The sequence below is a fragment of the Photobacterium sp. GB-72 genome, assembly GCF_003026095.1.
GTDB lineage: Bacteria > Pseudomonadota > Gammaproteobacteria > Enterobacterales > Vibrionaceae > Photobacterium.
On the sequence record NZ_PYNV01000022.1, the window covers coordinates 1 to 57,671 of the forward strand.

The 57,671-nt window shown below is 41.6% G+C and carries 54 protein-coding genes and 12 tRNA genes (1 of these 66 running past the window's edge); 41 read left to right on the plus strand and 25 right to left on the minus strand.

Annotated features, from left to right (window positions below):
* Window positions 1-113 precede the first annotated feature (113 nt).
* The 5 genes from C9J40_RS18990 to C9J40_RS19010 form a co-directional block, all read right to left on the minus strand.
* Window positions 114-190: transfer RNA gene (locus C9J40_RS18990), tRNA-Pro, on the minus strand.
* 41 nt (window positions 191-231) lie between these two features.
* Window positions 232-308, minus strand: a tRNA-Pro gene (locus C9J40_RS18995).
* A 320-nt stretch (window positions 309-628) separates the two neighbouring features.
* Window positions 629-705, minus strand: a tRNA-Pro gene (locus tag C9J40_RS19000).
* Between the two features lie 181 nt (window positions 706-886).
* A tRNA-Pro gene (locus tag C9J40_RS19005) sits at window positions 887-963 on the minus strand.
* Between the two features lie 182 nt (window positions 964-1,145).
* Window positions 1,146-1,222, minus strand: a tRNA-Pro gene (locus tag C9J40_RS19010).
* A gap of 422 nt (window positions 1,223-1,644) precedes the next feature.
* Here C9J40_RS19010 and smrA point away from each other — a divergent pair.
* A complete protein-coding gene (gene smrA, locus C9J40_RS19015) occupies window positions 1,645-2,229 on the plus strand; it encodes a DNA endonuclease SmrA (protein ID WP_105060798.1) in 585 nt (194 codons plus the stop codon).
* A gap of 52 nt (window positions 2,230-2,281) precedes the next feature.
* On the opposite strand, the gene C9J40_RS19020 is transcribed toward smrA, so the two are convergent.
* From C9J40_RS19020 to C9J40_RS19040, 5 genes are all read right to left on the minus strand, one after another.
* Entirely contained in the window at window positions 2,282-2,896 is a 615-nt protein-coding gene (locus tag C9J40_RS19020) for a LysE family translocator (RefSeq protein ID WP_107205393.1), read from the minus strand.
* 133 nt (window positions 2,897-3,029) lie between these two features.
* Window positions 3,030-3,947 (minus strand): LysR family transcriptional regulator, encoded by a 918-nt coding sequence (locus C9J40_RS19025; protein ID WP_107247680.1) that lies wholly within the window; start codon window positions 3,945-3,947, stop codon window positions 3,030-3,032.
* A gap of 24 nt (window positions 3,948-3,971) precedes the next feature.
* Window positions 3,972-4,451 carry a Cys-tRNA(Pro) deacylase gene (gene ybaK / locus C9J40_RS19030; protein ID WP_006646632.1) on the minus strand — a complete coding sequence of 160 codons (480 nt, stop codon included), beginning with the start codon at window positions 4,449-4,451 and terminating at the stop codon, window positions 3,972-3,974.
* Window positions 4,452-4,661: 210 nt separating this feature from the next.
* Window positions 4,662-6,335 carry a bifunctional UDP-sugar hydrolase/5'-nucleotidase UshA gene (gene ushA, locus C9J40_RS19035; protein ID WP_107247681.1) on the minus strand — a complete coding sequence of 558 codons (1,674 nt, stop codon included), beginning with the start codon at window positions 6,333-6,335 and terminating at the stop codon, window positions 4,662-4,664.
* Between the two features lie 309 nt (window positions 6,336-6,644).
* Window positions 6,645-8,003: a Na+/H+ antiporter NhaC family protein gene (locus tag C9J40_RS19040; RefSeq protein WP_107205390.1), complete on the minus strand. Its 1,359-nt coding sequence runs from the start codon at window positions 8,001-8,003 to the stop codon at window positions 6,645-6,647.
* Between the two features lie 300 nt (window positions 8,004-8,303).
* Between C9J40_RS19040 and C9J40_RS19045 the strand changes: the two genes are divergently transcribed.
* The gene (locus C9J40_RS19045; RefSeq protein WP_107205389.1) at window positions 8,304-10,187 is read left to right on the plus strand and encodes a methyl-accepting chemotaxis protein; all 1,884 of its coding nucleotides are present in this window, start codon (window positions 8,304-8,306) and stop codon (window positions 10,185-10,187) included.
* Window positions 10,188-10,277: 90 nt separating this feature from the next.
* Here the strand turns inward: C9J40_RS19045 and C9J40_RS19050 are convergent, their stop codons facing one another.
* From C9J40_RS19050 to hemA, 7 genes are all read right to left on the minus strand, one after another.
* Entirely contained in the window at window positions 10,278-11,537 is a 1,260-nt protein-coding gene (locus tag C9J40_RS19050) for an aromatic amino acid transport family protein (protein ID WP_199188130.1), read from the minus strand.
* A gap of 309 nt (window positions 11,538-11,846) precedes the next feature.
* On the minus strand, window positions 11,847-12,701 hold the full coding sequence (kdsA, locus tag C9J40_RS19055) for a 3-deoxy-8-phosphooctulonate synthase (protein WP_005369997.1): 855 nt from the start codon (window positions 12,699-12,701) through the stop codon (window positions 11,847-11,849).
* 15 nt (window positions 12,702-12,716) lie between these two features.
* Complete coding sequence (locus C9J40_RS19060; protein WP_039872581.1) at window positions 12,717-13,526, minus strand: SirB1 family protein; 810 nt, start codon at window positions 13,524-13,526, stop codon at window positions 12,717-12,719.
* Window positions 13,527-13,539: 13 nt separating this feature from the next.
* A complete protein-coding gene (locus C9J40_RS19065; protein ID WP_107205387.1) occupies window positions 13,540-13,920 on the minus strand; it encodes a SirB2 family protein in 381 nt (126 codons plus the stop codon).
* A 2-nt stretch (window positions 13,921-13,922) separates the two neighbouring features.
* The gene (gene prmC, locus C9J40_RS19070) at window positions 13,923-14,777 is read right to left on the minus strand and encodes a peptide chain release factor N(5)-glutamine methyltransferase (RefSeq protein ID WP_107205386.1); all 855 of its coding nucleotides are present in this window, start codon (window positions 14,775-14,777) and stop codon (window positions 13,923-13,925) included.
* On the minus strand, window positions 14,777-15,865 hold the full coding sequence (gene prfA, locus C9J40_RS19075) for a peptide chain release factor 1 (protein WP_107205385.1): 1,089 nt from the start codon (window positions 15,863-15,865) through the stop codon (window positions 14,777-14,779). Before prfA ends, prmC begins: the two co-directional genes overlap by 1 nt.
* A 43-nt stretch (window positions 15,866-15,908) precedes the next feature.
* The gene (gene hemA, locus C9J40_RS19080; protein WP_107205384.1) at window positions 15,909-17,171 is read right to left on the minus strand and encodes a glutamyl-tRNA reductase; all 1,263 of its coding nucleotides are present in this window, start codon (window positions 17,169-17,171) and stop codon (window positions 15,909-15,911) included.
* A 214-nt stretch (window positions 17,172-17,385) separates the two neighbouring features.
* On the opposite strand from hemA, the gene lolB reads away from it, so the two are divergent.
* The 12 genes from lolB to C9J40_RS19140 all read left to right on the plus strand — a co-directional run bounded on the left by lolB (window position 17,386) and on the right by C9J40_RS19140 (window position 23,053).
* Window positions 17,386-17,976 (plus strand): lipoprotein insertase outer membrane protein LolB, encoded by a 591-nt coding sequence (gene lolB, locus C9J40_RS19085; RefSeq protein ID WP_107205383.1) that lies wholly within the window; start codon window positions 17,386-17,388, stop codon window positions 17,974-17,976.
* A 42-nt stretch (window positions 17,977-18,018) separates the two neighbouring features.
* Window positions 18,019-18,897, plus strand: coding sequence for a 4-(cytidine 5'-diphospho)-2-C-methyl-D-erythritol kinase (gene ispE, locus C9J40_RS19090; protein ID WP_107205382.1), 879 nt, complete (start codon window positions 18,019-18,021; stop codon window positions 18,895-18,897).
* 32 nt (window positions 18,898-18,929) lie between these two features.
* Window positions 18,930-19,877, plus strand: coding sequence for a ribose-phosphate pyrophosphokinase (locus C9J40_RS19095; protein WP_005370023.1), 948 nt, complete (start codon window positions 18,930-18,932; stop codon window positions 19,875-19,877).
* Window positions 19,878-20,114: 237 nt separating this feature from the next.
* Complete coding sequence (pth, locus tag C9J40_RS19100) at window positions 20,115-20,705, plus strand: aminoacyl-tRNA hydrolase (RefSeq protein WP_045153818.1); 591 nt, start codon at window positions 20,115-20,117, stop codon at window positions 20,703-20,705.
* Between the two features lie 97 nt (window positions 20,706-20,802).
* Window positions 20,803-21,894, plus strand: a complete 1,092-nt coding sequence (ychF, locus tag C9J40_RS19105) for a redox-regulated ATPase YchF (protein ID WP_107247682.1) — start codon at window positions 20,803-20,805, stop codon at window positions 21,892-21,894.
* A 313-nt stretch (window positions 21,895-22,207) separates the two neighbouring features.
* Window positions 22,208-22,284, plus strand: a tRNA-Met gene (locus C9J40_RS19110).
* 49 nt (window positions 22,285-22,333) lie between these two features.
* Window positions 22,334-22,418: transfer RNA gene (locus C9J40_RS19115), tRNA-Leu, on the plus strand.
* 42 nt (window positions 22,419-22,460) lie between these two features.
* A tRNA-Gln gene (locus C9J40_RS19120) sits at window positions 22,461-22,535 on the plus strand.
* Between the two features lie 38 nt (window positions 22,536-22,573).
* A tRNA-Met gene (locus tag C9J40_RS19125) sits at window positions 22,574-22,650 on the plus strand.
* Between the two features lie 82 nt (window positions 22,651-22,732).
* A tRNA-Leu gene (locus C9J40_RS19130) sits at window positions 22,733-22,817 on the plus strand.
* A 42-nt stretch (window positions 22,818-22,859) separates the two neighbouring features.
* Window positions 22,860-22,934, plus strand: a tRNA-Gln gene (locus C9J40_RS19135).
* 34 nt (window positions 22,935-22,968) lie between these two features.
* Window positions 22,969-23,053 (plus strand) — tRNA-Leu (locus C9J40_RS19140).
* A gap of 128 nt (window positions 23,054-23,181) precedes the next feature.
* Here the strand turns inward: C9J40_RS19140 and C9J40_RS19145 are convergent.
* Window positions 23,182-24,342, minus strand: coding sequence for a 2-octaprenyl-3-methyl-6-methoxy-1,4-benzoquinol hydroxylase (locus C9J40_RS19145; protein ID WP_107205380.1), 1,161 nt, complete (start codon window positions 24,340-24,342; stop codon window positions 23,182-23,184).
* 162 nt (window positions 24,343-24,504) lie between these two features.
* Here C9J40_RS19145 and mtgA point away from each other — a divergent pair, with 162 nt between their 5' ends.
* The 7 genes from mtgA (at window position 24,505) to C9J40_RS19180 (ending at window position 31,882) form a co-directional block, all read left to right on the plus strand.
* On the plus strand, window positions 24,505-25,224 hold the full coding sequence (gene mtgA, locus C9J40_RS19150; protein ID WP_107205379.1) for a monofunctional biosynthetic peptidoglycan transglycosylase: 720 nt from the start codon (window positions 24,505-24,507) through the stop codon (window positions 25,222-25,224).
* A gap of 160 nt (window positions 25,225-25,384) precedes the next feature.
* Entirely contained in the window at window positions 25,385-26,812 is a 1,428-nt protein-coding gene (gene miaB, locus C9J40_RS19155) for a tRNA (N6-isopentenyl adenosine(37)-C2)-methylthiotransferase MiaB (protein WP_107247683.1), read from the plus strand.
* Between the two features lie 107 nt (window positions 26,813-26,919).
* The gene (locus tag C9J40_RS19160) at window positions 26,920-28,017 is read left to right on the plus strand and encodes a PhoH family protein (protein WP_107205377.1); all 1,098 of its coding nucleotides are present in this window, start codon (window positions 26,920-26,922) and stop codon (window positions 28,015-28,017) included.
* The gene (ybeY, locus tag C9J40_RS19165) at window positions 28,017-28,481 is read left to right on the plus strand and encodes an rRNA maturation RNase YbeY (protein WP_107205376.1); all 465 of its coding nucleotides are present in this window, start codon (window positions 28,017-28,019) and stop codon (window positions 28,479-28,481) included. The genes C9J40_RS19160 and ybeY overlap by 1 nt, the downstream gene beginning before the upstream one ends.
* 87 nt (window positions 28,482-28,568) lie before the next feature.
* A complete protein-coding gene (gene corC / locus C9J40_RS19170; protein WP_107205375.1) occupies window positions 28,569-29,441 on the plus strand; it encodes a CNNM family magnesium/cobalt transport protein CorC in 873 nt (290 codons plus the stop codon).
* Window positions 29,442-29,444: 3 nt separating this feature from the next.
* The gene (gene lnt, locus C9J40_RS19175) at window positions 29,445-30,998 is read left to right on the plus strand and encodes an apolipoprotein N-acyltransferase (protein ID WP_107205374.1); all 1,554 of its coding nucleotides are present in this window, start codon (window positions 29,445-29,447) and stop codon (window positions 30,996-30,998) included.
* 158 nt (window positions 30,999-31,156) lie between these two features.
* Window positions 31,157-31,882 carry a YSC84-related protein gene (locus tag C9J40_RS19180; protein ID WP_107205373.1) on the plus strand — a complete coding sequence of 242 codons (726 nt, stop codon included), beginning with the start codon at window positions 31,157-31,159 and terminating at the stop codon, window positions 31,880-31,882.
* 87 nt (window positions 31,883-31,969) lie between these two features.
* Here C9J40_RS19180 and C9J40_RS19185 read toward each other — a convergent pair whose 3' ends face one another.
* Entirely contained in the window at window positions 31,970-32,452 is a 483-nt protein-coding gene (locus C9J40_RS19185) for a zinc ribbon-containing protein (RefSeq protein ID WP_107205372.1), read from the minus strand.
* Window positions 32,453-32,623: 171 nt separating this feature from the next.
* Here C9J40_RS19185 and leuS point away from each other — a divergent pair, with 171 nt between their 5' ends.
* From leuS to lipA, 12 genes are all read left to right on the plus strand, one after another.
* A complete protein-coding gene (gene leuS, locus C9J40_RS19190; protein ID WP_107247684.1) occupies window positions 32,624-35,197 on the plus strand; it encodes a leucine--tRNA ligase in 2,574 nt (857 codons plus the stop codon).
* Window positions 35,198-35,335: 138 nt separating this feature from the next.
* A complete protein-coding gene (lptE, locus tag C9J40_RS19195; RefSeq protein WP_105060815.1) occupies window positions 35,336-36,007 on the plus strand; it encodes an LPS assembly lipoprotein LptE in 672 nt (223 codons plus the stop codon).
* Window positions 36,004-37,029, plus strand: a complete 1,026-nt coding sequence (gene holA, locus C9J40_RS19200) for a DNA polymerase III subunit delta (RefSeq protein WP_107247685.1) — start codon at window positions 36,004-36,006, stop codon at window positions 37,027-37,029. The genes lptE and holA overlap by 4 nt, the downstream gene beginning before the upstream one ends.
* Before the next feature lie 226 nt (window positions 37,030-37,255).
* On the plus strand, window positions 37,256-37,573 hold the full coding sequence (gene rsfS / locus C9J40_RS19205) for a ribosome silencing factor (protein WP_005363382.1): 318 nt from the start codon (window positions 37,256-37,258) through the stop codon (window positions 37,571-37,573).
* A gap of 7 nt (window positions 37,574-37,580) precedes the next feature.
* The gene (gene rlmH, locus C9J40_RS19210) at window positions 37,581-38,051 is read left to right on the plus strand and encodes a 23S rRNA (pseudouridine(1915)-N(3))-methyltransferase RlmH (protein WP_005363385.1); all 471 of its coding nucleotides are present in this window, start codon (window positions 37,581-37,583) and stop codon (window positions 38,049-38,051) included.
* Window positions 38,052-38,057: 6 nt separating this feature from the next.
* Complete coding sequence (gene mrdA / locus C9J40_RS19215; RefSeq protein WP_107205368.1) at window positions 38,058-40,019, plus strand: penicillin-binding protein 2; 1,962 nt, start codon at window positions 38,058-38,060, stop codon at window positions 40,017-40,019.
* A complete protein-coding gene (gene mrdB / locus C9J40_RS19220; protein WP_105060818.1) occupies window positions 40,019-41,140 on the plus strand; it encodes a peptidoglycan glycosyltransferase MrdB in 1,122 nt (373 codons plus the stop codon). The genes mrdA and mrdB overlap by 1 nt, the downstream gene beginning before the upstream one ends.
* A complete protein-coding gene (locus C9J40_RS19225; protein WP_107205367.1) occupies window positions 41,141-42,019 on the plus strand; it encodes a septal ring lytic transglycosylase RlpA family protein in 879 nt (292 codons plus the stop codon).
* 239 nt (window positions 42,020-42,258) lie between these two features.
* Entirely contained in the window at window positions 42,259-43,434 is a 1,176-nt protein-coding gene (locus C9J40_RS19230) for a serine hydrolase (RefSeq protein ID WP_107247686.1), read from the plus strand.
* A gap of 213 nt (window positions 43,435-43,647) precedes the next feature.
* Window positions 43,648-43,923 (plus strand): DUF493 family protein YbeD, encoded by a 276-nt coding sequence (ybeD, locus tag C9J40_RS19235; RefSeq protein ID WP_105060821.1) that lies wholly within the window; start codon window positions 43,648-43,650, stop codon window positions 43,921-43,923.
* Between the two features lie 185 nt (window positions 43,924-44,108).
* A complete protein-coding gene (gene lipB / locus C9J40_RS19240; protein WP_107205365.1) occupies window positions 44,109-44,759 on the plus strand; it encodes a lipoyl(octanoyl) transferase LipB in 651 nt (216 codons plus the stop codon).
* A complete protein-coding gene (lipA, locus tag C9J40_RS19245) occupies window positions 44,756-45,727 on the plus strand; it encodes a lipoyl synthase (protein WP_107205364.1) in 972 nt (323 codons plus the stop codon). Before lipB ends, lipA begins: the two co-directional genes overlap by 4 nt.
* 89 nt (window positions 45,728-45,816) lie before the next feature.
* Here lipA and bamC read toward each other — a convergent pair whose 3' ends face one another.
* Entirely contained in the window at window positions 45,817-46,827 is a 1,011-nt protein-coding gene (gene bamC, locus C9J40_RS19250; RefSeq protein WP_107205363.1) for an outer membrane protein assembly factor BamC, read from the minus strand.
* A gap of 31 nt (window positions 46,828-46,858) precedes the next feature.
* Entirely contained in the window at window positions 46,859-47,737 is an 879-nt protein-coding gene (gene dapA / locus C9J40_RS19255) for a 4-hydroxy-tetrahydrodipicolinate synthase (RefSeq protein ID WP_107205917.1), read from the minus strand.
* 349 nt (window positions 47,738-48,086) lie between these two features.
* On the opposite strand from dapA, the gene C9J40_RS19260 reads away from it, so the two are divergent.
* Together C9J40_RS19260 and bcp are read left to right on the plus strand one after the other, a co-directional pair.
* Window positions 48,087-48,626, plus strand: a complete 540-nt coding sequence (locus C9J40_RS19260) for a glycine cleavage system protein R (RefSeq protein ID WP_107205362.1) — start codon at window positions 48,087-48,089, stop codon at window positions 48,624-48,626.
* A 93-nt stretch (window positions 48,627-48,719) separates the two neighbouring features.
* Window positions 48,720-49,184: a thioredoxin-dependent thiol peroxidase gene (bcp, locus tag C9J40_RS19265; RefSeq protein WP_107247687.1), complete on the plus strand. Its 465-nt coding sequence runs from the start codon at window positions 48,720-48,722 to the stop codon at window positions 49,182-49,184.
* A 51-nt stretch (window positions 49,185-49,235) separates the two neighbouring features.
* Here bcp and C9J40_RS19270 read toward each other — a convergent pair whose 3' ends face one another.
* Complete coding sequence (locus tag C9J40_RS19270) at window positions 49,236-50,321, minus strand: AI-2E family transporter (protein WP_107247688.1); 1,086 nt, start codon at window positions 50,319-50,321, stop codon at window positions 49,236-49,238.
* Window positions 50,322-50,329: 8 nt separating this feature from the next.
* On the minus strand, window positions 50,330-50,554 hold the full coding sequence (locus C9J40_RS19275; protein ID WP_107247689.1) for a sulfurtransferase TusA family protein: 225 nt from the start codon (window positions 50,552-50,554) through the stop codon (window positions 50,330-50,332).
* 165 nt (window positions 50,555-50,719) lie between these two features.
* On the opposite strand from C9J40_RS19275, the gene C9J40_RS19280 reads away from it, so the two are divergent.
* The 4 genes from C9J40_RS19280 to C9J40_RS19295 all read left to right on the plus strand — a co-directional run bounded on the left by C9J40_RS19280 (window position 50,720) and on the right by C9J40_RS19295 (window position 53,648).
* Window positions 50,720-52,177 (plus strand): M48 family metalloprotease, encoded by a 1,458-nt coding sequence (locus C9J40_RS19280; protein WP_107205358.1) that lies wholly within the window; start codon window positions 50,720-50,722, stop codon window positions 52,175-52,177.
* A gap of 84 nt (window positions 52,178-52,261) precedes the next feature.
* Window positions 52,262-52,612 carry an arsenate reductase (glutaredoxin) gene (arsC, locus tag C9J40_RS19285; RefSeq protein ID WP_107247690.1) on the plus strand — a complete coding sequence of 117 codons (351 nt, stop codon included), beginning with the start codon at window positions 52,262-52,264 and terminating at the stop codon, window positions 52,610-52,612.
* On the plus strand, window positions 52,612-53,187 hold the full coding sequence (gene wrbA, locus C9J40_RS19290; protein ID WP_107205356.1) for an NAD(P)H:quinone oxidoreductase: 576 nt from the start codon (window positions 52,612-52,614) through the stop codon (window positions 53,185-53,187). Before arsC ends, wrbA begins: the two co-directional genes overlap by 1 nt.
* A gap of 29 nt (window positions 53,188-53,216) precedes the next feature.
* Window positions 53,217-53,648, plus strand: a complete 432-nt coding sequence (locus C9J40_RS19295) for a DUF2069 domain-containing protein (RefSeq protein WP_107247691.1) — start codon at window positions 53,217-53,219, stop codon at window positions 53,646-53,648.
* Between the two features lie 80 nt (window positions 53,649-53,728).
* Here the strand turns inward: C9J40_RS19295 and C9J40_RS19300 are convergent, their stop codons facing one another.
* Together C9J40_RS19300 and upp are read right to left on the minus strand one after the other, a co-directional pair.
* On the minus strand, window positions 53,729-54,883 hold the full coding sequence (locus tag C9J40_RS19300; protein ID WP_107247692.1) for a DUF2066 domain-containing protein: 1,155 nt from the start codon (window positions 54,881-54,883) through the stop codon (window positions 53,729-53,731).
* 610 nt (window positions 54,884-55,493) lie between these two features.
* Window positions 55,494-56,120 (minus strand): uracil phosphoribosyltransferase, encoded by a 627-nt coding sequence (gene upp, locus C9J40_RS19310; RefSeq protein ID WP_045129097.1) that lies wholly within the window; start codon window positions 56,118-56,120, stop codon window positions 55,494-55,496.
* 193 nt (window positions 56,121-56,313) lie between these two features.
* Here upp and purM point away from each other — a divergent pair, with 193 nt between their 5' ends.
* Both purM and purN read left to right on the plus strand, forming a co-directional pair.
* Entirely contained in the window at window positions 56,314-57,354 is a 1,041-nt protein-coding gene (gene purM, locus C9J40_RS19315; protein ID WP_107205353.1) for a phosphoribosylformylglycinamidine cyclo-ligase, read from the plus strand.
* Between the two features lie 100 nt (window positions 57,355-57,454).
* Window positions 57,455-57,671 carry the start of a phosphoribosylglycinamide formyltransferase gene (gene purN, locus C9J40_RS19320; RefSeq protein WP_107205352.1) on the plus strand. 428 nt of this gene lie beyond the right edge of the window, so only the first 217 of its 645 coding nucleotides appear in the window; it begins with the start codon at window positions 57,455-57,457; the stop codon falls past the right edge of the window.

Below are 57,671 nucleotides of genomic sequence, written 5' to 3' on the forward strand. Positions count from 1 at the left end.
TCTGGTCCGCCATTTACCTAGAGCTGTGATGCTCTACCAAACATGCTATTCAACAAAATATGAAAGACATCTGATGCAAAAAAGCCCCGTCTTTCGACGAGGCTTCTAATAAGTGGTCGGTGAAGAGGGATTCGAACCCCCGACCCTCTGGTCCCAAACCAGATGCGCTACCAAACTGCGCTATTCACCGACTGTAAATAATGGTTATATTAAACCACTATTTTTAAATAGTGGTCGGTGAAGAGGGATTCGAACCCCCGACCCTCTGGTCCCAAACCAGATGCGCTACCAAACTGCGCTATTCACCGACTGTAAATAATGGTTATATTAAACCACTACTTTTAAATTGTGGTCAGTGAAGAGTTGAGTCTATATAGAGAATAAATCTCCGACCCTCTGGTCCGCTATTTCCAAAAACAGGATGCTTACCAAGCTACGTCATTCACCGACTGTAAATAATGGTTTTATTAAACCACTACTTTTAAATTATGGTCAGTGAAGAGCTGAGTCTATATGGAGAAGGAATCTCCGACCCTCTGGTCCGCTATTTCCAAAAACAGGATGCTTACCGAGCTACGCTATTCACCGACTGTAAATAATGGTTAATTAAACCACTACCTTTTAATAGTGGTCGGTGAAGAGGGATTCGAACCCCCGACCCTCTGGTCCCAAACCAGATGCGCTACCAAACTGCGCTATTCACCGACTGTAAATAATGGTTTATTAAACCACTACTTTTAAATTGTGGTCAGTGAAGAGCTGAGTCTATATAGAGAAGGAATCTCCGACCCTCTGGTCCGCTATTTCCAAAAACAGGATGCTTACCAAGCTACGTCATTCACCGACTGTAAATAATGGTTTTATCGAAACCACTACCTTTTAATAGTGGTCGGTGAAGAGGGATTCGAACCCCCGACCCTCTGGTCCCAAACCAGATGCGCTACCAAACTGCGCTATTCACCGACTGTAAATAATAGTTTTATTAAAACTACTACTTTTAATTGTGGTCAGTGAAGAGCTGAGTCTATATAGAGAAGGAATCTCCGACCCTCTGGTCCGCTATTTCCAAAAACAGGATGCTTACCAAGCTACGTCATTCACCGACTGTAAATAATGGTTATATTAAACCACTACTTTTAAAATAGTGGTCGGTGAAGAGGGATTCGAACCCCCGACCCTCTGGTCCCAAACCAGATGCGCTACCAAACTGCGCTATTCACCGACAAATTCAACAACGCTCTGCGTCGTCGAGGTCGCTTATAATACTCGCCAAATTGATTTTAGCAACCCCTATACGGTATTTTTTTTTGTAACGAATTTTTTTGCTCATCAAGCAACCAAATTTGTGCATTCTCGGTAACTTAAGTGCTCTCAAACGCACAAATAACCACAACAATGAAACAGCCTTTTTACTCCTGTTCTAGATCATAACAACAGGCAATACACATGGCTTAAATAACCACCATCATATCTAAATGTTAGGGCTATAATATGGACATTTGATTAGAGCGTTTATTTGGAAATAGTATAGGACTTGCTTCTATACTTGTTATTTTTTCATTTTCTTACCTTTCACCATCAACTAGGCAAGATTTTATTACACTTGTATAATCAATAGCATCGGTTACTTAAAGTGAAAGTCCTATGCCAGATAATAATGAATTAGACCTTTTTAAAGAAATGATGGCCGATGTTGCGCCAATCAAACAAGATACTGTGACCATTTCACAAAAATATCAGGTATCAGAGTCTCAACTAGCTCGTCGAATTGCAGCTCAAAGTCTCGCTGAAAGTGATTCTGAATACTTATCATTAGATAATGCCAAAATGGTAAAACCTGATGATATGATTGAATTTAAACGAGATGGTGTACAAGAAGCTGTATTTAGAAAAATGCGTCAAGGTAAGTACGATATTCACGGCCGTTTAGATCTTCATAAAAAGTCATTACAACAAGCCCGTGATGAAATATTAGCATTTCTAAAGCAATCACAACGTTTAGATATTCGCACCGTTATGATAGTTCATGGCAAAGGTGAGCGTGCTAATCCACCAGCATTAATGAAAAGCTATGTCACAACATGGCTAGAGCAAATATCTGATGTGCTTTGCTTTCACTCGGCGCAACGGCAACATGGTGGCACTGGTGCGCTATATGTCATGCTAAAGAAAAGTCCTGAGAAAAAAGCTGAAACACGTGAACGACATCTAAATCGTCGCAGTGAATAATTCAAAGACCATAAAGAGCGGTTTTGCCGCTCTTTTCTTTTAGACTTTACAATCATACTAGCCAGAGTACACGACAAGCCAGTCCAATAAGCACTACACCAGATAGACGATCAATCAATACAGCGCGGGATCTTAACGTTTGTAATACTCGAGGGTATGACAAGACACAAGCAACTAAGGTGTACCATAATCCATCGACTAATAGTGGTGTCGCCACAATAACAATTTTACTTCCAGTTTCTGTACCCAACGCAACAAACTGACTAAATAGAGCCAAAAAATATAACGCTAATTTAGGGTTTAATAATGAGATCATTAAACCATCTCTTGCCGCATGAAGAAGGGAAGAAGGCTTTCCTGCTGCGAGTTTTTCTGCAACGCCGCCTTTAGAACGCAACGCATTAACGCCTAAATAGGCTAAGTAGCCAGCTCCTGCATAGCTAATCAGATTAAAGACTGTTGGTGATTGTTTTAAAACAACCGCAAGCCCTAATAATGTTAATAATGCGTATAAACCTACCCCACAAGCATGAGACCAAGCCGTTACTAAGCCATGTTTACGCCCACCGGTTAAGCTATGCTTAGCAACAACAGCAAGACTCGGTCCTGGTGACATCGCCCCTAAAATACAAATTAATAATAATGATAGCCAAATACTGATGGTCATGATGTTCTCCTTACATTGGTAGAAAAAATACCAAGTAAGCGTTATAAGAAGAAATCAAAAGAAATCATTACGGTCATGATAAAAAATCATTACCTTTCGGTGTCGTAAAAACACATCATTGTTCGTTAATGATTTATTGCCCCATTGAATACAAAGAGTTCTTCATTAACGTTAGCACATGCTCTCGCAACCATTGATGGGATAATTCGTTGTTATATTTAGGGTGCCATAGCAGCCAATACTGATTCAGCACACTTGGAAATGGTAATGGCTTATAAACAATATTATAGAAATCTTGCATCGTAACAGCTATATGTTCTGGAATAACAAGAAACATTTCTGTTCGAGATACAATACTTAAAGCAGATCCGAAAAATGGCACTGTTGTTTGAATATGTCGCCGATAACCTAAAGTACGTAACTCCACATCAACGAAACTGTCTTTATCTCCACCACCGTTAACAGAAATATGATTGTAGGCAACAAAGTCTTGTACCGTTAAATCTACCTTTGTATTTGCTAATGGATGCGTTGTACTCATCACGCACACTGCACGATCAGATCCAATCTGTATCCCAGATAATCCGGTAGGTATCTTTGGGGCCATAGTCGAGACTAATTGAATATCAAGATCGGCTAATTGATCAGTATAACTTGGTGACCATAGCTGATAGCTCACATCAAGCAAAGGCGCGTGCAATGTTAATAACTCGACGATATCAGGAAAGATATATTGCGCGACATAATCAGAAGATGACAAGACTATTTTCCCGCGCCAGTGATGCGGCGAGAACTGTTCTGGTTCAAATACCAAATCGCAATCGGTAAGTAATGACGTAATTTTATCTTGTAGTGAAAGTGCGCGAGGGGTCGGTAATAACCGGTTTCCCTCACGCACAAACAAAGGATCAGAAAAAATTTCACGTAATTGTGTCAGTTGCCGACTTACTGCAGACTGCGTAATGTGTAAACGCTCAGCCGTACGTGTTACATGGCACTCATCCAATAAGACATGTAATGTTCGAAGTAAGTTTAAATTAGGTACTGACACACTCTTTGCTCTCTATCCTTGGTATTAGTCTTCCTTGCCAATCGGGGCAAATTTACCGCCAGTCAAACTAACTAAATCTTTTGCCGCAAGTTCTATTTCTAAGCCGCGACGACCTGCACTAACACAAATAGTATCAAACGTTTCTGCGCTGCTATCAACAAAGGTTGGCAGCCGTTTTTTTTGTCCTAACGGGCTAATACCACCCACTATGTACCCTGTTACTTTTTCCGCAAGCTTTGGATCGGCCATTTCAGCCTTCTTACCGCCCGCAGCTTTAGCTGCTGCTTTTAAATCTAACATGCCAGATACAGGAACGACGGCAACCGCTAAATTTTTAGGATCGCCATTTAATGCAAATAATAAAGTTTTAAATACGCGATTAGGATCTAGCCCTAAGACTTCTGCCGCTTCATGACCAAAATTATTATTGGCTGGATCATGTTCATATTGATGTACTTGATACGAAATTTTTTGTTTCTTTGCTAATTGAATCGCTGGAGTCATTATTTTTCACTCTATTTATCATTCAAACAGCTGTGGTTAATTCCCCCTATTGCTCAAAAGCAACTAAAGAAATTAAGAACATCTGTTTACCTGTAATGATTATATCGTGAGTTGACAGTTTTCGGCTATATCCATCAAAAGAAGGATTTTAAATACAAAAAAGCGCATCGAATAAAAATATAAGATGCGCTTTCGAGCAATTAATATTGCTTATTTATAAACAATTTCACCTTTCGGCGCGAATTTGTTTACATCAATGGGTGAATTCGTTTCCAAGTATTGCTTTAATACTTCCGCGTCAACAAACCCCGTATTTACATGGCCTGCATGATCATTGATCTTCGGATAGCCGTCACCACCAGCTGCGTTGTAGCTTGGTACAGTGAAACGGTAAGTCTTTTTCAGATCTAACGGCTTACCAGCAAACTTCACATCACTTACTTTGCCATTTTCAACCGTCATTGAAATACCGTAGAACTGCGCATAAGCACCAGAATCTATCGGCTTAGTGGCAACAATATTCAGATAATCTAAAACTTCTTTACCTGACATATCGGTGTACGTCACGATATTGCCAAAAGGTTGAACAGTGAGTACATCTTTATAAGTAATGTCGCCGCCTTCAATTGAGTCACGAACACCACCAGAGTTCATTACAGCAAAGTCCGCTTTAGCACGTTGCATGTGTGACGCAGCAATAAGACGACCTAAGTTTGTTTGTTCAAATCGAACCACATTACGATCGCCTTCTAGCTTGCCATTCGACTTGGCAATCTTAACGTTTAACTGCTCTTGTCCATGCTCTTGGTAAGGCTTAAGGAAGTTATACACTTCTTGGTTTTTTACAATTTCATCTTGAATAAAGACACGCTTGCTTGAGCCATCATCTAGCTTAACTTTTTTCTTCAAGTTAACGGGGATCAAATCGTAACTAACCAGTGAAAGCTCACCGTTCTGAAATTCAAAGTCAGCACGACCTACATACTTACCCCACTCGTGGGCTTGGACAATCCATGTACCATTTTGCTGATCAGGTACACACTCGTCACCCGGTTTAAAATCTTTCTTCGCAACATTTGGGCCTTCCATACAGACAGGCTCTTGCGAGTGACCACCGACGATCATATCGAGATCGCCATCATCTAAATAACGTGCAAGCGCAACATCACCCGGAGCATTAATACCACGATGACCATCTTCATAGTGACCCATATGCGTTGCCGCAATGATCACATCAGGCTTTTCTGTTTTTTCTAGCTCGGTGATCACTTTTTTGGCTTCAGATTTTGGATCGCGAAACTCTACATTGCCGATAAATTCAGGATTACCAATTTTAGCCGTATCTTCTGTCGTCAAACCAATGACGGCAATCTTGATCCCTTGCTTTTCAAAAATTTGGTAAGGCTGAAATAAGCGCTCACCTGTTGTCTTATCGTAAATATTAGCCGACAACATAGGGAAATTCGCCCACTCTTCTTGCTTACGTAGTACATCTAATGGGTTATCAAATTCATGATTTCCTAATGCCATTGCATCATAGCCAAGCAGATTCATTCCTTTAAAATCAGGTTCTGCATCTTGTAGATCTGATTCAGGAACACCCGTGTTAATGTCACCGCCAGAAAGTAATAAGCTAGTACCACCTTGTTCTTCTACTTCTGCGCGGATTTCATCAATCAATGTCTTTCGGGCAGCCATACCGTACTCACCATTCTGGTTATGCCAGAAACGACCATGGTTATCGTTGGTATGAAGAATCGTGATTCTATAAGTTGTATCAGCATCCCATGCTGATGAGGCTTTTTCCGCTGTCGTTGCACAACCTGAAAGAACGGCAACGAGAGCGGCGCTTAATGCTGTTTTAGCAAATAGGCGTTGCTTCATGGTATCCACCTTAACTGTATTTTTAATGGCGACTTCAAACGAAGATAATATTCGTAAAACTGGAAAAATTAATTAGTCACATTTCCACCACAAAAAAATGTCGGTAAAAGTGAAACAATGTGACCAATATCGCCAGTGTAACGAAATAAATACGTATGAATTTTCCATTTTAAATTTTTGTTAACAGGATCACTTTTCGTCTTTTAAAACTCTTGTTTATGTCACACCCAAGCACAAAAAAGCCCAGTAAATACTGGGCTTTTTTCAAACAGTTATGCTCAACACTACTTTATAGTGATAGATATCACATTATACTTTCGCCAATTTTCGACTAGGGTGTTTCAACATAATCGCAACAATGGCAGAAAGAGCTAAGAAGAAACAGTAATAAGAGTGCGCAACAACATCTAATGGTGATAACTCAAAAACAGAACCAAGGAGTAACGCTTGCGCTCCGTATGGTAAAACACCTTGAATTACACACGAGAAAATATCGAGTAAACTCGCGGAACGACGTGGTGTAACCCCATTTTCATCAGCCAGTTCACGTGCAACACCGCCTGATACAATAATCGCAACAGTATTATTTGCCGTACATAAGTTAGTCAAGCTCACAAGACTAGCAATACCAAACTCACTCGCCCGTAAATTTTCAGATGACTGATGTTTTTTGCTAAATACATTAATCACACGACTGATACTTTGAGTTAAGAAAGCGAGTCCACCTTGTTGGCGCATTAATTCACTAATACCACCAATCAACATAGAGAGCAGGAAGATTTCCTGCATATTGCTAAAACCACCATAAATATCTTTGCCAAAACTGGTAAAACTATAATCAGCAGCAGATGTTAGACCGACACCACCAGCCAGTAAAATACCGACAGATAGAACAACAAACACATTAACCCCAGAGACTGCGAGCACCAAGATAGTGATATAAGGAATGACTTTTAACCACTCAATAGGTGCTGTTTCAGGCAATTGTGTAACCGAGCTATTAAACGCAAATAATAAAATAGCGGCAATTGCAGCAGGTAAGGCGATTTTAATGTTTTCACGGAATTTATCTTTCATCTGACAGCCTTGTGATCGCGTTGCTGCGATTGTGGTATCAGAAATAATTGAAAGATTATCACCAAACATTGCCCCACTAAGAACCACACCAGCAGTTAATGCGACATCCATACCAGACGCATGTGCAATGCCTAATGCGACGGGGGCTACTGCTGCAATCGTCCCCATAGATGTTCCCATTGCAGTAGCAATAAAAGCAGAGATCACAAAGATACCGGGTAAAATCATGCTTGCAGGAATAAGTGATAAACCAAGGTTAACCGTTGCATCGACCCCACCCGACGCTTTAGCAACAGAAGCAAAAGCGCCTGCCAATAGGTAAATCATACACATTGCGATAATGTCACTATGACCCACACCACGGATAAATTGCTCTATCGCTTTATTCAGTTTTTCTTTACTTAATAAAATCGCAACAACAACAGCAGGCAAAGCTGCGACAGGTGAAGGTAATTGATAAAAAGCAAAATCAACCCCTTGCATCGTAAGGTAAGTACCCACACCAATGAATAAAGCTAAAAAAATACCCAAGGGTAAGAGTGCTAATGCAGAAGGTGAAATGGTTTGATTTTTTTTATCTATATTTGGCATGGCGACGACTAAAGTTCTATTTATACATTCATTCCAAGACTAAAGGGATGCGCTCACAGTGTCAACATCTAGACGTCTAAACATCCAAAAGATGTGTAACTAAATTACATATTCAGTCAAGTTCAGTTTATTTCTTGTGTTTTATGACAAGAAAAACGCTTATTTTGTAGTAAAAGCACAAAAAATGGAACGGTCATCACTCAATTCAGTAACACTAATAACAATTCCATTATTTAAGGTGCATCAATGATAAACAACCGCTAAAATCTGCTAACATTTACTGGATTTTAGGGATATATAATGCAGTTAACATTAAAACAAAAACTTATTGTCGCGAGTTTATCGGCAGTTTTAGTGATGGCGACTGCACTCACTTGGCTCTCTGCTAATCAAATTGATACTCAAGCTAAACGTGATCTTTACGCTCGAGCAAGTAGCCTAACCGAGGCTGTTAGCAGCAGTGTGGGTGACTGGGTAAATATTCGTACCAATATTATTGACTCAGTAACAATTAACAATCCTGACATTGCTACGATCCCCTCTTTAAAGCAAGCCCGTTTAGCGGGTCAATTTGAAGATATTTACTTCGGCAGCACCGCAGGTATCGCCACTAGCTCTTTTGCTGAACGTGATTTATCTCAGGTAGATCCACGTACCCGTCCTTGGTACCAACAAGCACAAAAAGCGAATGAAACCATCATATCGTCACCGTATATGGACACCTTAACTAAAGCTAAAATGGTGACCATCGCCAAACCTGTTTATGATAATTCCACTTTTATCGGTGTTATCGGCGCTGATATATTGATCACCCAATTAATCGACGACATCGTCAATTTGAATGTTGGTCAAAATGCATTTGCTATGTTGATCAATAAAAAAGACGCCACATTTATCGCTCACCCCGATCAGCAGCTATTGCTACAACCTATTTCACGTTATAGCAACGCGCTTTCTATTAATTATATTGAGCAGCAAATTCATAATAATGCACTGACTAACCTGACCATTAACGATCAGCCTAAACTACTTTATTTTGCTAACATCCCTCATACTGACTGGATATTAGCACTCAACATGGATAAAAAAACCGAGGAAGCCAGCCATAAAGCATTGCTTTATAAGCTCCTTCTTACCGCTGCGGTTATTGCACTGTTAGTCATTACTACAGTGGCATGGTTAGTTAACTTCTTGTTCCGCGATTTAGATCGCGTATCAAACGCGCTGGCAGAAATCGCCAGTGGTGAAGGCGATCTAACTCAACGTATTGAGCCAAAGAGCAATGATGAAGTGGGCCAACTCGCCAATAACTTCAACCAGTTTGTTGGCAACATGCATCAAATGGTGGCACGTTTAAACCATGTATCTCAATCTCTCAGTCAACAGTCACATTTAACGGCAACCCAAGCAGAAGAACGTAGTACCCGTATCCAGCATCAACAAGATGAAATCAATATGGTCGCAACTGCTATTAACGAAATGGCAGCGGCAACCAAAGAAATTGCCTCTAACGCTGAGAATACAGCACGAACAGCAGAAGAAACTGTGATGGCATCTAATCATGGTGCTACTCAGGTCAATCAAAGCCAACAATCTATTTCTAGTTTGGCGCAAGAAGTTGAAACGGCAACGACAGTGATTAGCGATCTTAATAGCCATGCCCAAAGTATCAATACGATTCTTTCAACTATCCAAGGCATTGCAGAGCAAACTAACTTGCTGGCATTAAACGCCGCGATTGAAGCTGCACGTGCTGGCGAACAAGGTCGTGGATTTGCGGTTGTTGCAGATGAAGTACGAGTATTAAGTCAACGTACCCATGCCTCGACCCAAGAAATTCAGCAAATGATTGAAACGCTACAACAAACCACAGGGCAAGCGGTTGGGATAATGGAAGATAGTCGTCACCTATCTGAAACCAGTGTTGATGATGCAAGCTCTGCTTCTGCTAGTTTGGCGCAAATTACCAATGCTGTTAATAACATCAATGATATGGCAACCCAAATAGCCTCTGCTGCCGAAGAGCAATCATCAGTGACATCAGAGATCACGCGCAATACCGAAGGGATCCGTGATGTTTCAAACGAGTTGGCTGTTGAAGCTAATGAAGCTGCAAAACAAGCCGCTGAATTATCAGAGCTCTCTTATGAACTGCAGCAAGAAATCAACCGCTTTAAATTATAAGGCCTGATACTGATAAATAAACAAAAAGGCTTGCGTATAACGCAAGCCTTTATTTTAGAAACCAATTTAAACCAGCTATCAAGTAAATGTTTACACTAAGCTAAAAATAATCGCCGCGACTGCTAAACATCCCATCAATAAAATAAACCAAGTACTGATTTTACCTCGGTACATTTTCAGACTTTCAATTCGATATACCGCAAGCATTGGCATAATAAAAAGTATCATCGCAATCACAGGGCCTGATAACGCTTCCATCATCCCTAAAATACTTGGGTTCATAACAGCAGCAAACCAAATAGAGAAGAACATGATCACTACCCCAACCTTGTCGATGGTTTTTAATGGCAGTGATGTTTGTTTCGCTACAATGCCATTGAAGCTTTCACGTGCGCCCATAAAGTGCCCTAAAAACGATGACGTAATTGCAATAAAAGCAATTAAAGGGCCTAGCAACATAATAAAGTGACTGTCTTTAACGTTCGCTAAATAAGATAACACTGACACGTTATCCATTTTTGCATGCTGTAACTGCTCAGGGGATAAACTTAGCACGCAAGAGAACACAAAGAACAAAACAAAAGTAATCAACATCATTGAGGTACGCTTTAAGATTGTTTCTGATTTTCGATGTGCATGATCGCCATACTGACGACGTTGAGCATTCACAAAGCCAGAAACGACAGGCGTATAACTAAAAGCAAAAACAACAACCGGTATTGATAACCATAACGATGAGCTAAATTCAGTGATACTTTGAGAGAAGTTAAGATTAGGTACATGCCAGCTTGGGATCAGGTAAATAGAAATGCCCGCCAGAATAAATGCCAGTGGGTAGACAATCACTTCAAACGCTTTAAGCATCGCTTTTTCACCCGCAAGCATCACAGTTATCATCAAGAAGACTAATCCGCCTGATAACAACACCCGTGACGGCGCTTGCCAGCCTAATTGATGGACAATAAAACTATCAACGGTATTGGTTAGGCCGACACCATAAATGAGTAAAATCGGAAAGATAGAAAGAAAATACAGGGCTGAAATTAAGCGTCCGTAACGGGAACCAAAATGCTCTTCAACTACATCGGTAAAATCAGCGTCAGAAGATGATGATAAAACAAAACGCGCTAATCCACGATGAGCCCAAAATGTCATAGGTCCTGCTAATAATGCCATTATAACCAGTGACCAGAATCCACCTGAGCCGATATTGATAGGTAAAAATAAAATACCCGCCCCGACCGATGTGCCAAACAAACTTAACATCCAACGGGTGTCATGCTGTGTCCATTTAGAAGGATGTGCTGTGCTCTCTTTTTCGGGGTTCGCTTGGATTGTTGTTAATGACACAAGTAACTCTCTAACCAAATAAAATCGGCTACAAGTATGAAACTACGAGCTTTAAGTTTCAAAACAAGCGAGACACAGATCACACTGAATGCCTAATACCCAATAAGCATAAGAACTGCAATACTAACAAATAACGATATATAACTTCACATATAACTCAAGAAATAAGAATTAAATATCGTTTTTGTAGGTATATTAACTTTTCATATATTGAATATTTATCACACAAAATAATCATTCAGTTCGTTATCGGCAATAAAAAAGCCCAGTGATTTATACTCACTGGGCTTTAAAATCTAAATGAAAGACTTAGTTCACTTCAATTGGAGCAAAGCTCTTAATCAAATCATCAAGCTGTTTAATTTGTGCTAAAAACGGTTCTAGCTTATCGAGTGGGAATGCTGATGGACCATCACAAAGCGCGAGATCTGGCGTTGGGTGTGCTTCCATAAATAGGCCCGCAATACCCGTTGCAATACCAGAGCGAGCTAGATCAACGGTTTGCTCACGACGACCACCAGAAGCCGCACCTAGTGGATCACGACACTGCAGCGCATGTGTCACATCAAAGATGATTGGGCTACCCTTTGATGCTTTTTTCATTACATCAAAACCAAGCATATCAACCACTAAGTTATCGTAACCGTGCAATACACCACGCTCACATAAGATCACATTGTGATTATCACACTCAGCGAATTTCTCAACAATGTTACCGACTTGACCAGGGCTCATGAACTGTGGTTTTTTCACATTAATCACAGCGCCTGTTTTTGCCATTGCTTCAACAAGATCAGTTTGACGAGCCAGAAACGCTGGAAGCTGAATCACATCAACCACATCAGCAACAGGTTGTGCCTGCTCTTTCTCGTGAATATCAGTGATAATTTTCACACCAAACGTATCTTTTAGCTCTTGAAAGATTTTTAAACCTTCTTCCATACCAGGACCACGGTATGAATGAACAGATGAACGGTTAGCTTTATCAAAAGAAGCTTTAAATACGTAAGGAATACCTAATTTCTCAGTGACCTTCACGTAGTGCTCACACATTTGCATCGCTAAGTCGCGAGACTCAAGCACATTCATGCCACCAAATAAAACAAATGGCTTATCATTTGCAACATCAATATCGCCAATGCGAACAGTTTTTTGTTCCATCATATTTGTTGTTCTCTTCTAGTGTAGAATCAGAGGCTCATCAAAGAGCGTCTCTACTTGAGTTTTAAGTAAATCAGCGGCTGGATCTTCTGGGCATTGCTCAATAAAGTATGAGTAATCCATCGCTGCAGCGTGATTACAATCAAGCTGTTGATAAATATAGCCTCGGTCACGGATCTCATGGGGATCGCCTGGGCTAAATACCAGCGCAAGATCACTACAACGTAAAGCATCCGTAAAATGCTCTTCACGAAGAAGTGCACTTTTCATAACCGTTAACCAACGCGTTAAAATTTCATGATTCTGCTGTGTTTTAAGGTATTCAGGTTTAAGTTCAGTAAATGGACCACGGTGACCAATCAACCAGCTACGTAATATATGCGTGCTAACAAATTCACCATCAAAGGGGTTAATATACTGAACATCGCTTTCAGACCATGTCGCTTTTAATAGAAACTGGGTCGGAAAGCCTACGCTTTCAATCGGCAGATCAAGGTGCTGAGATAAATAAAGAAATAAAGCACCAAGGCTGACAGGGATCCCCTTTCGACGCTCCAGTACTTTATCTAAGAATGCATTATCTGACGAAAAGTATTGTTGGTGATCGCCTTGAAAGCCCCATTCACGATAAAAAAGGCGTAACAGCCCCTCTAACCGTAAACGAGGATTAACTTCTTCCATTAATGTTTGCTCAGCTTCCTGCGCTAATTGAGATAACTTTAACTCCACCCACTGGGTTGGAAATTCAGGCACGATGTCCTTCATCATATCAATAGCACCATAAACTAATGGCCGCGAATTTAATTCGTCTTCATTAAACAGCATCATGATATAACCTAACTTAACCTAAAATTGGCGTTTTCGTTACCGCCAATTGCGCAGCCAGAAATACCCAGCCCAATGCGCCTAAAAAGGCAAATGTCTTAAAGACTTTATTTTTACCCATATGCAGTGTGACATAACCAAGGGCGATGTAAGCGAGTACACAAGTTAACTTTTCAGTTAACCAACTATTACCAGCCGTAAAAGGCATAAATCCTGTAATAAAAATTAATGCCACACCACTTGCTAAAAGCACAGTGTCAACAATATGGGGAGTGATCTTGAAAAACTTTTTATTTAAAAGTGATGAGTTTGCCATCATCATGATGTAGCGAGTCACAAACAGTAAAACACTGAGTGCGATTGCCACTAAATGAAGATGTTTCATTGCCATATACATAATTATAATTCTCCTTGCCAGCAGCCCATCGTGACACGATCGAGCCCTGCATAGTCTTGACTGGTAGATACTTGTTGATAACCCAACTGTTCTAAAATAGTTCTTACAGCCGAACCTTGTTCGAAGCCATGCTCCATTAACAACCAACCACCTACTGTTAAGTGTTTGCGTCCTTGCGCGCTAATAATACGGATATCAGCTAAGCCATTATCATCAGCAACTAATGCACTCTTTGGTTCAAAGCGGACATCGCCTTGAACTAAATGGGGATCGGCCTGATCAATGTAAGGCGGATTACTCACAATTAGCTCAAACACATCATTGTCTTGTAATGGTGAATACCAACTTCCCGCTAAAAATCGGGTATTTAATATTGATAAACGTTGGCTATTTTCATGCGCAAGCTCAGCCGCTTCTTGACGTAAGTCAATGCCTGTAACCTGAAGACTTGGACACTCAGAAGCAATCGCCAGTGCAATCGCACCGGTTCCTGTTCCTAAATCCAATACTTTGGTAGTAGCGCTGGTGATTTTATCTAATGCAAGTTCAACCAAACGCTCAGTATCAGGACGTGGGATCAAGGTTGAAGGTGAGACTTTTAATGGCAGTGACCAAAATTCACGCTCACCAACAATATATGCGATAGGCTCACCATTTCGGCGGCGTGCAAGTAACTGCTGAAAAAAATTATATTGCTCATCATCTAGTTGCTTTTCAGGCCACGTTAATAAATAACTGCGTGGCTTATCAAGCGCATGACATAGCAAAACAACGCTATCAAGTTGCGGACTCTCAGAGCCCGCACTTGCTAGTTGTTCAGTGGTTTGCTTTAGCAAATATTCAATGCTTTGAGGCATTAGTTTTGCTCAGACATCGCAGCTAACTGATCCGCCTGGTATTCAGTAAATACCGGTTGGATCAATGCATCTAAATCACCTTCCATCACTTCATTTAAGCGGTAAAGTGTCAGTGTAATACGGTGATCAGAAACACGACCTTGTGGGTAGTTGTAAGTACGAATACGATCAGAACGATCACCTGAACCTAGTAGGTTACGACGTGTGCTCGCTTCTTCAGCATGACGTTTCTCTTCTTCTGCTTTGATAATACGAGCAGCAAGTACCGACATCGCTTTTGCTTTGTTTTTATGCTGTGAGCGCTCATCCTGACACTCAACAACAATACCTGTTGGTAAGTGAGTAATACGGATTGCAGAATCGGTGGTGTTAACGTGCTGACCACCCGCACCTGATGAACGGAAGGTATCAATACGTAAATCGCCAGCATTGATTTCTGGAATTTCCGCTTCTGGAATTTCAGGTAATACCGCAACAGTACAAGCTGAAGTATGTACACGACCTTGAGATTCTGTTGCAGGAACACGCTGAACGCGGTGACCGCCTGACTCAAATTTCAAAATACCGTAAGCACCATCGCCGTTCACTTTTGCGATCATCTCTTTATAACCGCCTTGTTCTGAGCGGTTTTCATTGATGATCTCAATACGCCAGCCACGACGTTCTGCATATTTGCTGTACATACGGAAAAGATCACCCGCAAAGATACCCGCTTCATCACCACCCGCACCTGCGCGGATTTCGACAAAACAGTTACGATCATCGTTAGGATCTTTAGGAATCAATAGCACCTGAAGTTCATCAGCTAAGCGTTCAATTTCAGCTTTGGCTTCTTTGATCTCTTCTTGTGCCATTTCACGCATTTCTGCATCGTCTTCCTGCGCCATTTCTTCAGCAGCCACTAAATCTTCTTTTGCTTGTTGGTAAGCTTGAAAACACTTAGTCACTTCTTCTAGCTGAGAATATTCTTTTGATAACGCACGAAAGCGGTTTTGATCCGCAAGAACACTTGGATCACCGAGGAGATGTTGAACTTCTTCGTAACGTTCAACAAGAGTTTCTAATTTAACTAAAATTGATTGCTTCATAATCTTCTAATAGTGCTGAGCGAAAGCCAAAGGCGATCAACTACTAATCGTTATAGGAATCCAGACCGAGTGCTTCACGAATCACAGCTAATTTTTCAGATTCGCCATTTTTTGCGACCTGCTGCATAGCCTTGGTTGGTGCATGGATAAGCTTATTGGTAAGTTTGTTACTGAGCTCTGCTAACGCCTTTTCAGGCTCGGTACCATTAGCAATGGCTTGGAGACTACGCTGTAGTAGCTCCTGTTTAATTTGTTCGGCAAATTGACGATAATCTCGAATACTATCAACTGCTTCAAGTGAGCGTAACCACTGCATAAACACAGCGCTTTCTTCACTTATAATGGCTTCAGCTTGAATCGCTGCGACCTTACGCTGCTCACGGTTCTTCTCTACAATCGAGTGAAGATCATCAACAGAATATAAGTAAGCATCGTTCAATTCGCCAACTTGTTGTTCTATATCTCTAGGCACAGCAATATCCACCAACAGCATAGGTTGATGACGACGTTGTTTTAATGCCATTTCAACCATCCCTTTACCAACAATCGGCAATGGGCTTGCGGTTGAACTAATAACAATATCAGCGCGATGGAGGTGATCAGGAATTTCTTCAAGACTGATCACTTCAGCACCAAACTCTTGTGCAATGCCTTCTGCTCTCTCACGCGTACGGTTAGCAACAATCAAACTATTACAACCTTGTTCAACGACATGGCGAGAAACAAGTTCAATTGTTTCGCCTGCACCAACAAGTAAAATAGTAGCACCCGATAAAGACTCAAAAATTTGTCGCGCTAAAGAACACGCCGCATAAGCTACAGAGACAGCATTGCCGCCAATGTCCGTTTCAGTACGTACGCGTTTCGCTACTGTAAAGGTTTTTTGAAACAGCTTTTCTAAGGTGCCACCTACTGCTTCGTTGTCTTTTGATTCCGAATAAGACTGCTTCACCTGTCCTAGGATTTGCGGCTCGCCCAATACTAACGAATCAAGGCCACAAGCAACACGCATTAAATGACGTGCTGCCGCTTGCTCTTCATGAAAGTACAGGCTTGGCATCAGTTCTTCGGCTGTGATCTGATGAAATTTGGTCAACCAGTCAATGATCACACCCGGCCCTGACTGTGAAATCTCACAGTAAACTTCAGTACGGTTACAGGTAGATACTATAACCCCACTTAATACCTCAGGGTGGTTTTTCAGCTGCTGCAACGCCAAAGATAGCTTTTCAGGAGAAAAAGCTACTTTTTCGCGTAAATCAACAGAAGCTGTTTTATGGTTGATTCCTAATGCAAGCAAGGTCATGGAGACGGTGTACCCACTTCGCCAGTGAAAAAATCTAAGGAGGGGATTTTACTTGATGCCCTGACTTAATAAAAGGTAGCTGACGTAATCAATCAATAATGACTGCATTTTTATTGCCTTATTTGCCTAATTTACCCCTTATTTTTGCTTAATATTTGGCTTTAATTAAAATAATCGTTATTGTTTTTGCTCATTCTTATTACGAGCTTTCATCATGAGATTACGTAATTTAGCCTTTATTGCTATTACATTTTCCTTATTATCTGGCTGTGCGCAAACGCCCAAAAGCACCGCAAAAGTCGATTGGGAAATCCATCAAGCCCAATTAAAACACCTCACCGATTATCAAGCGAAAGGTGTGTTTGGCTATTTAAGCCCTGAGCAACGCATATCTCTCACCTTTAACTGGAAAAATCATGCTGATAAATACCAGTTAATCTTAACAAAAATGTACAAAACCGTCCTTAATCTCAATGCAGAGCCAGGCAACGTAACACTCATCGATCCTGATGGTAAAACCTATCATGGCACTGATGCTGCGCAATTAGTGAAGCAATTAACAGGAATCGAATTACCCCTATCACAAATGCGCGATTGGCTAATTGGTTTACCGACGGCTGCTGATACTTATCAGCTAAACAAAAATGATCAAGTCGCTTATCTCGCCAAAGAGATTGATGGTCAAGTATGGGAAATGCACTACAACACGTATAATGATCAAAGCCCTGCCTTACCCACACAAATGGTACTAAACCAAGGCAAACTCAAAATTAAAATAAAAATCTCTAACTGGTTAGCAAATTAAACAGCAAAGCATTTTCGATTACTCAAAATAGACGAGCATTGCATGAGTCAATACATCCCTTTTGGTGTCGCGAGCCAATGGCCAGCGCCAGCAAAACTGAATTTATTTTTATACATTACAGGCCAACGTCCAAATGGCTACCATGATTTACAGACGCTGTTTCAGTTTGTCGATTATGGCGATACTTTAACCATCACGCCACGTCGTGATAACCAAATTAATTTAACGCCTGCAATTGAAGGAGTTAAAACCGAAGATAACCTGATTTATCGCGCTGCAAATGCACTTCGTCAAGCCTCACATTGTGACTTAGGAGCCGATATTCATATTGATAAGATCCTTCCTATGGGAGGTGGTCTTGGTGGTGGCTCCTCTAATGCAGCCACAGCATTAGTCGCCCTCAATCATCTTTGGCAAACCCAGCTATCGGTTGATGAATTAGCAGATATTGGTCTTAAATTAGGTGCTGATGTCCCTGTTTTTGTCCGTGGTACTAGCGCATTTGCCGAAGGTATTGGTGAAAAACTGCAACCGGCAGAACCGCAAGAAAAATGGTTTTTAATCGCAAAGCCTGATATTAGCATTGCAACTGTCGATATTTTCACCCATCCAGAACTTCCGCGTAATACTAAAAAACGTAGCCTAGATGCACTGTTACGTGGAGTTTACGAAAACGATTGCGAGAAAATTGTAAGAAGTCTTAATCCCGAGGTTGATCAGGCGCTTTCGTGGCTGTTAGAATACGCGCCATCAAGATTGACCGGCACTGGCGCTTGTGTATTTTCAGAGTTTAATACGCAGGAAGAAGCCAACGCAATTTTGAAAATTTTACCTGACTGGCTCCACGGATTTGTCGCAAAAGGTGTCAACACGTCTCCTCTTATGACAACCTTAGCCGCACATTCTACGGATTGTCAGTAATTACAACTTGGACGCAACCTGAGGTTTACACCGTGCCTGATATGAAGCTGTTTGCTGGTAACGCAACACCAGAACTAGCCCAACGCATCGCTGATCGTCTTTATATTTCATTGGGAGATGCAACGGTTAACCGTTTCTCCGATGGTGAAGTATGTGTACAGATTAATGAAAACGTACGTGGTAGCGACGTATTCATTATCCAATCAACTTGTGCACCAACGAACGACAACCTAATGGAACTGGTTGTTATGATCGATGCACTACGCCGCGCTTCAGCTGGCCGTATTACAGCAGTAATTCCATACTTTGGTTATGCTCGCCAAGATCGCCGCGTTCGCTCTGCTCGTGTACCAATCACTGCAAAAGTAGTTGCTGATTTCCTTTCTAATGTGGGTGTTGACCGTGTTCTTACTGTTGACCTACACGCTGAGCAAATCCAAGGCTTCTTCGATGTTCCTGTAGATAACGTATTTGGTAGCCCAGTTCTTCTAGAAGACATGCTAGCCAAAGATCTTCAAGATCCTGTTGTGGTATCACCAGACATCGGTGGTGTTGTCCGTGCTCGTGCTATTGCAAAACTACTTGATGACACAGATATCGCTATCATCGATAAGCGTCGTCCACGTGCAAACGTATCTCAAGTCATGCACCTAATCGGTGACGTTGAAGGTCGTGACTGTATCATCGTTGATGACATGATCGATACAGGCGGTACCCTATGTAAAGCAGCAGAAGCGCTAAAAGAGCGTGGTGCAAAACGTGTATTTGCATACGCTACTCACCCAGTATTTTCAGGTAGTGCACTAGAGAATATCCGTGAATCTGTTATCGATGAAATTATCGTTACAGACTCAATTACGCTAACAAAAGAAATTGAAGCGACGGGTAAAGTATCAGTATTAACACTGTCAGGTATGCTAGCTGAAGCTATTCGCCGCATTAGCAACGAAGAATCAATTTCAGCAATGTTTGAGCACTAATTTGCTCACTCGGTTAGGTTGCCTTAATTTAACCGAATAAGATATTTAACGCCTCGCAATAGCGAGGCGTTTTCTTTTGTCTAGCCAGCAAAAACAGTGACTACGAAGAGCCATATCAATTTTAGTTAATTTAATATAATATATGGCGCGTTTTGAGCCCAACACCCAGTAACTCATTGTCACTATAATTTCAGGTGCAACCTGCTAAGTTACTGGTAAATGACAAGAGAGATAAACGTGAGTAATAATATTCGTTTGCTTGTTGGCCTCGCTAACCCGGGTCAAGAGTACGCCAACACCCGCCATAATGCCGGTGCATGGGTCGTTGAAGAATTAGCGCGCGTCCACAATGTAACCCTTCGCCCTGATCCCAAGTATTTTGGTTTAACAGGAAGAATTACAGCCAATGGACAAGATCTTCGCCTATTGATCCCATCGACTTTTATGAATCTGTCAGGAAAGTCGGTTGCTGCGTTAGCTAACTTCTTCCAAATCAAACCCGAAGAAATTTTAGTTGCTCACGATGAATTAGATTTACCACCCGGTGTTGCGAAATTTAAAAAAGGTGGTGGTCATGGCGGACATAATGGTCTTCGCGATATCATTAGTAAAATGGGCAACAATAAAGATTTCTATCGTCTGAGGATCGCTATCGGTCATCCAGGCGATAAAAACAAAGTCGCAGGCTACGTACTTGGAAAAGCACCTGCTAAAGAGCAAGAATTGATTGATGCTGCAGTAGATGAATCTGTTCGCTGCATTGATATCTTACTTAAAGACGGCTTAACAAAGGCGCAAAATCGCCTACATACATTCAAAGCAGAATAGCCACACATTTTCGCGTACTATTTTGCCGCTATAGATACAGTCATTCGTACTATAGTTGAGTTGTTACACAGAATAATCACCAAAAGGGTTTTAAACCATGGGTTTTAAATGCGGTATCGTAGGTCTACCAAACGTTGGTAAGTCAACTCTATTCAACGCCTTAACAAAAGCAGGCATTGAAGCAGCAAACTTCCCGTTCTGTACTATTGAACCAAACACAGGTGTAGTACCTGTTCCTGATCCACGTATGGATGCATTGGCAGTATTCGTAAATCCAGAACGAATTATGCCAACGACGATGGAGTTTGTTGATATCGCGGGTCTTGTTGCTGGTGCATCTAAAGGTGAAGGTCTAGGTAATAAATTCCTAGCTAACATCCGTGAAACAGATGCTATTGGCCACGTTGTTCGTTGTTTCGAAAACGATAATATTGTCCACGTTGCTGGCCGTATCGATCCGTTAGAAGACATGGATATCATCAATCTTGAGCTTGCGATGGCAGACTTAGATACGTGTGAACGCGCAATCCAGCGTTTAGCTAAACGCGCAAAAGGCGGTGATAACGATGCTAAGTTTGAAATCAAAGTACTAGAGAAGATGCTTCCTCACCTAACTGAAGGTGGCATGCTACGTGCACTTGAGCTGACAAAAGAAGAAAAAGCGGCGATCGATTACCTACACTTCTTAACGCTTAAGCCAACCATGTACATCGCTAATGTTAATGAAGATGGTTTTGAAAATAACCCATTCCTTGACAAAGTTATTGCACGTGCAGCTGAAGAAAATGCGGTTGTTGTTCCAGTATGTGCGGCAATGGAATCAGAGATCGCTGAACTGGATGATGAAGATCGTGAAGAGTTCCTTGCCGATATGGGTATCGAAGAACCAGGTCTTAACCGTGTTATCCGTTCAGGTTATCAGCTATTGTCTCTTCAGACTTACTTTACAGCAGGTGTTAAAGAAGTGCGAGCATGGACAATCCCTGTCGGTGCAACAGCACCAAAAGCAGCGGGTGTTATCCACACGGACTTCGAAAAAGGCTTTATTCGTGCAGAAGTTATTGGCTATGACGATTACATCAATTTCGGTGGTGAGTCAGGTGCTAAGGAAGCAGGTAAATGGCGTCTAGAAGGTAAAGAGTACATTGTTAAAGACGGTGATGTTGTTCATTTCCGTTTTAACGTGTAATTTGTAGCTTAGCCGCTAATTTTACAAATTCTATAAGCCAGCTTTATTAGCTGGCTTATTTTCATCTAAATATAAATTTCACTTATTTGTTAGCAATATAAATAACTTGATAGTGTTCACATTTTTTGAAGTTTTAAGCTGACAATCGTAATTTCAGTTTGTCATTCGCACACATCGCCCAAATATGCGCCGAACAAACGAATTTTGACGATATATTTAAAAAAACTATTGACGGTTTTCGCTGGTATGAGCATAATGCGCCCCGTTCCCGACACAGTGATTCGTTAAGAATCAGTGTTAAAAAACGGAAAATGGCTACGTAGCTCAGTTGGTTAGAGCACATCACTCATAATGATGGGGTCACAGGTTCGAATCCCGTCGTAGCCACCATTCAATTTTCACGTTAAAATTGAATATCGGTTCTAGAAACTGATAACATGCGGAAGTGGCGGAATTGGTAGACGCACCAGATTTAGGTTCTGGCGCCGCAAGGTGTGAGAGTTCAAGTCTCTCCTTCCGCACCATTCTCTCAATAGCGTTGAGAGATGCTTTTAAAAAGCACTAGTAGGTCTATCGCCAAGCGGTAAGGCAGCGGCTTTTGATGCCGCCATTCCCTGGTTCGAATCCAGGTAGACCTGCCATTATTTAAGAGTATTGATGAAATTCAGTATTCTGTGTTGGCTACGTAGCTCAGTTGGTTAGAGCACATCACTCATAATGATGGGGTCACAGGTTCGAATCCCGTCGTAGCCACCATTTATTCTTTAAATCAGCTTTTTACCAATTACTGATTTAAATTATACAACTAGAGACAACAGTTACTTGTAACTGACAATATGCGGAAGTGGCGGAATTGGTAGACGCACCAGATTTAGGTTCTGGCGCCGCAAGGTGTGAGAGTTCAAGTCTCTCCTTCCGCACCATTCTCTCTAGTTTGTGAAAAGTCTTGTATGAACAAGCGCTGTAGGTCTATCGCCAAGCGGTAAGGCAGCGGCTTTTGATGCCGCCATTCCCTGGTTCGAATCCAGGTAGACCTGCCATTATTTAAGATTGATTGTCTCGACGATTAATCATGCGGAAGTGGCGGAATTGGTAGACGCACCAGATTTAGGTTCTGGCGCCGCAAGGTGTGAGAGTTCAAGTCTCTCCTTCCGCACCATACACTAGAAACCCACTCTTTGAGTGGGTTTTCTTTTATCTAGCGATATATTATTAGATAAAGAAAAAGCCGATAGATCATGTCTCTCGGCTTTCTGCATTTCGTTATAAAAATAGCAAAATCTTTAACTAAAGACCCATCGCGTATTTCAATACTTGTTTTTTAATACCGCCAGCCCCATCAGCTAAACGAAGTCCTGCATTACGAATAAACTTTAATGGCGTGATGTTATTACTAAATGTCACATAGAAAAAATCCATCCCTGTTTGCATTATAAGGTTATCAGGACGACGACGACGTTGGTACTTATCAAGTACCGAACTTTCCGCCCAATGCTCACCTGCCGCTTCTATTTCTTGAAGTAAAACATCAACATCTTTAAAGCCAAGATTCACACCTTGGCCTGCTAATGGATTAATCGTATGAGCAGCATCACCTAATAAAACGACATTTGGCTTGTAATAGGTTTGTGCGTGACGACGCGTTAATGGAAAAGATCCATGATCAACCACACTGAACTCACCAAGCTCTTCAGGAAAAACGGCAGAGATCTCTGCATGCAACTGTTCGGTAGTCATATGTGATAGGCGTCGAATACGTTCAGGGCTGTCATACCATACTAATGAACCTTGATGTCCTGGCAACGGTAAGAATGAACGAGGGCCTGCTGGCGTAAACTGCTGCCAAGTAATATCTTGTTGCGGCAATGCTGTTTCTATATTAATGAGCATGCAGTGTTGGCGGTAATCCCACGCAGTAATACCAATACCGGCTTGTTGGCGTACTTGAGAATTAGCACCATCGGCACCAATTAATAATCGACACTGTAGCTGTTGAGTATTTTCTAGCTCAACGATATAGCCATTTTCAATCGATGTTGTTGAAACCATTTTTGATGGGCAATATAACGTCAAGTTCTCGATATTGTCGAATTGCTGCCAAAGCGCAAGTTGCAACAGGCGATTTTCAACAATATAGCCTAGTTGATCTAACCCCATGTCATCAGCATTAAAGCGTGTACGACATTCTGGATTTTCCCATGTTTCCAATCGTTTAAAAGGACACAAACGCATGTTGAGCACCTCATTCCATGCGCCTAACCGATCTAATAATGCAACGGAATGAGGAGAAATTGCGGAAACACGTAAATCCATCGGTTGTGTGTTTGCAAAAGGTCGAGGGGCAAAGCCTTCTAATACAGCAACATCTAAACCTAACTTCGCTAAGCCAAGCGCGGTTGCTGCCCCAACCATACCGCCACCCGCAACGATGACATCATACTGCTTCATTATTTACCTACCTATTACGTTCAGGCTCATTATTTGGTTATAATCCAATAAACCATCATAGTAACTCGAATTGTATAAAAAATTTTAATATATAAGGAATGTCACTAAGATAAACATTCTTTTATTGTGCAATCACTTTGATAATCAGGAAACAGTCTTACCATGCTAAAACGTTTTTTTACTAAATTTCTTTTATTTGTACTTTTGTTTCCTATATTTCTCGTGATTATTTTTAAGTTTATTAATCCACCATTTTGGGGATGGGAGATTAGCCGAACACTATTTCCACCTCAAGGTTACCCTGCGCACACTCAACATCAGTGGGTTAATTTAGATGAAATATCAAAAAATATGCAGTTAGCGGTGATTGCTTCAGAAGATCAAACCTTTCCTGAGCATCACGGCATTGACATACAAGCGACACTGTCAGTGTTAAGACACGAAGGTAAAAATGGGCCTGTACGTGGAGCCAGTACGATTAGCCAGCAAGCGGCTAAAAATATGTTTCTATTCCCAATACACTCATATATTCGTAAAGGTATCGAATTATATTTCTCTTTATTGATGGAAATAGTTTGGGGAAAAGAACGTATTCTTGAAGTTTACCTAAATATTATTGAATTCGGTCCTGGTATTTATGGTGTAGAAGCAGCAAGTGAACACTTTTTCCATATACCAGCCAGCCAACTAAGTATCCAACAGGCTGCACAGCTTGCTGCGGTATTACCAAACCCATATAAGATAAAAGCATCACCAATGAGTAATTACGTCTATCAACGTACTCTATGGATCCGCCGTCAAATGCACCAACTTGGTATGGTAACGCTCGATAAAGTCTATAATGAACAATCACTTTTTAAATCATTCCATCTTTACCCATAGATTGGAATAAACCCACAATTTATTCAGGGTGGTGATGTTCTGGTCAGAGCGAGTTTAAAGCAGTACAATACGCGGCTTGCTACAGGCGATGACTATCATGTCCCCTGTCAGCCCGTAATCTGAATGTAATGAAATCAACACTACGAGCGAAGAGTTAGAGATGGCGAAGAAACTGCTGATCAAAACCTGGGGCTGCCAGATGAACGAATACGATTCATCAAAAATGGCAGATCTTCTTAATGCAGCTAATGGCTTTGAGTTAACCGATATCCCAGAAGAAGCAGATGTTGTGCTACTTAACACCTGCTCGATCCGTGAGAAGGCACAAGAGAAAGTTTTCCATCAGCTAGGGCGTTGGAAAAAATTAAAAGATAATAAGCCAGATCTTGTGATCGGTGTCGGTGGTTGTGTAGCCACGCAAGAAGGTGACTCGATTCGTAAACGTGCACCGTATGTTGACGTAATCTTTGGTCCGCAAACACTGCACCGTTTGCCAGAGATGATTAAGCGTTCACAATCAAATGAAAAAACCGTTATGGATATCTCCTTCCCTGAAGTTGAGAAATTCGATAGCTTGCCTGAGCCTCGTGCTGAAGGCGCAACAGCATTTGTATCTATTATGGAAGGTTGTTCTAAATACTGTACTTACTGCGTAGTACCTTATACTCGCGGTGAAGAAGTGAGCCGTCCACTAGATGATGTACTGTTTGAAATTGCACAACTTGCAGAACAAGGCGTTCGTGAAGTCAATCTACTTGGACAAAACGTAAATGCTTATCGTGGTCCAATGCACGATGGAGAACTAGCAAGCTTTGCCGAGTTACTGCGTTTAGTCGCTGCGATTGATGGTATTGACCGTATTCGTTACACAACTAGTCATCCTATTGAATTTACTGATGACATTATTGATGTGTACAAAGATACACCAGAATTAGTGAACTACTTACACTTACCAGTACAAAGTGGTTCAGATCGTATTCTGACGATGATGAAACGCCCTCATACGGCAATAGAGTACAAATCTAAGATTCGTAAATTGCGTAAAGTTCGCCCAGATATCACAATGAGCTCAGACTTTATCGTCGCGTTCCCTGGTGAAACGGATCAAGATTTCGAAGATACGATGAAGTTAATTCGTGAAATCGACTTTGATATTAGTTACAGCTTTATCTTCTCTCCACGTCCAGGTACACCAGCAGCTGATTACCCTTGTGATTTGTCTGAAGAAGTGAAGAAAGAACGTTTATACGCACTACAGCAACAGCTAAACAGCCAAGCAATGCGACATGCGCGTCAAATGTTAGGTACAGAACAACGTATCCTTGTTGAAGGTCCTTCACGTAAAAACGTGATGGAACTGCGTGGCCGTACTGAAAACAATCGAATCGTAAACTTTGAAGGCTCTGCTGATTTAATTGGTCAATTCGTCGATGTGAAAATTGTTGATGTATTTACCAACTCCCTACGTGGCGAATTAGTACGTACTGAAGCAGAAATGGATCTACGTGTTGCAATGTCACCATCTGAAATGATGGCAAAAACACGTAAAGAAAATGAATTGGGTGTAGGCGTATTTACACCAGAGTAAACCGTTAGCTCTTGCTCTACATTGGTAGGCATGTACGTTTTACCTGAGTACGTCTCCTGCCCTGAACCTATGGCCGTCATCATGGCGGCCTTAATGAGAGGCAAACCTTGAGCAAAATAATTACTGTAGAATTTCAACTAGAGCCGGCTGATAACCAACGTTTATCTAGTCTTTGTGGCCCTTTCGACGATAATATCAAACAATTAGAACGTCGATTAGGGGTTGAAATTAATCACCGTAGCAATAACTTTAGCGTAGTTGGAAAAAACTATTCCGTAGAGGCTGCGACAAATATCATCAAAGATCTCTACGTTGATACGGCGCCAGTTCGTAACGTGATTCCTGATATCGAACCAGATCAAATCCACCTTGCGATCAAAGAATCTGGCATATTAGAGCAAACAACAGAATCTTCTATCCCATACGGTAAAGAAATTCACATCAAAACCAAAAAAGGTGTAATTAAACCGCGTACCCCTAACCAAGCGCAATATATTGCCAATATGGTGACGCATGATATAACCTTTGGTATTGGTCCAGCTGGTACAGGTAAAACCTACCTTGCCGTTGCCGCTGCCGTTGATGCATTAGAACGTCAAGAGATCCGACGTATTCTATTAACACGTCCAGCAGTAGAAGCTGGGGAAAAGTTAGGTTTCCTTCCTGGCGATCTAAGCCAAAAAGTCGACCCTTACTTACGTCCTCTCTATGATGCGCTATTTGAAATGTTAGGTTTCGAGCGTGTAGAAAAATTAATTGAACGAAATGTGATTGAAGTTGCCCCATTAGCATATATGCGTGGACGTACCCTTAATGATGCATTTATTATTCTAGATGAAAGCCAAAACACTACAGTGGAGCAGATGAAAATGTTCCTTACTCGTATTGGTTTTAATTCTCGTGCCGTGATCACAGGTGATGTGACGCAAATTGACCTACCTCGTGGTGCACGTTCAGGGCTACGTCATGCTATTGAAGTATTGTCTGAAGTTGATGAGATCAGCTTTAATTTCTTCTTAGCCGATGATGTCGTTCGACATCCTGTGGTAGCACGTATTGTTCAAGCTTACGAAGTATGGGAAAGCGAAGACCAAAAACAACGTAAGCTTGCAGAGCAACGCCGTCGAGCAGAGCAGGAAGCAAAAGAAGCGGCATTAGTTGCCGTCGCTACTGCGGCAAAGATAGAATCAGAAAAGAGTAATTAATGGCTATTTACCTCGATTTACAACACGCCACTGAGAGCCTGGACGGGTTACCGACAGAAGCTGAGTTTCAACAGTGGTTAAATGCAGCCGTTATCCCTTTTCAAGCTGATGCAGAAGTCACGATCCGTTTAGTTGATGAAAAAGAGAGCCATGCACTAAATCTCGAGTACCGTGGTAAAGATCGTCCAACAAATGTGTTATCTTTCCCATTTGAAGCGCCTCCTGGCATGGAATTGGAACTGCTTGGCGATTTAATTATTTGTCGTCAAGTTGTAGAAAAAGAAGCCGTTGAACAAAATAAGCCCCTAAAAGCACACTGGGCACATATGGTTGTACATGGCAGTCTCCATCTGCTAGGTTATGATCATATTGAAGATGAAGAAGCTGAAGAAATGGAAAATTTGGAAACAGAGATCATGCAAAACATGGGATTTGTTGACCCTTATATTTCTGAGAAGCTGTAATCATTTATATCGCGATTCATCCAACGATGAATCGCATTTCCGTGGCATCGTCCACTTAGCTGACAAGCTATTTGCTGAAAGTAAATAATGAACGAAGATAACTCTCCAACATCTGAAGGTCCGAGTAGAAAGTCCTTCTTTGAACGTATTGGCCAACTATTTCAAGGTGATCCACAAAACCGTGAAGAATTGGTTGAAGTTTTTCGAGATTCAGAAGAAAACGATCTAATCGACCATGACACTCGCGATATGCTTGAGGGTGTTATGGAAATTTCTGAAATGCGTGTTCGTGACATCATGATCCCACGTTCGCAAATGATCACGATTGAACGTTCTCAGAAGTTAGAAGATCTGATTGATTTAATTGTTGAAGCCCAACACTCTCGTTACCCAGTTATCAGTGATGATAAAGATCACGTAGAAGGTATCTTACTTGCTAAAGATCTCCTGCGTTATCTGCTTCCTGATAGCGAGCCTTTTGATATGGATAAAGTGCTGCGTCCCGCCGTTGTGGTGCCGGAAAGTAAGCGCGTTGACCGACTATTAAAAGAGTTCCGTGAAGAACGTTACCACATGGCTATTGTGGTTGATGAGTTTGGTGGTGTTTCAGGCGTTATCACCATTGAAGATATTCTTGAACAAATCGTTGGCGAAATTGAAGATGAATTCGATGACGAGGAAGAGCAAGATGTCCGTCAGTTAAGTAAACATACTTTTGCGGTAAAAGCACTGACAACCATTGAAGATTTCAATGAACTATTCCAAACCTCATTCTGTGATGAAGAAGTCGATACTGTCGGCGGACTTGTGATGATGAACTTTGGTCACCTACCAACACGTGGTGAAGTTGTTGAAGTTAATGGTTACTCGTTTAAAGTGACTTCTGCCGATAACCGTCGTGTTATCCAGTTACAAGTAACGGTACCTGACGAAGCATTTCAACCGACTATTACTTCTTAAAGAATGACAAAAAAATCATTATTATCGTGGGGACAGCTGCTTGCAGCTGTACCTGCGGGTGCAATTGCAACACTTTCTTTTGCACCTTATAACTACTGGCTTCTCGCGCCATTATCTCTCATCGCTTTTTTCTTTTTACTCCAACATAAAACAGCCAAACGTTCAGCCCTAATCGGTTTTCTTTACGGTTTAGGTATGTTTGGTACTGGCATAAGCTGGGTACACGTGAGTATAGATAACTTTGGTGGTATGCCAAAGATTGCAAGTGTCTTCTTAATGACACTGCTGATCAGCTACTTAGCACTATACCCTGCGTTATATGGCTATCTCTACAATCGCTTTAATCGTACTCGCCCTTTCCACCAGCTACTGTTAACAGGCCCTGTGATCTGGTTAATTTTAGACTGGATACGTGGTTGGCTATTTACTGGCTTCCCATGGTTATGGATGGGTTACAGCCAAATTGATACTCCCTTGGCTGCTATTGCGCCAATCTTCGGCGTTGAAGGTATTACCCTTGCCTTAGTGCTTATTTCCGGTGCGATTGTTGCTGCGATAACCTACCGTAATTGGAAACCATTACTGATCCCTATTGTCATTATTGGTTTGTCTTTATGGGCAGGAAAAGCACAATGGGTGAAACCTGATCATAAACACAGCGTGTCTGTCGCTTTAATTCAAGGCAATATTCCTCAAGACCAAAAATGGCTACCGAGCCAACGTTGGCCAACCTTGATGAAATATATGGATCTCACCCGTGAAAACTGGGGATCCGACCTTATTATTTGGCCTGAAGCTGCAATCCCTGCACTCGAAGCACATATTCCTGTTTTTTTACAAGGCTTAGATAATGCAGCCCGTGCCCATAACAGTACAGTGATCACCGGTATTCTTGATCAAAAACCTGATGGTCAGTTCTTCAATAATATCTTAACTCTCGGTGTGGATGCTGATGGTCCGTATAACTACGACACAGCAACACGATACAGTAAGCATCACTTACTCCCATTTGGTGAGTTTGTGCCGTTTGGCAATTTATTGCGCCCTATTGCACCGTTGTTTAACTTGCCAATGTCATCATTTAGCCGTGGTGCTTATATACAACCGAATATTCAAGCCCATGGCTATTCAATAGCACCTGCATTATGTTATGAAGTGGCATTTAGTGAGCAAATGCGTGAGAACATAACCAAGCACACGGAAATGCTACTAACGCTTTCTAATGACGCATGGTTTGGTCACTCTATTGGTCCTTTCCAACATATGGAAATAGCCCAAATGCGCGCATTAGAATTGGGGAAACCACTCTTACGTGCAACTAATACAGGTATTACAGCGGTCGTTGATTATAAGGGGATGATCACTAAAAAATTACCTCAGTTTGTCACTGGAGTACTAAAAGCAACGGTGATCCCAACGATAGGTATGACACCTTATACTACCATGGGTAGTTGGCCTTTATATTTCTATAGCTTCTGGGCTTTCGCGTTATCTTGGATCCTTATCCGCCGTCAACGTGGACATTTCCGTGACACAAGGCAATTAGAAATAGAATAAGATACTCAAAAAGGTGAAGCTTTAAACTTCACCTTTTTTTTCAGCTCATGGTATGTTGAGTTGAATAACAAAATAAATATAGAAAGAACACTTAATAATGAGAACCTATGATTCGTAAGGCTTCCCTTGGTACTTACGCAACCCACAAGGATCGGATAATGAAAGCGATACATAAACTATTTGTAACCTTATGTGCCTGTGCCGTAATGCTGAGTTCAACGTCTGTGTTTGCACAAGATAGCGATACAAAAATCGCATTAGATCATTTTTACCAATCACCGCAAACACAACCTTTCTTTAACTCAGCCTATGGCTATGCGGTTTTTCCATCTGTCGGTAAAGGTGGCTTCTGGGTTGGTGGTGCTTATGGTAAGGGCGTTGTCTTTAAAGCGAATAAAGCCACTGGATTTGCAAAACTATTTCAAGTTTCTATTGGCTTACAATTCGGGGGGCAAGCTTACAGCGAGATTCTGTTTTTCCAAGACAAACGTGCTTATGACAATTTCGTCAGCGGCAGCTTTGAGCTAGATGCCCAAGCATCAGCAGTAGCCATAGATGAAGGCGCATCTGCAAAAGCGGGAACCGCGGGTGCCGGTGCTGGCTCTAATGGTAACTATGCAACAAAAAGTTACATCAATGGCGTAGCCATTTTCACCAAAACGAAAGGCGGCGCCATGGTTGAAGCATCACTGGCTGGACAAAAGTTCACTTTCGAGCCGATGACAGAAGCAACGCGAAAAGTAAAAGGTTACGATAACGATGTTCCCCAAGGGCTTCAGCAGCCAGCAAAACAGAAACAGCAAAAACCAGCAGCAACGTTAACTCAACCCCAAGATGATTCTGCTGTTGTGGTTGATACTATCGAGCGCCCTGACGATTTTTAACGCCTAAGCGTCATGACTTATTCTAAAATAAAAAACGCAGCCTATTCGCTGCGTTTTTATTTTTTGCATTAATCCCCTATACGAAGATTAAGGCTCTAAAGGCTGACGATTAAACTCTACGCAACCGCACTTAATGCATGGCTCAATACGAGTCACATGCGTAATGGTTTGTTGATGACCACATTTTTCACAAACTAAATGTCCAAGTCCAACCAGCTCACCTGCGCGATACACTCCTTTATGTTTAATATCATCCATCACCTCAATCCACTCTAATTGTGTTTTGTCTGTGATCTCAGCAAGGTGTCGCCATACTGTTTCACTTACTAACTTATAGAATGGACTTTCTTTAAACGGTTCAGGGCTATTTTTCACTTCATCACTGAATGTTTTTAAATCACTTTTTAAATATGCTTCGATCAGTGCAAGTTCATCTTTGGTCATATCGCTGGCGGCTTTACCATACAGTTCAGTCGTCTCAATAAACTTCTTAAGCTCGTGTGGGCTATTCTTTAATGTCTCTGTTACTTTTTCTAATAGTGCTTCGTAATGTGCTTTTTGCTGAGTCATGATGTTTCTCCTTAGCCTATATTGACTAAAAGCGTGCTGAAATACCGCCAAATAGAAGATTAAAGGTACCGAATTGCCTTCAGCTATTGTTGACACCTTTACCTTTGGTTATTCTATGTCGATTAATTTTAATGTGTTTATATTAAACTCACAAAATCCCGGATGTCATCGATGCAAGAACAATATCGTCCACAGGACATTGAACAAAAAGTTCAAGAACATTGGGACAACAAAAAAACATTTGTTGTTAGTGAAGACCCTAATAAAGAAAAATTCTATTGTCTGTCCATGTTCCCGTACCCTAGTGGTCGACTGCACATGGGTCACGTGCGTAACTACACTATCGGTGATGTTATCTCTCGCTACCAGCGCTTACAAGGTAAAAATGTAATGCAGCCAATCGGCTGGGATGCATTTGGTCTACCTGCTGAAAATGCGGCAGTAAAAAATAAGACAGCCCCTGCACCATGGACTTACGAAAACATTGAGTACATGAAAAACCAGCTTAAGCTATTAGGCTTTGGTTATGATTGGAACCGTGAATTCGCAACGTGTACGCCAGAGTACTACCGTTGGGAACAAGAGTTTTTCACTAAGCTTTACAATAAAGGCCTAGTTTATAAGAAGACTTCATCTGTTAACTGGTGTCCTAACGACCAAACTGTACTTGCTAACGAGCAGGTTGAAGATGGTTGTTGTTGGCGTTGTGATACACCTGTTGAGCAAAAAGAGATCCCACAATGGTTCATTAAGATCACTGAGTACGCGCAAGAGCTACTTGACGATCTTGACAACCTTGATGGCTGGCCTGAAATGGTTAAAACCATGCAGCGCAACTGGATTGGTCGCTCTGAAGGTGTTGAACTAACATTTAACGTTAAAGGTCAAGACGATCTAGAAGTTTATACTACCCGTCCTGATACCCTTATGGGGGTTACATTTGTCAGCATTGCTGCAGGCCACCCGCTTGCTGCAAAAGCGGCTGAAAATAACCCTGCGCTTGCCGATTTCATTCACGAATGCCGCAATAACAAAGTTGCAGAAGCCGATCTTGCAACGATGGAAAAGAAAGGCATGGATACAGGCTTAACAGCTATCCACCCACTAGATGGTCGTGAAGTACCAGTTTACGTTGCAAACTTTGTACTGATGGATTACGGCACAGGTGCGGTAATGGCAGTACCTGCGCATGATCAGCGTGACTTTGAATTTGCAACAAAATACAACATCGACATCATGGCGGTTATCAAGCCTGAAGATGGTAGCGATGCTGACATTTCTGAGGCGGCATACACAGAAAAAGGTGTACTGTTTAATTCAGGTGAATTCGATGGCCTTAACTTCCAACAAGCGTTCGATGCAATTGCAACGAAACTTGAAGCTGAAGGCAAAGGTAAAAAGACAGTTAACTTCCGTCTACGTGACTGGGGCGTTTCTCGTCAACGTTACTGGGGTGCGCCAATCCCAATGGTCACAACTGAAGATGGCGAAGTTCACCCAGTACCTGCAGATCAACTACCCGTGATCTTGCCTGAAGATGTGGTAATGGATGGCGTAACGAGTCCAATCAAAGCGGATAAAGAGTGGGCAAAAACTACCTTTAACGGTGAACCAGCACTTCGTGAAACAGATACATTCGATACTTTCATGGAATCGTCTTGGTACTACGCGCGTTACTGTTCGCCACAAGCTGACGATATTCTAGATCCAGAAAAAGCGAACTACTGGCTACCTGTTGATCAATACATCGGTGGTATTGAACACGCATGTATGCACCTACTGTACTCTCGCTTCTTCCACAAATTGCTACGTGATGCAGGCTACGTAACGTCTGACGAGCCATTCAAACAATTACTATGTCAAGGCATGGTACTGGCTGACGCATTCTTCTATACCACAGAGAAAGGCGGTAAAGAGTGGGTTGCACCAACAGATGTAACTGTTGAACGTGACGGTAAAGGTCGTATCACGTCTGCTGTTGACTCTCAAGGTCACAACGTTGAACACTCAGGCATGATCAAAATGTCTAAGTCTAAGAACAACGGTATCGACCCTCAAGAAATGGTAGATAAGTACGGTGCTGATACCGTTCGTCTATTCATGATGTTTGCATCACCTGCCGACATGACACTTGAATGGCAAGAATCAGGCGTTGAAGGCGCTAACCGTTTCCTTAAGCGTGTTTGGAAACTCGTACGTGAACATACAGCGAAAGGCGCAGCTGAAGCAGTTGATACAGCAGCACTAACTGCAGATCAAAAAGCACTTCGTCGTGATATTCACAAAACCATTGCAAAAGTAAGTGATGATATTGGTCGTCGTCAGACATTCAACACTGCAATTGCTGCTATCATGGAGCTGATGAATAAGCTGGCTAAAGCCTCTCAAGAATCAGTTCAAGATCGCGCAATTCTTGATGAAGCACTAAAAGCAATTGTTACTATGCTTTACCCTATCACGCCACATATCTGTTTCGAAATGTGGGCGGCACTGGGCGAAACTGATATTGATAATGCGCTATGGCCACAAGCTGACGAAAAAGCATTAGTTGAAGATGAGAAGCTGATCATTGTTCAAGTTAACGGTAAGCTTCGTGCTAAGTTAACAGTTGCAGCAGATGCAACAAAAGAACAAGTTGAAGAATTTGGTCTAAACGATGAGAACGTCATTAAGTTCACTGATGGTTTAACGATCCGTAAAGTCATTTACGTACCGGGTAAACTGCTTAACATTGTTGCTAGCTAATTAGGTTATTTTCTCTGTTAGTGCATCTAGCAGAGCGAGTAACCTTAAGATCCCCGCTTCTGCGGGGATCTTTATAATAACCGTTCAATTTTATTTTGCGCCTAGCGCACCTTCTTTTACTTCAAGGAGCTGACTTTCGTGAAAAGTTTTTTCTCGGCCAACAGCCTAACTCGACTACTTATCATTACTCTTCTCGCGCTAACAACAGCTTCTTGTGGCTTCCACCTTCGCGGTAATTACATGCTTCCTGACGGTATTGCTAAACTATCATTAACCAGTTTTGACCCTTACGGTCAGCTAACCCGTATGGTTAGATACCAATTTAAACTCCATGGTATTAGCGAAGTTGCACCTGCGAAAAATGTGCCGAACCTAAATATAAACAGTGAGTCTCAAGGTGAGCGCACTTTATCGATTTATCAAAACAACGGTAAAGCGGAATACGATTTAACCTTAACGGTTAATTACTCAGTCACTATCCCTAATCAAGGTCAGCAAACGTATACCACCAAAGTGACTCGTACGTTCCTTGATAACCCATTAACAGCATTAGCGAAGTCTGTTGAGCAAGATGAATTGGTTAACGTTATGCGTGAACAAGCCGCGCAACAAATTATGCGTAAATTAGCGCGTCTAACCGCCGTATTTAATAAGATTGAAGAAGATAAATTAGACTCTCAATTAAAAGAAATTCTTAACGAAGAAGATAAAAAAGAATCTTCAGATGAGACAGGTAAAACGATTATTACAACGTTACCTGCTAAGCAGTCAAATACAGTTATTGAGCATGATAGTCATAACGCGCAATGAGAGTTTATCCTGAACAACTGACGCAGCAACTCAATAAGGGCCTGCGTCAGGCTTACCTTTTATTTGGTAATGAGCCACTACTTAAACAAGAATGTGGTGACAATATTAAGCAACTTGCTCAACAGCAAGGCTTTCTTGAGCGCCACCGTTTTACCATTGATAACCAGTTAGATTGGAATCAAGTTCTCGATTGCTGCCAAGCCATGAGCTTATTCTCAGCCCAGCAAATCATTGAATTAGAATTTCCAGAAACAGGGCTTAATGCTAACCAAGCAAAAGCCTTTTTAGAGATTGTTGCACACTTAAACCCTGACATTCTTTTATTACTGACAGGCCCTTATTTAAATAAGAAGCAAGAAGCGACAAAGTGGTTTAAAGCACTTGATAGCTTAGGCTTATATGTGCCATGTAATACCCCCGACGCTAAACAAATGCCGCGCTTTATTCAAACCCGCTGTCGAATGCTCGGTTTAAAGCCAGATCATGAATCGGTACAAATGCTAGCGCAATGGCATGAAGGTAATTTACTGGCGTTAGCACAAAGCTTACATAAGCTGGTTTTACTTTATCCTGATGGTGAACTAACCATTATTCGCCTACAAGAAGCATTAAGTCGCCATAATCACTATACCCCTTTCCAATTGGTTGATGCGGTATTAGCAGGACAGGCAAAACGCAGCCAACGCGTGCTTCGTCAATTGCAAGGTGAGGGAGTTGAAGCCACGATCTTATTACGTACCTTGCAACGAGAGTTAACCCAGCTCTATAAGATGCAAGAGATGGGGAAAAAAGGGACACCACTTAATATCATTTTTGAGCAATTTAGAGTGTGGCAAAACCGCCGTGAAATTTATATTGGTGCACTTCATCGCTTACCGTTGTCGCGTTTAGTAAAGATCATTCGGCAATTAACTCAACTTGAAATCCAGGTTAAAACTGATTACGACACCACACCATGGCCAGCCCTTAGTGCCCTGTGTGCTGAAATCTGCGGCTTAGAAACTCACTTACAACACACATAATTCTATATAAATACGGTCTTCAGTCATTGTTGACCGTTTTTTTTATAAAACTAACCTTAAGCGGTCGAAAAATCACCGTCTGAACCATGTCCTTTTATCGCTGTCAGATAAGAGCGTGGTATACTTCCGATCTTATTACGGTCGCAACCTTTTTACCTATCCTAGCCAGTAGTAAAATAGATCATAACGACTAAACATTTATTAAACGCTTATTGAGGGAATCCCTTTGCAAGTTCAAGAACTACACGATTTCATTGTTGATAAAATTGACGACATTAAAGCACAAGACATCGTAACAATTGATGTTCGTGGTAAATCAAGCATCACAGATGTAATGGTTATCTGTACTGGTACTTCAAACCGTCACGTGAGCTCTATTGCTGATCACGTAAACAAAGAATCAAAGTTAATTGACTTCCCTCCATTTGGTATTAGTGGCGAAGAAGAAGGCCAATGGGTGATCGTTGATATGGGTAACGTAATGCTACATATCATGCAAGAAGATGCTCGCCAAGTATACCAACTGGAGAAGCTTTGGAGCTAAGTGAGTCATGAAGCTTCAATTAATTGCTGTTGGCACAAAAATGCCTAAATGGGTTGAGGAAGGCTATAAAGAATATAGCCGCCGTTTCCCTAAAGATATGCCTCTGGAATTGATTGAGATCCCAGCAGGTAAGCGCGGAAAAAATGCAGACATTGCTCGTATCCTTCAAAAAGAAGGTGAAGCGATGTTAGCTGCCGTTGCTAAGGGTAACCGAATTGTTACTCTAGATATTCCTGGCAAACGCTGGGATACCGAGCAACTAGCAGGTCAGCTAGAAGTTTGGAAACTTGATGGTCGCGACGTCTCAATTTTAATTGGCGGACCTGAAGGCCTTTCACCAGCCTGTAAAGCAGCTGCAGAGCAAAGCTGGTCACTATCACCATTAACACTTCCGCACCCGTTAGTGCGTGTCGTTATGGCAGAAAGTTTATACCGTGCATGGAGCATCACGGCTAACCATCCGTACCACAGGGAATAACCATCGATGAGACAAAAGCGAACCCAGATCCGCGACCATCGCGCTGAGTCGGCGCTGTTTTTCCGCCGAGCTCTTGTCTCATTTATTGGAATTATCATTCTGGTCAGTGTCTTATTGTTCAATCTCTTTAATATTCAGGTTGAACAACACCAAGACTATAAGACCCGTTCTAATGACAATCGAATCAAAATTGTTCCTGTCGCACCTAATCGCGGTCTTATTTATGACCGCAACGGTGTGCTTCTGGCTGAAAATCGACCTATCTATAACCTTGAAGTCACCATTGAAAAAGTACCAGACATGGAACAAACCTATGCGGATTTAAAATCAGTATTAGGTCTAACCGATGAAGACATTGAGCAATTTAAAAAAGAGCGTCGCCGTACTCGCCGTTTTAAGTCTGTGCCGATCCTTGAGGGATTAAACGAGCAGCAAGTTGCTTTGTTTGCCGTCAACCAACATAAATTCCCAGGCGTGGAAGTTAAAGCCTATTTAAAACGTTACTATCCATATGGTGATTCGCTCACGCACGTCTTGGGTTATGTCGCGAAAATTAACGATCGTGACCTTAAAAAACTCGATAAAGCTGAGAAACTCAGTAACTACAAAGCCACACGCGATATCGGTAAATTGGGTATCGAACGTTATTACGAAGATCTACTACATGGAACTTCAGGCTACCAAGAAGTCGAAGTTAACAGCCGTGGACGTATTATTCGTACCCTTAAGTACGTGCCTCCTATCCCTGGCAAAGATATTGCGTTAAATATTGATCTTCAGCTTCAGCTTTATGTACAAGAACTACTGACTGAACGTAAGATCGATCCTAAAACGGGTGAAGAGATCATTAAACACAAGCGTGGCTCTGTCGTAGTGTTAGATCCAAAAGACGATGCTATTCTCGCCATGGTTTCTAGCCCAAGTTACGATCCCAATTTATTTGTTCGTGGGATTTCCAGTAAAAAATATCGCGAATTATTAAATAATCCTGATCGCCCATTAGTTAACCGTGTCACGCTTGGCATTTATCCACCAGCATCGACGGTAAAACCGTTAATTGCAGTCGCTGCATTAACAGAAGGTGTGATCACGCCAAAAACCACCCGTAACGATCCCGGTTGGTGGCAGATCCCTAACACGACTAGCCGTAAATTCCGTGACTGGCTACGTTGGGGACATGGACGCGTCAACATTTATAAAGCCATTGAAGAGTCAGTAGATACTTACTTTTACCAAGTCGCCTACGATATGGGGATCGATAGACTTTCAACCTGGATGAATAAATTTGGTTATGGCGTCTATACCGGTATCGATATTCACGAAGAAAGTAAGGCCAACATGCCAACACGTGAGTGGAAACAAGCACGCCATAAACGTCCTTGGTATCAAGGGGACACCATTCCTGTCGGAATTGGGCAAGGCTATTGGACAGCAACACCATTACAAATAGCAAAAGCGACATCTGTACTGGTCAATAACGGTGTAGTTCATCGCCCTCATCTTCTAAAAGATGTTATTGACGAAGAAACAGTTAAACCAGCTGAATTTAAAGATTTCCCACCGATAACAGGCGTGACACCTGAAACATGGGAGATTGCTCGTGAAGGTATGCATCGTGTGCTTTATGGCAATCGTGGTACAGCACGTAAAGCATTTTATGATACGCCATATGAAGCGGGCGGAAAGTCAGGCTCAGCACAGGTATTCGGTTTGGCTGAAAACCAAAAATATAATGCTGATGAACTTGAAGAGCGTCTACGTGACCATGCGTTATTTACTGCATTTGCGCCATTTGATAAACCTGAAGTCGTCGTTGCTATGGTATTAGAAAATGCCGGTGGTGGCTCGAGTAATGGTGGGCCAATTGCACGTCAAATTTTTGATCATATGTTAATTAAACCAATCGCTGACAGCGATCTTAAATCAAAGCCTGAACTCACTGCAACACAACCAACAGAGGTACAATAATGAGTATTATGGCGGCAACCGGTACCAAGCGAACGTTAACTGATCGCTTACATATCGATATGCCACTATTACTAGGGATCCTTGCCTTAATGGGATTTGCCCTTATCATCATGTGGAGCGCAAGCGGACAAAACATTGCTATGATGGAACGCCAGGCAATGCGCATGCTGATGTCACTAGGGATCATGGTTTTACTCGCGCAAATTGCACCACGCCATTACGAAGCATGGGCACCTTACCTCTTTGGTATTGGCTTACTGCTGTTATTCAGTGTATTAGCTTTTGGTGAAGTATCAAAAGGTGCTCAACGTTGGTTAAATTTAGGTTTTGTTCGCTTTCAGCCATCAGAACTATTAAAACTCGCTGTACCTTTGATGGTGGCAAGATTCATTGGTAATCGTCCCTTACCGCCATCGATGCGTAATATCTTTGTTGCCTTAGTATTAATCTTCACACCGACCATCTTAATTGCTAAACAACCCGACCTTGGAACCTCCATTTTGGTGGCTGCATCAGGTATCTTTGTTCTGTTTCTGTCAGGAATGAGCTGGAGACTGATTATCGGGGCGTTAGTATTACTCGGTGCGTTTATTCCTGTGTTATGGTTCTTCCTTATGCACGACTACCAGCGAACACGAGTGTTGACTTTGTTTAATCCAGAGTCTGATCCGCTTGGTGCAGGATATCATATTATCCAATCCAAAATCGCGATTGGCTCTGGTGGAATAAGCGGTAAGGGTTGGCTCCATGGTACTCAATCACAGCTTGAATTTGTTCCAGAGCGACATACCGACTTCATTTTTGCTGTAATTGCAGAGGAATGGGGATTAACCGGTGTGATTGGTTTACTAACAATGTACCTGTTCATATTAGGACGAGGTTTATGGTTAGCCAGCCAAGCACAAACTGCATTTGGGCGTATGATGGCTGGTAGTATTGTATTAAGTTTCTTTGTTTATGTTTTTGTAAATATCGGCATGGTAAGTGGCATTCTGCCTGTGGTGGGTGTTCCACTTCCTTTGGTGAGCTACGGCGGCACATCCATGATGACCCTACTAGCTGGCTTCGGTATTTTGATGTCTATCCACACTCACAGAAAAATGTTGTCTAAGGCGACCTAAATGCGTTCACTTTTTTTATTGTTCTTTGTTCTACTTGCAGGATGTAGCTCCGCGCCAGATAAACCTCAACAGGCAGAGACAAAAGCAGATCAAGCCACACCCGGTTTACTGTTTAAACCCAATACTCCAACCAATGATGATCCCAACGCGGGCCGTTATTCATTAAAAGATGACCGTGCACCAAAGGTTGTACCTGATTTTAGTAAAGTGCCGCCAGTGGTACCGCATTATGAACCTTATAGCCGTGGTGGTAATAAAGACTACACATTACGTGGTAAACGCTACCATATTATAAAAAACACCAAAGGTTACACCGAGACAGGCTACGCTTCTTGGTACGGTGAAAAGTTCCACGGACACAAAACCTCTAATGGTGAAACGTACAATATGTTTGCTATGACAGCGGCACATAAAACCTTACCGCTTCCGAGTTTTGTACGCGTAACCAATACCCTTAATGGTAAATCGACCATCGTTCGAGTGAACGACCGTGGTCCATTCCATGACGGTCGTATCATCGATTTAAGCATGGCAGCTGCCGCAAAAATTGGCGTCATTAGTCTTGGCACAGCCCCAGTTAAGATAGAAGTGATAAATGTACCCAAGCCGACAAATAAAAGTACGATGAAGAACTCTCCAATTCCTCATCACTATTTTGTCCAATTGGCGGCGGTAAATAGCTTAGCAAAAGCCGAAGAGATGAAAAAAGAGCTAAAGCGTAACTTCAATACCGATATTGATATCGAAAAAATTGAGAGTCGTGCGGTATATCGTGTGCGCTTAGGCCCCTATATGGATCACCGAGATGCTGAAATACAACTTAGTAAAGTAAAATCTCATCACTATCCAAAAGCATTTATAACCACTGTTAATAGATAATGGGAACCTAATCGACATTTAGGACTCATAACATCGGCTTGTATGTTTACTCGTTTAACGTAATGAACATACAAGCTTTATTTTGTTCACAACAATGAGGTAATCACCAATCTTTGCGCACATTACGTCCGCTTAATGTCAATAATTGGGATTCTCCCCCCATTCAACTGATAGGTAAGGCGTTATCTGCTATAGTGAGCGTCATTTCTTGTCTTAGATAAACTAAAGTTATAATAATCATGAAGAAAACAGCTGCGCTTTTCCGTTCTGTCGCCATCTCAGCCACTTTGCTGGCTTCAGCTACTGTTGCTGCATCACCAGCAGTCGTACCTGAAGCTCCACAAATTGCGGCAAAAGGCTATATCCTCGTCGACTATAACTCAGGTAAAATCCTTGCCGGTCATAATGAATATGAAAAATTAGCGCCTGCTAGTTTGACAAAAATGATGACCAGTTACGTTATCGGTCAAGAAATTAAAAACGGTAACATCTCACCAGATGACACTGTTGTTATCAGTAAAAATGCATGGGCGAAAAATTTCCCAGGCTCATCCAAAATGTTCCTTGAGGTCGGTAAAAGCGTAAAAGTTTCTGACTTAAACCGCGGTATTATTGTAGATTCTGGTAACGATGCCTGTGTCGCAATGGCTGAGCACGTTGCTGGCTCTCAAGAGTCTTTTGTTGATTTAATGAATGGCTGGGCTAAAAATCTTGGCATGAAATCAACACACTTTGCAAATGTTCATGGCCTAGATCGCCCAGATCTATACACAACACCTTACGATCTTTCAATTCTAGCGCGCTCACTCATCCGTGACTTGCCTAATGAATTTAAAATCTACTCAGAAAAATCATTTACTTACAACGGCATCACCCAATACAACCGTAATGGTCTACTTTGGGATAAGAGCATGCACGTTGACGGTCTAAAAACAGGCCATACAGATAACGCAGGTTACAGCCTCGTAAGTACTGCCACAGAAGGCAATATGCGCCTGATCTCTGTTGTGATGGGCACTGCAAGTAAAAACGCTCGCCTTGCTGAGAGCAAAAAGCTACTGAACTTTGGTTTCCGTTTCTACGAAACACTTTCACCAAACAAAAAAGATCAAACCATTGAAACTGAAAAAGTTTGGATGGGTGACACTGACACAGTAAACCTAGGTGTGGCTGAAAACACCTACGTAACATTACCTCGAAGCCAAGCTAAAGATCTGAAAGCTAGCTTTGTGCTAACTAAAGAGCTAAAGGCGCCAATCACCAAAGGTGAAGTCGTCGGTAAATTAACTTACCGTGTTGGCGATCAAGACGTTGCTGAATACCCTCTTGTGGCATTAAACGATGTAAAAGAAGGTAGCCTATTTAGCCGTATGATCGACTACGTAATGATGCTAGTACAAAGTTGGTTTAAGTAATTTAAACCATCGACTTCATCAACGACTAAGGGGCAACTTCGGTTGCCTCTTTGTTTTCATTACTGAATACAAACATTACCTCCTATATTCCCTATCCTCTTCATCCTTCCCTTGTTTTACAATCACTGACACATTAAGATGCCTGCAATACACTACTATTAACCATAATAGTAATGATGAAAGACACATTGAAAGCGAACTTTGGAGTTCTATATGCAAGAACAAGAGCAACCAAAACTAAAAGATCTACTGGAATTCCCTTGTATCTTTACTTTTAAAGTAATGGGCGAAAACAAGCCAGAATTGCCAGATCGTGTGGTTGAAGTTATTCAGAGTATTATCCCTGGTGATTACACTCCAACAACAAAACCAAGTAGCAAAGGAACATACACTGCAGTTTCTGTTGCTGTAAACGCGACCAATGTTGAACAAATTGAAACCTTATACAAAGAGTTAGGTTCAATTGATATTGTTCGTGTAGTGTTATAAGCACTATTTTTCAGGCGGTTATAATACCGCCTGTCTTCTATTCTCTTTACCTTTCTTATAATCCTCATTTATTATCCATAACTCCTTCATCAGTCGTTAACATTACATCCACAACAAGTTTAGGTATAATGCCCTGACCTGGCCTTCTTTATGATTGGCATCTTAATTATTATCTGGGTAGTACATTGCAAACAGCTCTTATTATTAAAAACCTTGGCCGTTGCGATTACCAAGCGACGTACGATGCCATGCATGAGTTCACCAATAATCGAACTGAAGACTCCGCAGATGAAATCTGGCTGGTCGAACATTCACCTGTTTTCACTCAAGGACAGGCAGGCAAAGTCGAACACTTGCTCAACACAGGCGATATCCCTGTTGTTCAAAGTGACCGTGGCGGTCAAGTAACCTATCATGGTCCTGGACAACAAGTGGCTTATATCTTGATCGACTTGCGCCGTAAAAAATTAGGTGTACGTGAATTAGTTACGCACATCGAAAATACAGTAATCAATACTTTATCCCGCTTTGGGATTAGCTCTAACGCTCGCCCTGATGCGCCTGGTGTGTATGTGAATAACCAAAAAATATGCTCATTAGGATTACGGATCAGACGTGGGTGCTCTTTTCACGGTCTGGCACTCAATATAAATATGGATCTGGCGCCTTTTCTTCGTATTAATCCTTGCGGTTATGCTGGAATGGAAATGACACAAACAGCGTCATTAAATGGCCCAACTGAACTGACGGAAGTTCAGCCTGTACTCGTTGAAGAATTAACTAAATTACTCGATTATCCGAAAATCGAGTGGATGACGGAAAGCAATCAACCATGAGTAAACCAATTAAAATTGAACAAGGCGTCAAATATCGCGATGCCGATAAAATGGCATTGATCCCAGTTCGTAACGTTGCGAATGAAGATGCGCCAAAAGAAGTATTACGTAAACCTGAATGGATGAAAATCAAGCTACCGTCTGATAGTAAGCGTATTCAGGAAATCAAATCTGCCCTACGTAAAAACAAACTTCACTCAGTTTGTGAAGAGGCTTCTTGCCCGAATTTAGCCGAATGTTTTAACCACGGTACAGCCACCTTTATGATCTTAGGTGCCATTTGTACCCGTCGTTGCCCATTCTGTGATGTTGCTCATGGTCGTCCTCTACCACCGAATGCTGAAGAGCCTGCGCATTTAGCACAGACAATCGCAGATATGAAGCTACGTTATGTGGTTGTCACCTCTGTTGACCGTGACGATCTACGTGATGGTGGCGCACAACATTTCGTTGACTGTATTACTGAGATTAGAGCCAAAAACCCAAGCATTCATATTGAAACATTAGTGCCTGATTTCCGTGGCCGTATGGACCGTGCACTAGAAATCTTCCGTGATACTGCACCTAATGTTTTTAACCACAACTTAGAAACTGCACCACGCCTGTACCGTAAAGCTCGCCCAGGTGCTAACTACCAGTGGTCACTAGATTTATTGAAAAAATTCAAAGAGCTTCATCCTGATGTACCGACTAAATCGGGTGTAATGATGGGCTTAGGTGAAACCAAAGAAGAAATCATTCAAGTATTAAAAGATCTTCGTGCTCATGGCGTTACCATGCTGACACTGGGTCAATATTTAGCACCAAGCCGTCACCACTTACCGGTTGAGCGTTATGTTCCGCCAGAAGAGTTTGATGAACTTAAAGCAATCGCTCTCGATCTTGGCTTTACGCACGCGGCATGTGGGCCATTTGTGCGATCGTCGTACCACGCCGATCTACAAGCACAAGGTGTAGAGATTAAATAATATCTCGACATTTTTGGCAGTAAGACAAAAATTAAATATAAAAAAACCGCTTTAACTAAAGCGGTTTTTTTTATGACAGAAATAACGAATTATTTCTGGAAACTTGCAGCAAAAGCGGGAGCCGCTGATTCTAAAATTTCACCGGTCACTGGCTTACCATCATTGTCAGTAATATTAATTGACGTACGATTACCAAGATCACCAACTAAAATACGGTACTTATCATCCGTTAATTTCATTGGTTTAGTCCCTAGTTTTTGCCAGAACTCATCATTAGGCTCACGGTACTTAACATCAATCAAACCTTGTGAACGGTTACGATCTTCAACAGTAAAGCCAAGTTTTTCTAACGCTTTCGGTAAACGTTCCCACATATCATTATAAGAGGCACGAGCAATAAGCACAGGGAAACCGCTGCGATCCATTCCCATTGAAATAGGGATATTTTTCAGCTGCTCAGCCGCTGCTAAACGTGCTTGCTCACGAATAGTCTCATCGTATTTCGACATCACCAAGTTAGTCATCAAAATGCTGTAACGACGTTTATTATTCGCCGTAACAGGCATCGTTTTACCATCTTCACGCCAATCCGTTAAGATAATGCGGTAACTATTCGTCGCTGGTGATTTCTCAATACTATAGCGACTGCTCACTTCATGATCTTCATCTTCATTTGTCCAGCTTACCCAATCAGTATCAATACGATCAGCGCTTTGCTTTGCAATTCCAATGTTATTTTTACTGATCAAATTTTGGGTAACTTGCCATAGTTTGGTTAAATCAGAAGTTCGAGGAAGTTGAACTGTTACACCATCTTGGTCCACGTTAGAGCGCATACCAGGGATCAGATTAAGAACCTGTTGCGGTGGGCGAATATCAACGCTAGCACCAACATCACCAGCAAATGCCTTACTCGGAATCGCGTAACTGGCATTACTAAAAGGCATAGCCCCTGACGGCAACGTCCATGATTCTAAGGGATGAGTATCAAGATAGTTAAAATCTTGATTAGCTTGACGACGAGCCTCTGGCCCACCGGAACAAGCAGACAAACTGGTTACCACGAATGCAGCTAGTGCTAGTCGATATTTATAATTCATTTATGCTCCTGCGCTCCTACGCTTGTGCAACTTAAAGCACACCGGCATCCAAAAGAGCCTGTTTAACAACCGGTTGCTGTGACTCGCTTAATACAGTTAGCGGAAGTCGTAATTCACCATTATCAATCAAACCTAACTGATGAGCGGCCCATTTCACTGGAATAGGGTTAGCTTCAACAAACAGATGACTGTGTAATGGCATTAAACGCTGATTAATTTCTCGTGCAGCGTCAATTTGGCCACTTAATGCGAGTGTAAACATTTGAGCCATATCTGCAGCGGCAATATTTGCCGTAACAGAAATAACACCGTGACCACCTTCAGCGACAAAATCTACGGCTGTCGCGTCATCACCGCTTAATTGGATGAAATCTTCGCCACAAAGTTCCCGTGTTTTTTTCACACGAGATAAATCAGCTGTCGCATCTTTAATACCAATAATATTATCAATTTTAGCTAAACGTGCGACAGTTTCAGGTAATAAGTCTACCGCAGTTCGTCCTGGTACATTGTAAAGAATTTGCGGAATATCTGTTGCTTCAGCAATAGCTTTATAATGTTGGAATAAACCTTCTTGGGTTGGTTTATTATAGTACGGTGTCACACTTAAACATGCTGCTACACCCGTGCCAGAAAAAAGCTTGGTAATAGTGATGGCTTCATGCGTCGCATTTGCGCCTGTACCTGCAATAACAGGAACTCGTCCATCAACATATTCCAATGTTTTTAAAACAACCTTGATATGCTCATCAACGGTAAGTGTTGCAGACTCTCCCGTGGTACCCACGGCAATAATCGCATTTGTTCCTGCGTTAATATGATAATCCACCAGCGTTTTCAAACCGACGTAATCTACTTCGCCTGCTGAATCTAGTGGAGTTAATAGCGCAACCATGCTTCCTTTAAACATGTCCATCCCCCTCTTCTTATATATCCAAACGGCTTTCTCACCATTACCTTATGGGGCTGTATGCTAAAACCGTTAGGGTATAACTTTGTCATGGTACTTTTGAGTGACTATAAACTCAAGCAAAGGCTGATTGAAAACAGTGAACTAACAGGCTTTATCATCTTCTTTCATCACAATTTTGTACTTTGAAACTCAAATATCAATAAACCCAATCATGTTTCTCTTTTTTTGCTTAAAAATCAGTCAAATTTGATCTCAACAGCAATGACTATTGTCATTAAATTTGCCATCGTATCAATAGCAGTCTGTGCTAACATGTTTAAATTATAATTTTACAATGAAGACCAATATGGAACACTACCTTGTCATCACTGCTGTAGGTACTGATCGCCCAGGTATCTCTGATGAAATCACCCACCTTGTGACTCAATGTGGCTGTAATATCGTAGATAGCCGCATCGCCCTGTTTGGTTCTGAGTTTACCTTGATCATGCTGTTATCAGGTAATAACAATGCAATATCTCGAATTGAATCGACCTTGCCATTAAAAGGGCAAGAGCATGATCTTATTACTGTTATAAAACGTACGAGTAAACACCAACAACGTTTTTTCCCTTATACCGCTGATTTCCATGTCGAAGCTAATGATAGTCCAGGTTTAATTAAGCAATTTACTCACTTTATGGCGAGCCGACACATCGATATTTCGACGCTTAGTGCCAATACCGTTGAAAGCCAAACTGTGGAAACAATGAATAAACTTATTTTGCAAATTAGCACAAATTTACCTGAAGACTGTAATCTGATGACGCTGCAAGAGGAATTTGAAACCTTGTGCCATAGCTTATCAGCAAAAGGGTCTGTGAATTTTATTAGTCATAAAAATTAACGAAAGCAAAAATAATAAGACTTTCATTATCAGCCTCATGTTCGTTCAACATGCAATGCATCGAGATACGATAACTAAAAGGATATTATACTTATGAATACGCTCACAGCAGGCATGCCTGCACCTGATTTTACTTTAATGAATCAAGATAACGAGCCTGTTAGTCTCAGTGATTTTAAAGGTAAGAAAGTACTTGCTTACTTTTACCCTAAAGCAATGACCCCTAGTTGTACGGTACAGGCATGTGGACTGCGTGACAGCAAAGCCGAGCTTGATGAAAAAAATGTAGTCGTACTGGGTATTAGTATTGATGCGGTAAAACGTCTACCAAAATTTATCGAACGCGATAACCTAAACTTCACCCTTTTATCTGATGAAGATCATGCCGTCGCTGATCAGTTCGGTGTTTGGGGACTGAAGAAATTTATGGGCAAAGAATATGACGGCTTACACCGCATCAGCTTTTTAATTGATGAAAACGGTATGATTGAGCACGTATTTAATAAGTTTAAAACAAAAGATCACCACCAAGTGGTACTTGATTATTTAAATCAATGATCGCTTAGGTTTTAATTAGATATAAAAAAGGCCGTTTTCACGGCCTTTTTACTACACTTTTTCTGACACATCGGAGGATGATAAATTATTATCGCTCGCAGGTAATGCTCCCCACACGGCTTTAACTAATGTCGCTAATGGGATAGCAAAAAATACTCCCCAAAATCCCCATAAACCGCCAAAAAACAACACAGCAACAATAATTGCGACAGGGTGTAGATTTACCGCTTCAGAAAATAGAATAGGTACTAATACATTGCCATCTAACATTTGAATAATACCATATGCCAGTAATAGCCACCAAAAATCTGGCGTCCACCCCCACTGGAATAATCCAACCATAGCAACAGGAACCGTTACAGCAGCCGCGCCAATGTAAGGTATTAGAACAGAAAGCCCGACTAATACACCTAATAGTACGGCGTAGCGTAAATCCATAACTTCAAAAGTGATATAACTTGCAATGCCAACAATAATAATTTCAGTGACTTTACCGCGAATATAATTAGAGATCTGCTGATTCATCTCGCTGCCAACTTTGCTGGCTAAACGACGATTTTGAGGCAAAATGTTTAATAACGTGCGCAACATTTCGTCTTTATCTTTAAGTAAAAAGAAAACAAGCAATGGCACTAAGATCAGATATACCCCGATTGTTGCTAAACTGACTAATGATGCCAGTGAGCCTTTTACAACACTTTCGCCCAGTCCTAATACCTTCTCACGCAGTGTATTCATGAAATCAACCACTTGAGCCGGTTGAACAAAATCAGGGTAGCGTTCCGGTAAGCTAGATACATAGATTTGAAGATCGTTAAACATCTTCGGCACATCAGCACTTAAATTGGTAATTTGATGCCAAATCGTCGGCACTAAACCAAATAAAGCAAGCACCATTAACCCTGCAAAGACCAATAGTACGATAGCGACTGAAAGGGTTCTTGGCATCCCTAGTTTATGTAACCTTGCTACTGGCCACTCTAATAAATAAGCCAAAACAATGGCGACTAATAACGGCGTAATTAAACTGCCAAAAAAGTAAATAGTAAGAAAGCCGCCGAGAAGAATAACAACAAGGCTTACAGCGTGGGGGTCTGAAAATCGACGCTGATACCAGCGATTTAGCATGCGTAACATGTTGATTTCTATCCTTTTTCCACCATTATGATTAGTTGGGTATTATCATCAACTAAAATATCGGTAACATATCCATTATTATGCAAGAAACGAGGGATATCACTTCTTGCGCCGCTGTCTGAAATTCGTATTTCTAACCCTTGATAGGGAAGAAGTGTTGCGCATGCGCGTTTAGCTAACAATAAAGCCAGCGGACAACGTTCGGCCATTAGATCAAGTGATATAATTTCCATTTCATTTAAGTGACAGGTATTTTGTATTGCCGTATTGTAACCTCAGCACATATAAGATGCGAGATATCGAAAGGACATGAATCACATTAACGAACCTCTAAAGTATTTCGGTGTCCTAACTTATAGATATTAAAGATAACTCAACAAGGAGGTTGTATCATTCCCATGTTTCGATTTACCAAAGCACCGACCTATCTTTTGCTTTCTGCGCTTTTTAGTAGCAGTATTCCAGCTATTGCTAGTGATGATAATCGCTTACCTGAAATGGGAACGACAGCCTCTTCTACATTAACGATTGATAAAGAACGTGAATATGGCGATGCATATATGCGCATGCTAAGCGCCAGCCAGCCTGTTATTAACGACCCTTTACTCTCAAATTATGTTCAAGCTTTGGGCCATAAACTTGTTGCCAGTGCGGAAGATGTCCGAACACCATTCCATTTCTTTTTGATCCAAAACCCTGAAATTAATGCTTTTGCTTTTTTTGGCGGCTATGTTGCGATCCACTCTGGGTTATTTCTTCATGCCGAAACAGAAAGTGAGCTCGCCTCTGTTATGGCGCATGAAATTGCCCATGTCACCCAAAGACACCTTGCGCGAAGAATGGAAGCAGAGGCCAGAAATTCGCCTATCACGATGGCTGCACTGATTGGCTCACTGTTATTAACAATCGCAGCTCCTGAAGCAGGTTTAGCCGCCATTCATGCCACCACGGCCGTGGGAATTCAAGGACAAATTAACTTTACGCGCAGTAATGAAAAAGAAGCCGACCGTATTGGTATAACAACCCTCGCCAAAGCGGGGTTTGATGCCTATGCAATGCCACGTTTTTTTGGTCGTTTAGCCGATCAATATCGTTATACTTCAAAATTGCCCGCAATGTTGTTAACGCACCCATTACCCGAATCACGGGTCACAGATAGTCGTATGCGCGCAAGAAAATATCCGCTTGTAAATTTACCCCCCTCTGAAGATTATTTACTCGCTCGTTCACGTATTGTCGCCCGTAATGCTGGTTTGAGCGATACTTCTGCTCTCAACTGGCTTAACCGTGAGTTAAAAAAAGCACCACCCAATCGCCGCAAAGAGCTCAATTACGGTAAGGCACTGATTTATTTAGATAATGATAAATACGAATTAGCGCATCAAATACTTGACCCATTATTGGCTGGCGAACCCAATAATTTATTTTTTATTGATGCTGCAACCGATCTCGATCTCAATCAAAAACAATTTGATCGTGCGATCACCCGCTTAAACAATGCGCTTAAAATGAGTCCTGACAGTAATGTATTGCGCTTAAACTTAGCCAATATTTACCTTGAATCGGGACAATATCAAAAGAGTATTCAAATTTTGAATCGTTACTCTTACGATCACCCTAATGATATTAATGGGTGGACATTATTAGCACACAACTACGCCAAAATAGGTGATCGTAGCGCAGAGCTTGCTGCCCTTGGGGAGCTATTAGCTTTGCGTGCTCAATGGGATAAAGCCATTCATAATTATACTCAAGCCGCACAAATGGCAAAGCTCGGCTCCATGGAGCAAGCACGTTATGATGCACGCATTGATCAACTTCGCTTTCAACGTCAAAAATTCAAAGCATTACAATAATGTATTGATTTATTATAGTTCATCGACAATAAATCAATCGTAATAAAATACACTAGCTAATACAGTCATCAGTTAGGAGACGACATGTCAGTCACTATTTATCATAATCCTCGTTGCTCTAAAAGCCGTGAAACACTGGCGCTATTAGAAGAAAAAGGGATCACACCGACTATCATTAAATACCTAGAACAAACACCAAGTGTCGCGGAACTAGAAACGTTATACCGCCAACTGGGCTTGGACTCTGTGCGTGAAATGATGCGTACCAAAGAAGCGGATTATAAAACACTGGGACTCGGTAATAATGACGTATCTGATGAGGCACTCTTCATTGCAATGAGTACTCATCCAAAACTAATCGAACGTCCAATTGTGGTAAGTGGTGAAAAAGCAGCATTAGGTCGCCCACCAGAGCAAGTGTTGGATATTTTATAATGCATAAAATCTTAGTTCTTTATTACAGCCGTCATGGTAATACACGTCAGTTAGCACGACATATTGGTCGCGGTATTGAGCAAGTAGCCGGTTGTGAAGCAGTGCTAAGAACGGTTGCTGAAATCGACACAAATGATCTTCAGCAATCGCCCCTTGATCCAATCGTCAATCATGACGATCTGAAACAATGCATTGGTTTAGCAATGGGAAGCCCTGTTCGGTTTGGTAATATGGCTGCGCCATTAAAACACTTTATTGATAGTACTAGCCAAGAATGGTTATCAGGTACATTAATCGATAAACCAGCCTGTGTCTTTACCTCATCATCCTCTATGCATGGCGGTCAAGAAACAACGTTACAATCGATGATGTTACCGTTACTGCATCACGGCATGCTAATTGTTGGGATCCCTTATTCCGAACCCACTTTGCATACCACGCAACATGGAGGTACTCCCTATGGGGCTTCACATCTCAACATTGGTACTAATAAGCAGCTCCATAGTGATGAAATTGAACTTGCACAAGCTCTCGGTAAACGGCTTGCACTAACCGCGATGCAACTTCAGCGTTAACTCATATGGCAAACGAAAAGGGATATTCGATGCCTCCGATGCAACCGCAAACACAATATATTCACCGCTTTGCCGTCTGCGCGAATTTAACTCTTATGCTATGGGTCGCGTTATGGCAAACGATTATCTCTCCCCACCCACATCTTAATAACTGGGTAATGGCTGTTGTTTGGATCATTCCTTTACTATTGCCATTACGTGGGATGTTAGCTGCAAAACCTTATACTTACGCATGGTCTAACTTCATTTTAATGTTTTATTTCCTGCATGCTCTAACGCTACTCACTATTGATGAAGGAGAACGCGGGTTAGCAGGCATAGAGCTACTACTCGTAACCATAGCCTTTCTCAGTAACATACTTTTTGCACGCGTAAGAGCAAAAGAACTCGGCATAAAACTCCAGCGTCTATCGCAAGTGGAGCGACAAGAACGCGAACGTTTTGAACCACCTGAAGATTGAACCAATCGCTCGTTCTCTAATAATGAGATATTAAAAAGCCCTCATCGTGAGGGCTTAATTATTGTTATTAACACCAGATTTTAGTTATGCCATATATACATGTCATCAGGTGCAACATAGTTTTCAGGTTGAGTTTGCGACTGTGATTGTGTCGCTGTGACATCCAACGTATTAGGATCTTGGTTCACATCAGTATTTGGCATTGTCGTTGCGTTAGTATTAGTAACAGTAGAATCATCGGCGCTAATACGACTTTCATGGCTCAATTCGCGCTTAAACTCAGCATCAGATGCTGATAAGTTCATACGGAAAATCACCTTATCACCTTTAATATTCACCGCATTAGCACTACTTACTGTCGTCATCTGATTAAGCATACGTTCAAGCGTAAAAAAGTCTTCTGTTGAATTAACATTCTCCACTTCAATATTAACGCTGCCTGACGCGACACTACCTAATTCGATAGCATATTTCTGTGCTAAGTGGTTTGTCACTTGATTCATCATATCACGGCTAGCTTGTGCCAATGTACCGCTCGCTTTGCCGGTAATAGGTTGAGTATCGGCTGCAATCGTACTAGGCTGTTGAGCATACAGTTGCCATGTTAATTCAACCTTATCTGCGTCTTGTTGGTGAGCTTTTACTAACAATAAACCACCCGCATTATAACGTTGACTTGCGCTAGTGATGGTGTCGATAAAACTCCCCCAAAGATCGGATACGTGTACTGCCGTAACATCGTTAAAATCACCCACTGGGAAAGTAACGGGTAGACCACGATCATTTGCGGCTTGTTTGGTATCAGCGACGAGTGCATTGGTTGATTGATCCCATAAAATATCTCGGCTATTACCGTTATCATCAACCATCCAAACGAGAATATTAGGACGCTGAGCACTCCAAAAATTCGCTTTAGCTTGTGTTAATAGCTGCTTAATTTGTACCTTATCAAAGGTTAAATCTAGCGTCTTCTGTCCATTATATTGGCCATAACCAAACTGGCTGACGTAATTTGAACTGTTCGCTATCGCCTGAGCCACAACACTATTTTGGGTAATGTTCGGATTACCAGTCACTTTAACTAATACTTGCTTAAAGCCTTGCTCTCTTGCTGCTTGATCGGGGGTTTGCCCATCAGTAGGCATCACTACTTGAGCCTGATATAAATCACTGACAGTAGCCGCTTTAATAGGTAAAGCCAGTAGAGCTAAAAATAACAACGCAAATCGCAACATATCGCACTCGTAATTTACAAAAATAAGTCGTCAAAAGATAAAAAGATAATCAAAAAGACCTAAAGACTCATTGATATTCAGTATAGCCACATAGTCTAAAATTAATTAGCTATACAATATGTACTTTTTCCTGAACCAACACAATACAACAGGCAAGAAACAAACCATTTGCTGAAAAATATTCTCTAGTGAGAAATAGTAGCGTTTACAAAATTAACATTGTGGCGGGGAATGGTATCGCCACTATTGTCGCATCTCTTAATTGCCGATCCAACAAATACGACTGAGTCAGAAGTCACGAGAGGGGTAATGTTAACGAAACCCTTTTATCCTGTGATCATCACATGAGCGACGATAACAGCATTGGTATTAGCGTTTGTCGGTAAATTAAGAGCCGTATTGCAATACGATTCTAGCACCTGTAATGAGCGGTATTGTTGCAGTTGTACTCAACCTAATTTCCCCAAAGACTTGAGCGAGAATAATGCGGTAGACAATGCTCAAATCGAAGATACCGAGTACTTATAATTACTTACCTTAATATTTAGCACTTTTCAGAAATAAAAAACCGGACGTCATGTCCGGTTTTATTTTAATCTTGGCTACTAAGTTACTTAGTACCGAAGATTTTATCACCAGCATCACCTAAACCAGGAACGATATAACCTTTATCGTTTAGCTTCTCATCAATTGCAGCTGTGTATAGCTCAACATCTGGGTGTGCTTTTTCTAATGCAGCAATACCTTCAGGTGCTGCTACTAATACTAGTACTTTAAATTGCGTACAACCGTGCTCTTTTAACAAATCCAGTGTTGCAATCATAGAGCCACCCGTTGCTAGCATTGGATCAACAACAAGCGCAATACGCTCATCAATGTTTGATGCTAGCTTGTTGAAGTATGGAACAGGCTCAAGCGTTTCTTCATCACGGTAAATACCAACAACGCTGATACGTGCACTTGGCATATGCTCAAGTACGCCATCCATCATGCCAAGACCAGCACGCAGAATAGGTACTACCGTTACTTTTTTACCTTTGATCTGGTCAATTTCTACTGGACCATTCCAACCTTCAATCGTAACTTTTTCTGTCTCGAAGTCTGAAGTCGCTTCATATGTCAGTAGGCTACCAACTTCAGTTGCTAACTCACGGAAACGCTTAGTGCTGATGTCACCTTCGCGCATAAGACCAATCTTATGTTTAACCAGTGGGTGTTTTACCTCAACGACTTTCATCTCTGACTCCTGAGCAATTAAAAAATAAAATCGCATTATTATATACTAAGCCAAACGATTTCAGATAGTAGTAAACGTTTAACTGTTTACTTAATATCCAGCTAAAAAAATTGACGCAAACGTTTTCCTTTAGACGGTGACTGCTGTTATCATGTATTCGCTTTTTTTACTTTAATACGTTGAGGGATCATCTGTGAGCGACAAAAACTCTTCTCTTAGTTACAAAGATGCTGGTGTTGATATCGATGCCGGTAATGCATTAGTAGACCGTATTAAAGGGGTGGTAAAACGTACTCATCGCCCAGAAGTTATGGGGGGAATTGGTGGTTTTGGTGCACTTTGTTCACTACCAACCAAATATAAAGAGCCCGTTTTAGTTTCAGGCACGGATGGTGTAGGAACTAAACTTCGCTTGGCTATGGATTTAAACCAACACGATTCAATCGGTATCGATCTGGTTGCTATGTGTGTGAACGATCTTATTGTTCAAGGTGCTGAACCTCTGTTCTTCCTTGATTACTACGCAACCGGTAAGTTAGATATTGATACAGCAGCAAGTGTTGTAACAGGTATTGGCGAAGGCTGTATCCAATCAGGTTGTGCTCTAATTGGTGGTGAAACTGCTGAAATGCCGGGTATGTACCACGGTGAAGATTATGACGTGGCAGGTTTCTGCGTTGGTGTTGTTGAAAAAGCAGATATCATCGATGGCTCAAAAGTGACGGCTGGTGATGCACTTATCGCTGTCGGTTCAAGCGGCCCACACTCAAACGGTTACTCATTAGTACGTAAAATCATTGACGTTTCCAATGCCGATTTGAATCAAGAATTAGAAGGTAAAACACTTTCTGAACATCTATTAACACCAACTAAAATTTACGTTAAATCAACGCTAAAAATGATGGAAAGCTGTGACGTACATGCTATTTCACACATTACAGGTGGTGGTTTCTGGGAAAATATCCCACGTGTACTTCCTAAAGGCACAAAAGCGGTTGTAAATGGCGCAAGCTGGCAATGGCCTGCCATCTTCAACTGGCTACAAACTGCAGGTAATGTCGAAACTTACGAAATGTACCGTACGTTTAACTGTGGTGTTGGCCTTGTCATTGCCCTTCCACAAGATCAAGCACAACAAGCCATTGATATCCTAAACGCTGAAGGCGAAAACGCATGGCTACTAGGTGAAATTGCAAACGCTGCTGATAACGAAGAGCAAGTCGAGATCAAATAACTCTCAACAGTGCTGACTCGTAATAAAAAGAATGAGGACGCTATGTCCTCATTCTGCTATCTACATACCGATAACCTTTCAATAAATGGTAGTACCAAATATGAAAAATATCGTCGTCCTTATTTCAGGTAGCGGAAGTAATCTCCAAGCGATTATCGATGCATGCAGTGCAGGTTTGATTAAAAACAGTCAAATAACCGCTGTGATCTCAAATAAAGAAAATGCTTATGGGTTAGAACGTGCGCGTAATGCCAATATTGAAGCGATACATATTGCGCCTAATCAGTATGCTGACCGTGAACAATATGATGAAGCCT

Excerpts from the sequence above, each read along its gene's own strand:
- hemA (WP_107205384.1), bottom strand. The coding sequence starts at position 17,171 with ATGACCTTGCTTGCATTAGGAATCAACCATAAAACAGCTTCTGTTGAT.
- wrbA (WP_107205356.1), top strand. The coding sequence starts at position 52,612 with ATGCATAAAATCTTAGTTCTTTATTACAGCCGTCATGGTAATACACGT.
- C9J40_RS19275 (WP_107247689.1), bottom strand. The coding sequence starts at position 50,554 with ATGGAAATTATATCACTTGATCTAATGGCCGAACGTTGTCCGCTGGCT.
- dapA (WP_107205917.1), bottom strand. The coding sequence starts at position 47,737 with ATGTTTAAAGGAAGCATGGTTGCGCTATTAACTCCACTAGATTCAGCA.
- C9J40_RS19225 (WP_107205367.1), top strand. The coding sequence starts at position 41,141 with ATGCGTTCACTTTTTTTATTGTTCTTTGTTCTACTTGCAGGATGTAGC.
- ychF (WP_107247682.1), top strand. The coding sequence starts at position 20,803 with ATGGGTTTTAAATGCGGTATCGTAGGTCTACCAAACGTTGGTAAGTCA.
- C9J40_RS19045 (WP_107205389.1), top strand. The coding sequence starts at position 8,304 with ATGCAGTTAACATTAAAACAAAAACTTATTGTCGCGAGTTTATCGGCA.
- C9J40_RS19065 (WP_107205387.1), bottom strand. The coding sequence starts at position 13,920 with ATGTATATGGCAATGAAACATCTTCATTTAGTGGCAATCGCACTCAGT.
- C9J40_RS19060 (WP_039872581.1), bottom strand. The coding sequence starts at position 13,526 with ATGATGCTGTTTAATGAAGACGAATTAAATTCGCGGCCATTAGTTTAT.
- mrdB (WP_105060818.1), top strand. The coding sequence starts at position 40,019 with ATGAGTATTATGGCGGCAACCGGTACCAAGCGAACGTTAACTGATCGC.
- ybeY (WP_107205376.1), top strand. The coding sequence starts at position 28,017 with ATGGCTATTTACCTCGATTTACAACACGCCACTGAGAGCCTGGACGGG.
- C9J40_RS19280 (WP_107205358.1), top strand. The coding sequence starts at position 50,720 with ATGTTTCGATTTACCAAAGCACCGACCTATCTTTTGCTTTCTGCGCTT.
- corC (WP_107205375.1), top strand. The coding sequence starts at position 28,569 with ATGAACGAAGATAACTCTCCAACATCTGAAGGTCCGAGTAGAAAGTCC.
- mtgA (WP_107205379.1), top strand. The coding sequence starts at position 24,505 with ATGCTAAAACGTTTTTTTACTAAATTTCTTTTATTTGTACTTTTGTTT.
- holA (WP_107247685.1), top strand. The coding sequence starts at position 36,004 with ATGAGAGTTTATCCTGAACAACTGACGCAGCAACTCAATAAGGGCCTG.
- rlmH (WP_005363385.1), top strand. The coding sequence starts at position 37,581 with ATGAAGCTTCAATTAATTGCTGTTGGCACAAAAATGCCTAAATGGGTT.
- C9J40_RS19270 (WP_107247688.1), bottom strand. The coding sequence starts at position 50,321 with ATGTTACGCATGCTAAATCGCTGGTATCAGCGTCGATTTTCAGACCCC.
- prfA (WP_107205385.1), bottom strand. The coding sequence starts at position 15,865 with ATGAAGCAATCAATTTTAGTTAAATTAGAAACTCTTGTTGAACGTTAC.
- C9J40_RS19295 (WP_107247691.1), top strand. The coding sequence starts at position 53,217 with ATGCCTCCGATGCAACCGCAAACACAATATATTCACCGCTTTGCCGTC.
- kdsA (WP_005369997.1), bottom strand. The coding sequence starts at position 12,701 with ATGATGGAACAAAAAACTGTTCGCATTGGCGATATTGATGTTGCAAAT.
- C9J40_RS19180 (WP_107205373.1), top strand. The coding sequence starts at position 31,157 with ATGAAAGCGATACATAAACTATTTGTAACCTTATGTGCCTGTGCCGTA.
- C9J40_RS19020 (WP_107205393.1), bottom strand. The coding sequence starts at position 2,896 with ATGACCATCAGTATTTGGCTATCATTATTATTAATTTGTATTTTAGGG.
- bamC (WP_107205363.1), bottom strand. The coding sequence starts at position 46,827 with ATGAATTATAAATATCGACTAGCACTAGCTGCATTCGTGGTAACCAGT.
- C9J40_RS19260 (WP_107205362.1), top strand. The coding sequence starts at position 48,087 with ATGGAACACTACCTTGTCATCACTGCTGTAGGTACTGATCGCCCAGGT.
- C9J40_RS19300 (WP_107247692.1), bottom strand. The coding sequence starts at position 54,883 with ATGTTGCGATTTGCGTTGTTATTTTTAGCTCTACTGGCTTTACCTATT.
- ybeD (WP_105060821.1), top strand. The coding sequence starts at position 43,648 with ATGCAAGAACAAGAGCAACCAAAACTAAAAGATCTACTGGAATTCCCT.
- C9J40_RS19040 (WP_107205390.1), bottom strand. The coding sequence starts at position 8,003 with ATGCCAAATATAGATAAAAAAAATCAAACCATTTCACCTTCTGCATTA.
- lolB (WP_107205383.1), top strand. The coding sequence starts at position 17,386 with ATGAGATTACGTAATTTAGCCTTTATTGCTATTACATTTTCCTTATTA.
- arsC (WP_107247690.1), top strand. The coding sequence starts at position 52,262 with ATGTCAGTCACTATTTATCATAATCCTCGTTGCTCTAAAAGCCGTGAA.
- ispE (WP_107205382.1), top strand. The coding sequence starts at position 18,019 with ATGAGTCAATACATCCCTTTTGGTGTCGCGAGCCAATGGCCAGCGCCA.
- smrA (WP_105060798.1), top strand. The coding sequence starts at position 1,645 with ATGCCAGATAATAATGAATTAGACCTTTTTAAAGAAATGATGGCCGAT.
- lipA (WP_107205364.1), top strand. The coding sequence starts at position 44,756 with ATGAGTAAACCAATTAAAATTGAACAAGGCGTCAAATATCGCGATGCC.
- lnt (WP_107205374.1), top strand. The coding sequence starts at position 29,445 with ATGACAAAAAAATCATTATTATCGTGGGGACAGCTGCTTGCAGCTGTA.
- C9J40_RS19230 (WP_107247686.1), top strand. The coding sequence starts at position 42,259 with ATGAAGAAAACAGCTGCGCTTTTCCGTTCTGTCGCCATCTCAGCCACT.
- upp (WP_045129097.1), bottom strand. The coding sequence starts at position 56,120 with ATGAAAGTCGTTGAGGTAAAACACCCACTGGTTAAACATAAGATTGGT.
- ushA (WP_107247681.1), bottom strand. The coding sequence starts at position 6,335 with ATGAAGCAACGCCTATTTGCTAAAACAGCATTAAGCGCCGCTCTCGTT.
- miaB (WP_107247683.1), top strand. The coding sequence starts at position 25,385 with ATGGCGAAGAAACTGCTGATCAAAACCTGGGGCTGCCAGATGAACGAA.
- leuS (WP_107247684.1), top strand. The coding sequence starts at position 32,624 with ATGCAAGAACAATATCGTCCACAGGACATTGAACAAAAAGTTCAAGAA.
- prmC (WP_107205386.1), bottom strand. The coding sequence starts at position 14,777 with ATGCCTCAAAGCATTGAATATTTGCTAAAGCAAACCACTGAACAACTA.
- ybaK (WP_006646632.1), bottom strand. The coding sequence starts at position 4,451 with ATGACTCCAGCGATTCAATTAGCAAAGAAACAAAAAATTTCGTATCAA.
- bcp (WP_107247687.1), top strand. The coding sequence starts at position 48,720 with ATGAATACGCTCACAGCAGGCATGCCTGCACCTGATTTTACTTTAATG.
- C9J40_RS19145 (WP_107205380.1), bottom strand. The coding sequence starts at position 24,342 with ATGAAGCAGTATGATGTCATCGTTGCGGGTGGCGGTATGGTTGGGGCA.
- mrdA (WP_107205368.1), top strand. The coding sequence starts at position 38,058 with ATGAGACAAAAGCGAACCCAGATCCGCGACCATCGCGCTGAGTCGGCG.
- C9J40_RS19185 (WP_107205372.1), bottom strand. The coding sequence starts at position 32,452 with ATGACTCAGCAAAAAGCACATTACGAAGCACTATTAGAAAAAGTAACA.